We start from the raw sequence: 55910 nt of genomic DNA on the forward strand, positions 1-55910 counted from the left end.
CCGCGGAACTCAGCGGACAGCTCATGGGTATGACGAAGCCGCACCCGGAATCCGGGTGCGGCTTCGTTGTGGCTCTGCGGGATCAGTGCTTCTCGGGTCCCACGTGGTACTCGAACACCAGGCCTGCGACGGTGGCGATGATGATCGGAATCACGCCCAGGGCGAACCACCAGTTAGCGGTGGCGAATCCGATGGCGAACAGTGCAGCGGCACCGGCGATCATGACTGGCCAGTAGCTGTGCGGCGAGAAGAAGCCGAGCTCGCCGGCGCCGTCCTCGATCTCCGCGTCATCAAAATCTTCCGGACGGATCTCGACGCGGCGTGCGACGAACCGGAAGTAGGTTCCGGCGATCAACGCAAGGCCGGCCGAGAAGAACATCGCGGTGGCGCCCGCCCACTCCACACCGGTGCGGAAGTAGTACGTGGCGATGGTGTAGACCACGCCGACGATCAGGAAGAAGACCGCGATCGCCTCAAAGATCCGTGCTTCAATCTTCATGGCTGCTTAGACCTCCGGGGTGCAGTTGGCGAGCTTGGTGTTCTTCTTGTCGCCCAGATCCTTCGGCGTGTCACCCGACGTTGCACGACGCGTGTCGAACGGAACCGTGGTCACCGAGTCCGGCACCTGGCACACGGCCTGCAGCGCCTGAGCGTTGGTCGCCTGCGGGTTGGTCTGGCGGTACTTGATGTAGCTCGCGAAGGTCTCCGGGCTCACCGCGCGGATCTCGAAGTTCATCATCGCGTGGAAGGTGCCGCACATTTCTGCACAGCGGCCGACGAATGCGCCTTCACGATCGATCTCGGAGATCTGGAAGGACGGATCCTGATGGTTCTCCTTCGGGAACGGCATCACGTCGCGCTTGAAGAGGAACTCCGGAACCCAGAAGGAGTGGATGACGTCAGCCGCGGCCAGATCGAACTGGATGCGAGTCTTGGTCGGCAGAACCAGGATCGGGATCTCCGACGACGTGCCGAGGGTCTCGATCTTGTCGTAGGCGAGGTAGTCGCGCACCTCGTTGGAACGACCGCCGGCAGCGCCGAGCACCGGAACCTTCTCGCCCTCTTCCTCGCGGTACTCGGTGATCTGGTTCTCGAACGGGGTGCCGAGCTTCGAATCAGTCTTCGGGTTGACCAGCTGCTCGCCGTTGATCGTCACCGACTTGTACCCGAACTTCCAGTTCCACTGGAATCCGGTGACATTGACGGCCACTGCCGGGTTCTCTTCCTTCTTCTCGACGTTGTTCTGCACAACGACGGTGAAGTAGAACATCACGGCGATCAGGACGAACGGAATCGCGGTGTACGCGAGCTCCAGCGGAACGTTGTACCCGGTCTGACGCGGAATCTCGTCCTCGGGAGCAGTGTTCTTCTTGCGACGGTGGAAGGTGATCGTCCAGAAAATCAGACCCCACACCAGCACGCCCATGGCCAGGGCAGCGATCACTGACCAGGTCCAGAACGTCCGCATTTCCTGTCCCTCGGGCGTGACACCCTCGGGCCAACCGAATCGCAGCGCCTCTTCGGCACTGCAGCCCGATGTCATCAGCACTACGACGCCGAGGACCACGAGCCCGCTAAGTCTCTTGATCGTGCGCGACGGCGATCCCCTTCGTCGCGCAGACGGCCGTACACCGTTCGTCAATTTCACGCCTTCCTGCTGGCAGGGAGCTGTTTCATTAAGGCCTACGTGAGGCGAGCAGACTCCTCCACGCAATTCTTGCACCTAGTACTACGCAGCGTAGACCAACCCGGCGAACTGTTCGCGATTGGGGTTCGCTGTTTCGCGCAACATTTTCCACGACCTGCGGATACTCGTCCAGTGTTGCGCGTCCCACCGGGCGATTCGGCGTGCTGAAGTCGCGGAACCGAACGGGTCTGCGGCATAGTGGAACGGCTTGCGCGCACGCGTTCGCAAGCATCCCCGAAGAGAACTTTGAACTGCGAAATGAGGCCCATTCACCGTGTGCGGCTTGCTCGGAATGCTGACCAGCGACGGTTCCGCGTCGACGACGACCCAACTCGTCGCATCGGCGGCCACGTGCATGCGGCACCGCGGCCCCGACGACCTGGGAACCTGGAATGACGACGACCTCGTCTTCGGCTTCAACCGTCTGTCGATCATCGACATCGAACACTCGCACCAGCCCCTGCGCTGGGGCCCGGTCGACGACCCGGAACGCTACGCGCTGGTCTTCAACGGCGAGATCTACAACTACATCGAGATCCGCGACGAGTTGAAGAGCGAGCACGACGCCCCGTTCCGCACCGAGGGTGACGGCGAATCGATCGTCGCGGGCTTCCACTACTGGGGCCCTGAGGTCGTGCAGAAGCTGCGCGGCATGTTCGGCTTCGCGATCTGGGACACCAAGACGCGCGAACTCTTCCTGGCCCGCGATCAGTTCGGCATCAAGCCGCTGTTCCTCGCCACCAGCAAACGCGGCACCGCGTTCGGCAGCGAGAAGAAGAGCGTATTGGAGCTCCTCGACCGTCTCGGCCTGGACCGCGAGCTCGACGATCGAGCCATCGAGCACTACACGGTGCTGCAGTACGTCCCGGAGCCGGAGACCCTGCACAAGAACATCACTCGCTTGGAGTCCGGCTGCTACGCGACACTGCGGCCGGGTTCGGCACCCGAGGTGACGCGGTACTTCAAGCCCCGCTTCCCCGTCCGGCCGTTCAGCCCGGGCACCGAGCAGAAGCGGTACGACGAGATCGCCGACGTGCTGCGCGATTCGGTCGCCAAGCACATGCGCGCGGATGTGACCGTCGGGTCATTCCTCTCCGGCGGTATCGATTCGACCGCCATCGCGGCCCTGGCCATCCAGCACAACCCCGACCTGATCACCTTCACGACCGGTTTCGAACGCGAGGGCTACTCCGAGGTCGACGTGGCCGCGGAGTCGGCCGAGGCGATCGGCGCCCGTCACATCGTCAAGGTGGTCTCGCCGCGCGAGTTCATCGAGGCCCTCCCCCAGATCATCTGGTACCTCGACGACCCGGTGGCCGACCCGGCCCTGGTGCCCCTGTACTTCGTGGCCGCCGAGGCACGCAAGCACGTCAAGGTGGTGCTGTCGGGCGAGGGCGCCGACGAACTGTTCGGCGGCTACACCATCTACAAGGAGCCGCTGTCGCTGGCGTCGTTCGACAAGCTCCCCGGCGGGCTGCGCAGGCTCGCGGGCCGGGTGTCCGACCGGATCCCCGAGGGCACCCGCGGCAAGAGCCTGTTGCACCGCGGCTCGCTGACCCTCGAAGAGCGCTACTACGGCAACGCCCGCAGCTTCGACGACGCTCGCCTGCGCGCCGTGCTCCGGAACTTCCGTGAGGACTGGATGCACCAGGACGTCACCGCGCCCATCTATCGGATGAGCGAGGGGCTGGACCCGGTCACGCGCATGCAGCACCTGGATCTGTTCACGTGGTTGCGCGGCGACATCCTGGTGAAGGCCGACAAGATCAACATGGCGCACTCGTTGGAACTGCGTGTGCCCTTCCTGGACAAGGAAGTGTTCGCCGTCGCCGAGCAGTTGCCGTCCGACCAGAAGATCAGCCACGGGACCACCAAGTACGCGCTGCGCAAGGCGCTCGAGCAGATCGTGCCGCCGCACGTCCTGCATCGCCGCAAACTGGGCTTCCCGGTACCGCTGCGGCACTGGCTGGCAGGCACCGAGATGTACGACTGGGCGCGGGAGCTGATTGCGACGTCGGACACCGATCACATCTTCGACAAGCAGTTCGTGATGCAGATGCTCGAGGAGCACCGGCGAGGCGAGGTCGACAACAGCCGCCGCATCTGGACCGTGATCTGCTTCATGCTCTGGTACGGCATCTTCGTCGACGGCTCGGTGGTCCCGAAGATCGAGGACCGCGACTACCCCGTTCGCCTGTAGCTACCCTGACTGCGACGCCCCCGCTCACTGAGCGGGGGCGTCGCACGTTCTGTCGAAGTCTCGGTCAGAGAACCGAGGCGATCTCGGCGGCAGCGTCCGCACCGTATGCGGCGCCCAGTCGCGCGCCGACCGCGTCGGCGTTCCACTCCCAGCCCTGCGTCGACTCCGATTCCAGCACCAGCGCGGCGACCATCGAGCCGAGCTGCGCGGCGCGCTCGTAGCCGAGCCCGCGCGCGACGCCCGTCAGGAAGCCCGCGCGGAAGCCGTCGCCGACACCCGTCGGGTCCACCTGGTTCTCGACCGGGATCACGTCGACGTGCGTCACCGTGCCGTCGGCTTCGATGACATCGGCGCCGCCTGCGCCCAGCGTGGTGATCCGCGTGCCGACCATCGTCGCGACCTGCGCGGCGTCGAGGCCGGTCTTCTGCAGCAGCAGGCCCCACTCGTACTCGTTCGTGAACAGGTACTGCGCACCGTCGATCAAGTCGCGCGCAGCGTCGCCGTCGATGCGGGCCAACTGCTGCGACGGGTCTGCGGCGAACGGGATGCCCTGTTCACGGCAGGTTCGCGTGTGTCCGACCATTGCGTCGGGATCGTCCGCGCCGATCAGCACCAGGTCGGGTCGACCGGTGGTGGCGAAGAGGTCGACGAGGTCGATGTCGCGAGCTTCGCTCATCGCTCCCGCGTAGAAGGTGGCGAGCTGAGCCATCGTCTCGTCGGTGGTGCACATGAAGCGCGCCGTGTGCTTGGTCTTCGACCGGGACACGCCGCGGCAGTCCACGCCGTGGGCCGACAACCAGTTCTCGTACTCGTCGAAGTCGCTGCCCGCCGCCGCGATCAGCAGCGGCTTATCGCCCAAGACGCCGATCGCATACGCAATGTTGCCTCCGACACCGCCGCGGTGAACGACGAGGTCTTCGACGAGGAAGCTGAGAGAGATGTGCTCCAGTTGGTCGCTCACCAGTTGCTCGGAGAACTTACCTGGAAACTTCATCAGATGATCGGTCGCGAGCGACCCGCACACGGCAATAAACATCTGGCCAACGCTACCGACCGTTAAAACGACGACGGCCGCGACCCCACCCCCGACACGAGGGTCAGTTGAGGTCGCGGCCGTCGGAAGCTGGATTCAGCCCGCGGGCTGAGATCAATTGAACGAGTCGCCGCAGGCGCAGCTGCCGGTCGCATTCGGGTTGTCGATCGTGAAGCCCTGCTTCTCGATGCTGTCGACGAAGTCGATGGTCGCACCCTGGACGTAGGGGGCGCTCATCCGGTCGATGGCCAGCTTGACGCCGCCGAAGTCGTCGACGATGTCGCCGTCCAGGCTGCGGTCGTCGAAGAACAGCTGATAGCGCAGACCGGCGCAACCACCGGGCTGCACGGCGATGCGCAGGGCCAGGTCGTCGCGACCCTCCTGGTCCAGCAGAGCCTTTGCCTTGGAGGCGGCGGCATCAGTCAGCAGGACACCGGTTTCGGTTTCGTTCTGAACGGTCATGTGCACTCCTCATGTCGCCGGCCGCGACATTCTTCGGCGACCGGATACGTAATCGATGGCTCTACTCTGCGGACACTCGGGTTCCGTGTGATGACGGCCAACTGGCTCAACGGTACTCGCTGCGCGGCTATTCCCGCATCTCGCCCTCTGATTTTGCGAGGGCTCCCCCGAGCCCGCGGGACACATCGTCGGCCACCTGTTCGGCGACGTCGGCCAGCACCGCGGCCGGGCGGCCGACCGCCGCCTCGAGCGAACCCGCACGGACGACCATCGAGTACGCCGCGACCACACCGTCGACATCAGCATCCGGGAGTACCTGACCTGCGACGACCACCACTGGAACGCTGGCCGATCGAGCATCTGAGGCCACCGCGGCGACCACCTTGCCGGCGGCCGTCTGCGCGTCGAACTTCCCCTCGCCCGTCACCACGAGATCGGCCGCGGCGATGCGTTCGGCCCGCCCGGTGACCTCTGCCACCACGGCGGCACCGGAACGACGCCGCGCTCCCATCGCCAGCAGGAAGGCACCGAGGCCGCCCGCCGCACCCGCGCCCGCTTGCGCGCGAACCGCGCCGCCGTCGCCCTCCAGCACCTCCGCCCACTCGGCGAGGCGCTGCTCCAATTTCGCGACCGTCTCCGGGTCGGCGCCCTTCTGCGGACCGAAGACCGTCGCCGCGCCGCGCGCTCCCAGCAGCGGATTCGTGACATCGGTCGCAGCGATCAGCGACACCTGCTTCAGGAGGTCACGCGCCGCGGCAACACCTCCGAGCGCTTCGCACGCCCCGCGGCCGCCGTCAGTGGTGGCGCTCCCGCCCAGCCCGACGACGATCCGTTTCGCACCCGTCTCCACCGCTGCGCGGAGCAGCATGCCGACGCCGCGGGTGTCCGCGGACCACGCTGACGCCACGGTCGGTCCGCGCGAACCCAACAGCGGCAGCCCGCACGCCTGCGCCGACTCGAGGTAGACCGTCTCGTCGTCGACCAACAGGTGCGCGTCGGTCGGACGGCCGAGCGGACCGGTGACGGGAACTGCGACCACACCGTCACCCACCCCTGCCGCGGACAGCACCGCGAGGAAGCCCGGCCCGCCGTCGGACTGGGGAAGGCGGTCGATGACATCGTCGGGCCGCACTCGCCGCCATCCGGCTTCGATCGCCGCAGCCGCCGCATCCGCGGCGAGCGTGCCGCCGAACTCGTCCGGTGCCACCACCACCCGCAAGGGTCTCGGCGTCGGGGATCTCATCACCGCCCGAGCCTATCGGGCCCGTCATCGCCCGATGCCGAGTCCGAGCGGCCGATCGAATAGTCTTGAAGGGTGAAGTTGCCTTGGAATTCCGACGCCGACAAGAACGCTGACACCGCGCCGGAGGAGACCGCTCCCGTCGAAGCGGACGATAGTCCTCGATCCACCGGGGCAACCACCCCGGGCAAGGGCCGTCCCACTCCCAAGCGCCGCGATGCCGAGCGCCGCCGGGCACCGATGACCGCACCGCCGGCTACTCGCGCCGAAGCTCGCGCCCGCAAGAAGGCGCTGAAGTCGTCGATGACCAAGACCGAGCGCAAGGAGATCTCAGCCGAGCGTCGGCGGGTCCGCCTCGACCAGCGCGAGAAGATGATGGACGGCGATGAGAAATACCTCATGGCGCGCGATCGCGGCCCGGTCCGCAAGATGGCCCGCGACATCGTCGACTCCCGTCGCAACATCGCCGGACTCTTCCTGCCGTTCGCGATCTTCCTACTGGTGATGCTGATGCTGCCGAACCTCGCGATCATCGGCAACCTCGTCCTCCTGGTGTTCGTGCTCTTGGTGGCCATCGATTCGATCTACCTCGGCCGCATGGTGAACCGCCGCGTCCGCGAACGCTTCCCGGAGACCACCGACACCGGTTTCCGTCTGGGCTGGTACTGCTTCACTCGCGCGATGCAGCTGCGGATGATGCGCGCTCCGCGCCCTCAGGCCAAGCCCGGCGACAAGGTCTAGCCTGTGCGCGCACTGGTACTCGGCGGGATCCGCTCGGGGAAGTCAGCGCATGCGGAGAGCCTCCTCGACGACGTCACCGCCGTGCGATACATCGCCACCGGCGCCGTCGACGGCGACGGCTCGTGGCGCGATCGCATCGAGACGCACCGATCTCGGCGCGGTGAGCGGTACCGCACCGTCGAGTCCCGCGATCTCGCCGTGCTGCTCCGCGAAGAGCCCGCGGAGGCGACACTGATCGACGACCTCGGCAACTGGCTCACGGGGGTCCTGGACGCCGCACGGGCGTGGGACGACGCCTCGGTCGACATCAGCGACACCGTCGCCGACCTGTGCGAGGCCATCGAGACGTTCACCGGGCCACTCGCGATCGTGAGTCCCGAGGTGGGCCTGTCGGTGGTCCCGGCCACCGCGTCGGGACGACGCTTCGCCGACGAACTCGGACGTCTCAATGCCGCCGTCGCCCGGGTCTGTGACACGACGACGCTGGTGGTCGCCGGACGAACACTCGAACTGCCCCGGGCCGCAGAGCGCCTGACCCCGGCCCCCGTACAGGCGGCGGTCCCGGTCGCGCAGACGTCGGAGCTCCCGGCGGCCGAGCTCCCCACCGTCGACCTCCCCGCCGTCGACCTCCCCGCCGTCGACCTCACTGCCATCGACGCCGAGGTGTTCCCCGCCGTCGAACTGCCCGACTACGAGATCGCCGACGAGGCCCGTGCGCGCCAGCTGCGACTGACGAAGCCTGCGGGTTCGCTCGGTCGCCTCGAGGATCTCAGCATCTGGATGAGTTCGTGCCAAGGCATCTGCCCGCCGCGCGCACTGACCGCCCCCGCGGTGGTCGTCTTCGCGGGCGATCACGCGGTCGCCACGGACGGGGTCTCGGCCTATCCGCCGGAGGTCACCGCGCAGATGGTGGCCGCCATCTCGTCCGGCGGCGCCGCGATCAACGTCCTCGCACGCCGCGCAGGCGTGGCGGTGCACGTGCTCGACATGGCCGTGGCCGCCGAGACTGATCCGCACGTCTCCCGCTACAAGGTGCGTGCGGGCAGCGGCGACCTCCGCAAGGGCGAGTCGCTGACCATCGCCGAGGCCCGTCGCGCCGTGGCGGCCGGTCGGGCGATGGCCGATCAGCTCGTCGACTCCGGCGCCGATCTGCTGATCGCGGGCGACATGGGGATCGGCAACACCACGCCGGCCGCGGTTCTGGTCGGCACCCTGACCGATCGCGAACCGGTGGTCGTGGTCGGTCGCGGCACCGGTATCGACGACGCCACGTGGATTCGCAAGACCGCCGCCATCCGCGACGGCATGCGCCACGCGCGCCGGTACCGCAATGAGCCACTGGCCCTGTTGGCCGCTGTCGCCGGAGCCGACATCGCCGCCATGGCCGGGTTCCTAGCCCAGGCGGCGGTCCGGAAGACGCCCGCCCTGCTGGACGGTGTCATCACCACCTCCGCTGCGCTGGTGGCCCACCGGATGGCTCCGGGCGCCGCATCGTGGTGGCAGGCGGGCCACATCTCCACCGAACCCGCGCATCGCTTCGCGCTCGACGATCTGGGACTGTCGCCGTTGATCGACATGTCGATGCGACTGGGCGAGGGCACCGGCGCCGTCGCGGCGCTACCGCTCGTCGCGTCGTCGATCGATCTCCTCGCCGACATGGCGACCTTCGACGAAGCGGGCGTCAGCGACAGCGGTCAGTAGCCCGCATGCTCACGCGCGGTCTGCGAGGCGTCCACGACGCATTCACGTGGTTGACCGTGGCACCGCTCCCCCAACCCCGCGGTGAGTTCGATCGTCGGCGAGGCGGCACGGTGATCACCGCGGTGCCGCTGGTCGGCCTGGTCCTCGGGGCGCTGGGCTGCGGGATCGCCTTCGCCCTCACCCGCACCGACCTGCCCGCGGTGCTGATCGGGGCGGCGGTCGTCGCCTTTCTCGCGCTGGCGACCCGCGGCATGCACCTGGACGGACTGGCCGACACGGTCGACGGCCTCGGCAGCTACGGCGACCCCGACCGCGTCCGCCAGATCATGCGTACCGGTGACGTCGGCCCGTTCGGCGCAGCAGCGCTCGCACTGGTGGTCCTCATCCAGTCCGTCGCCTTCGGCGCCTTCGCGACCGCCGCCGCAGGTTGGGCCGGCTGGGGCCAGATCGCCCTCGTCGTGTTCGTCAGTCGCGCGACGGTGCCGCTGGTCTGTCGTCGCGGGCTCGCCGCGGCCAACGCCGACGGCTTCGGCGCACTGGTCGCCGACTCGCAGGGGGTGTCCGCCGCGTTCTGGGCCGTGGTCGCGGTTGGCGCCGCCTGCGCCGTCTCGGTTCAGGCGGCGGTGACCGTCACGCTGGTCCTGGCGTTCGCGTGGGTGTTCACTCGCCACTGCGCACGCCGTACCGGCGGCATCACCGGCGACGTGATCGGCGCAACCATCGAGCTGTCGGCCACGCTGACGGCCGTCGGGTTGCTGCTCTAGCCCCCGACGACCGCTGCTTTCACGGGGCCGGGTACAGCGTCGTCATCCAGCCGTGGACGTCGTCGACCGTGCCGCGCTGCAGGCCGGTGAGCGTATTGCGCAGCGCCTGCGTCACCTCGCCGGTAGTGCCGTCGCCGATCAGATAGTCGTGGGTGTCGCTCTGCACGCGACCGACCGGTGTGATGACGGCGGCAGTGCCGCAGGCGAAGACCTCGGTGATGTCGCCGTTGGCGACCGCCTCGCGCAGTTCGTCGACCGAGATCCGACGCTCGTCGACCTTGTAGCCCGAATCCGCGGCCAGGGTCAGCAGCGAACTCCGCGTGATGCCGGGCAGCAGCGACCCGGTCAGCTCCGGCGTCACCAATTGCGCATCAGAGCCCGAGCCGTAGACGAAGAAGAGGTTCATGCCGCCCATCTCCTCGATGTAGCGGCGTTCCAGGGCGTCGAGCCAGACCACCTGGTCGGCACCCTTCTCGGCGGCCTGCGCCTGCGCGAGGAGCGACGCCGCGTAATTGCCGCCGAACTTGGCGTCGCCCGTTCCACCGGGGACGGCACGCACGTACTCGGTGCACAGGTAGACGCTGACCGGCTTGAGGCCGCCCTTGAAGTAGGCGCCCGCGGGCGAGGCGATCAGCGAATAGACGTACTTGTCCGAGGGACGGACGCCGAGACTGGCCTCCGACGCGAACATGAATGGACGCAGGTACAGCGACTCCTCACCGCCCGCGGCGGGAACCCACGCGTGGTCGGCGGCGAGCAGGGCCCGCAGCGAGCCGAGGAAGTCGGCCTCGTCGAGCTCGGGCATCGCCAGTCGACGAGCCGAGGCGTTGAACCGCGCCGCATTGGCCTCCGGTCGGAATGCCGCGATCGAGCCGTCGGGCTGACGGTAGGCCTTGAGCCCCTCGAAGATCTCCTGTGCATAGTGCAGAACCATCGCCGCCGGGTCGAGCGCGATCGGTCCGTAGGGAGTCACCCGAGCGCCGTGCCATCCGCGCTCTCGGTCGTAGTCCACCGCGATCATGTTGTCGGTGAAGTAGTTGCCGAAGCCCGGCGCGGCGAGAATCTCGGCGCGACGGTTCTCCGACACCGGATGCGGATGCTCGGTACGGGTGAACTGCAAGGTCATACGAGCATGTTACCGCCGAGGCGCAAACAGATTTTCGCGCACCGGCGGCATCGCCGGGATCAGACGTGCGTCTGCACGAACGGTGGGAGGACGACCGTGCAGTTCAGCGCGCGACCACGGACGTCGACCACGACCTCGTCGCCCTTCTTGACGCCCGACGCGACGTCGATGAAGGCCAGCGCGATGCCCTGCTTCAGGGTCGGCGAGAAGGTGCCCGACGTGCAGACGCCGATCGCCGGACCGCCGGCTTCCAGGTGCACCGTGCAATCCGCACGCGGGACCCCGCGGCCGGTGGCGAGCAGACCGTACAGGCGACGCGCCGGTCCCGCAGCGCGCTCCGCGATCAGCGCGTCGCGGCCGAAGAACTCCGGCTTGTCCCAGCCGACGGCCCAGGCCGACCGCGCCTGCACCGGCGTGATGTCGACGCTCAACTCATGACCGTGGAGCGCGTAGCCCATCTCGGTGCGAAGGGTGTCGCGCGCCCCCAGCCCGGCCGCCTGTCCGCCACGCTCGGTCACCTGCGCCAGCAGTGCGTCGAAGACGACGCCCGCGTCGTCCCACGCGGGGAGCACCTCGTACCCGTGCTCACCGGTGTACCCGGTGCGGCACACGCGCATCGCGATCTCGCGGCCGTCCACGGTGATCGTCCCGTCGGCGAACGCCATGTAGGGCATCTCGGTGGGCAGCCCCAGGGCGTCGAGCACCTCGGTCGACTTCGGCCCCTGAACGGCGAAGACCGCGTAGTCGCGATGCTGGTCGGTGATCGTCACGCCCTCCGGCGCGACTGCCTCCAATGCAGCGATGACGGCCGGGGTGTTGGCGGCGTTGGGAATGAGGAAGACCTCGTCGTCGCTGACCAGGTAGGTGATCAGGTCGTCGATCACCCCTCCGTCCGGTGTGCAGCACATGGTGTACTGCGCCTTGCCGACTTCGATCTTGCCCAGGTCGTTGGTGAGCGTCCGGTTGATGAACGCCGCCGCGCCGGGACCTGCGACGAGCGCCTTGCCGAGGTGGCTGACGTCGAAGATGCCGACGGCCTCGCGGACCGCGGTGTGCTCGGCGACGGTGCCCGCGTACGAGACCGGCATGTTCCATCCGCCGAACTCGGCGAAGGAGGCGCCCAGGGCGGTGTGACGATCGGCGATCGGGCCGGCGAGGAGTTCAGTCATGCCGCTAACGGTATCGCCCCCGCCCACCGGGAGTTCCCGGACCGTCCCGCCCGCACCTGTGGCAGAGTTGAACGGCGTGAGCGCCAACGACTTCTCCGACCGCGTCCGCGGTCCCCGCATCGACCTGACCACCGGACTCTCGAGCGACGACGACGCCTTGATCGTCGGGCTGATCTCCGCAGCCGAAGGGGACGACGATCCGTCGCTGCTCCTCGTCGACGATCTGCTCGACGACGCGACCGCCGAACAGCTCAGCGAGAGCTTGAAGGCACTCGGCGCCACCGGCGCCACCGGCGAGATCACCAAGGTCCCCGCCCCTGCCGCCCTCCCGGTCGGTCTCGTGGTCTCCGTCGGACTCGGCGCGGCCGCGAACCTCGACGACGCCGAGGCCGTCCGGCAGGCCGCGGGCACCGCGATCCGCGCCGTCGACGGCTCGGCTCGCGTAGTCAGCACGCTGTCCGCCGCGGGCGTCGGGCCCGCCGCCGAGGGGTCGTACCTGGGCGCGTACCGATTCGACGAGACGCGCAGCGACAAGTCGCGGTCGGCCAAGCGTCCGCCGGCGACGGTGCTGTTGGCGGTCGACGCCAAGACCAAGCAGGACAAGGCCGAACTCGACCACGCGCTGATCGTCGCCGACTCGGTGGCCATCGCCCGCGACTTCGTCAACACCCCGCCCAACATCCTGTTCCCCGCCGAGTTCGCCGAGCGCGCACGCGTCCTCGCGAGTAAGGCGGGCCTGCGGGTGGAGATCCTCGACGAGGTGGAACTCGCCAAGGGCGGCTACGGCGGCATCATCGGCGTCGGTCAGGGCAGTTCGCGCAAGCCGCGCCTGGTCCGCCTCACCCACGAGGCGAAGGGCGCCGAGCGCACCGTGGCCCTCGTCGGCAAGGGCGTCACGTTCGACACCGGCGGCATCTCGATCAAGCCCGCCGCGGGCATGGACCAGATGACCTCGGACATGGGCGGCGCCGCCGCGGTCATCGCGTCGACCATCGCCGCCGCTCGCCTCGACGTTCCGGTGACGGTGATCGCCACCGTCCCGATGGCGGAGAACATGCCGTCGTCCACCGCGCAGCGCCCGGGCGACGTCCTCACCCAGTACGGCGGGACCACCGTCGAGGTGCTCAACACCGACGCCGAAGGTCGCCTCATCCTGGCCGACGCGATCGTCCGCGCGTGCGAGGACAAGCCGGACTTCCTCATCGACACCGCGACGCTCACCGGCGCGCAGATGGTGGCACTCGGCACCCGGACCCCGGGCGTCCTCGGCACCGACGACTTCCGCGACTGCGTGGCAGCGACCTCGCAGGCGGTCGGTGACAACGGCTGGCCGATGCCGATGCCGACCGAGCTGCGCGGCGACCTCGACTCGCGCGTCGCCGACCTGGCGAATGTCACCAACCATCGCTGGGGCGGCATGCTCTCGGCAGCCATCTTCCTCCGCGAGTTCGTCACCGAGGGCCTCGACTGGGCTCACATCGACGTCGCAGGCCCGGCGTTCAACAGCGGCGGACCGTGGGGTTACACCGCGAAGGGCGGCACCGGCGTACCCGTCCGGACCATCGTCGCCGTCATCGAGGACATCGCCGGAGATCCGTCGCAGCAGTGATATCTGCCTCACTTCGAGGTTCGCCGGACTGCCACAGCAGGAAGAATCTTTCGGAGTAGGCTGACTCACGGAAGTCGGCTCACCCGGCCGATATCGCGGGCGCCGGCACACGATCAGTTGGTGCACCACACCATCACCCGGACTGAATGATCGACCGAACAGCACAGTTCACGAAATTGTTAGGGAGTCACAAGCAAATGGCCTTCTCTGTCGAGATGCCCGCACTGGGCGAGAGCGTCACCGAGGGAACCGTCACCCAATGGCTGAAGCAGGAGGGCGATACCGTCGCGATCGACGAGCCGCTGCTCGAGGTCTCGACCGACAAGGTCGACACCGAGATCCCCTCGCCCGTGGCGGGCGTGCTGGTCAAGATCGTCGCCGCTGAGGACGACATCGTCGAGGTCGGCGGCCAGCTCGCGCTGATCGGAGACGCCGGCGAAGCTGCCGCGCCTGCCGCCGCAGCTGCGGAGCCGGAGCCCGAACCCGAGCCCGAGCCGGCACCCGCCGCTGCTGCTCCCGCTGATCCTCCGCCCGCCGCCGCACCGACTCCCGCGGCGTCCGGAAGCGGCACCGACATCGTGATGCCGGAACTCGGCGAATCCGTCACGGAGGGCACCGTCACCAACTGGCTCAAGCAGGTCGGCGACACCGTCGCGATCGACGAGCCGCTGGTCGAGGTCTCGACCGACAAGGTCGACACCGAGATCCCCTCGCCCGCCGCAGGCGTGCTGCTCGAGATCATCGCGGACACCGACGACATCGTCGAGGTCGGCGGACGACTCGCCGTGATCGGTGAGCCCGGCGCCGCAGCCGCCGCGCCGGCAGCACCCGCACCCGCGCCCACTCCGGAACCGGCGCCCGAGCCGACTCCGGCTCCCGTCGCCGCTGCTCCGGCTCCGGCTGCCCCGGCCGCTCCTGCTCCCGCGGCCGCTGCTCCCGCCGCTGCCGAGTCCACCGAACTGCAGTCGACTCCGTATGTGACCCCGCTGGTCCGCAAGCTGGCTGCCGAGAACGGCATCGACCTGTCGACGGTCAAGGGCACCGGCGTCGGCGGCCGCATCCGAAAGCAGGACGTGCTCGCCGCAGCCGAGGCCAAGGCTGCCCCGGCTCCCGCCGCAGCAGCTCCCGCCGCCGCACCGGCCGCCGCCTCGGCACCGGCACCCGCTGCCAGCCCCGAGCTCGATGCGCTGCGTGGAACCACGCAGAAGATCAACCGCATCCGTCAGATCACCGCGGCCAAGACTCGTGAGTCGCTGCAGACGAGTGCTCAACTGACCCAGGTTCACGAAGTCGACATGACCCGCATCGCGCAGCTGCGCACCGCGGCGAAGGCGAACTTCAAGGCCGCGGAGGGCGTCAACCTGACCTTCCTGCCGTTCTTCGCGAAGGCCGTGGTCGAGGCGCTCAAGGTGCACCCGAACATCAATGCGTCGATCAACGAGCAGGCCAAGGAGATCACGTACCACGCGGACGTGCATCTGGGCATCGCCGTCGACACCCCTCAGGGGCTCTTGTCGCCGGTGATCCACAACGCCGACGACCTCTCCCTCGCCGGCCTGGCACGCGCCATCGCCGACATCGCCGATCGCGCACGCTCGGGCAACCTGAAGCCCGACGAGCTCGCAGGCGGCACGTTCACCATCACCAACATCGGTAGCAACGGCGCGCTCTTCGACACCCCGATCCTGGTCCCGCCGCAGGCGGCCATGTTGGGTACCGGCGCCATCGTCAAGCGTCCGGTGGTCCTCACCGGAGAAGACGGCACCGAGTCGATCGCTGCACGATCGATGGCGTTCCTGCCGCTGACCTACGACCACCGCCTGGTCGACGGCGCCGACGCCGGCCGGTTCATGACGACGGTCCGTCAGCGTCTCGAGGGCGCGGAGTTCGCAGCCGATCTGGGGCTGTAAGCACCGGACATGCGCATTGCAGTTGCGGGCAGCCACGGGCTGATCGGTTCGGCCCTGGTTCCCGCACTGTCGCAGGCGGGGCACGACGTCCACACTCTGGTGCGTCGTGCCCCCGTCGGCGAGCGGGAGATCGAGTGGTCTCCGCAGGACGGCCGGTTGGCGCCGCAGGCGCTCGACGGTTTCGACGCGGTGATCGGTCTCGGCGGTGAGGGCATCGGTGATCACCGCTGGAGCGGTCAGGTGAAGCAACGCCTCCGCGACTCCCGCATCATTCCCACCACCGTGCTCGCCGAAGCGGTCGCCGCAGCGGGCGTCGGCATCTTCATCAACGCCAGCGCCACCGGCTTCTACGGCGACACCGGCGAGACGCCCGCTGACGAGTCGACAGCGGCCGGCACCGGTTTCCTCGCCGACCTGACGACCGACTGGGAGGCCGCGACAAGGCCTGCCGCCGACTCGGCGCGCGTCGTGCTGCTCCGCACGGGACCGGTCCTGTCGCGTCGCGGCGGTCTGCTCGCCAAGCTCCGCCCGCTCTACCGCCTCGGACTCGGAGCACGGATCGGAGACGGTAGGCAGTGGTTCTCGTGGATCACCCTGCCCGATGAGATCGCCGCCATCACGCACGTCCTGCACGACGACACGATCATCGGGCCGGTGAACCTCACCTCCCCCGAGCCTGCACGGTTCGCCGACTTCTCCGATCACCTCGCCCGCGCCGTGCACCGGCCCGCCCTGATGCGGGTGCCCGCCTTCGTGGCCCGGCGGGCAGGCGGCGAGATGGTCGAGGAGATGATCCTGGCGTCCTCACGGGTGATCCCGACCAAGCTCGTCGAGTCCGGCTTCGCCCACACTCACCCGAATCTGACTACTGCACTGGAGTACAGCTGTGCGTAACGCATCGTCGCGGGCCGACGGAACCTCCGTCGAAGTCCGCCTGCTCGGCACCGTCGACTACGACGAGGCCTACCAGCTTCAGCACCGGCTCGCCGACCAGCGGGCGTCGGGCGAACTGGATCACGACGTGATGCTGCTGCTTGAGCACCCGTCGGTCTACACCGCGGGCAAGCGGACCGAGGACTCCGACCGTCCGGTCAACGGCGCGCGGGTCATCGAGGTCGACCGCGGTGGTCGCATCACCTGGCACGGCCCGGGACAGTTGGTCGGCTACCCGATCATCAAGCTCGCCGAACCGCTCGACGTCGTCGACTACGTACGCCGCCTGGAAGAGGCGCTGATCGGCGTCTGCGCCCGCAACGGTGTCACCACCGGTCGGGTCGCGGGGCGCTCCGGGGTCTGGATCAGCGACGCCGCAGGCGAGCGGAAACTCGGCCAGGTGGGCATCCGCGTGGCGAAGGGCGTCACCCTGCACGGATTCGCTCTGAACGTGGACCCCGACATGACGGTGTTCGACGCGATCGTCCCCTGCGGGATCGCCGATGCGGGCGTCACTTCACTCGCCAAGGAGACCGGCTCGGCCATCACCGTCGACTCCATCCTCGACGACGTCGCCGAGCTCGTGCAGCGGTGCCTCGACGACGCCTCCGGCCCCGCCCTCGACCCCAGCGTAGGATCTGTGCCGTGACCACCACCCCAGCCAGCCCCTCGTCGCCGCGTCCCGCCGACGCCCCCGACGGCCGCAAACTGCTGCGGCTCGAAGTGCGTAACGCGCAGACCCCGATCGAGCGCAAGCCCAAGTGGATCAAGACGCGCGCCACCATGGGCCCGGAGTACACCGAGCTCAAGGGCCTGGTCCGCAGCGAAGGTCTGCACACGGTGTGCGAAGAGGCCGGCTGCCCCAACATCTACGAGTGCTGGGAGGACCGCGAGGCCACCTTCCTGATCGGCGGCGAGCAGTGCACCCGGCGCTGTGACTTCTGCCAGATCGACACCGGCAAGCCCGCACCGCTCGACCGCGACGAGCCCCGCCGCGTGGCCGAGTCCGTTCAGGCGATGGGTCTGCGCTACTCGACGATCACCGGTGTGGCCCGCGACGATCTCCCCGACGAGGGCGCGTGGCTGTACGCCGAGACGGTGCGCAAGATCCACGAGCTCAACCCGGGCACCGGCGTGGAGAACCTGATCCCCGACTTCCACGCGCGGCCCCACCTGCTCGACGAGGTCTTTGAATCACGGCCCGAGGTGCTCGCGCACAACCTCGAGACGGTGCCGCGCATCTTCAAGAGCATCCGCCCGGCGTTCCGCTACGAGCGGTCGCTGGAGGTCATCACCCGGGCGCGCGACTTCGGTCTCGTCACCAAGTCGAACCTCATCCTCGGCATGGGCGAGACCCCCGAGGAGATTCAGTCCGCGCTGCGGGACCTGCACGACGCCGGCTGCGACATCATCACGATCACCCAGTACCTGCGCCCGTCGGTGCGTCACCATCCGGTGGAGCGCTGGGTGAAGCCCGAGGAGTTCGTCGAGCACTCGAAGTACGCCGAAGAACTCGGCTTCGCCGGGGTGATGGCCGGACCGCTGGTCCGCTCGTCGTACCGCGCCGGTCGCCTCTACGCCCAGGCGATGGCTCGCCACGGGCGCGAACTGGCGCCGGAACTCGCGCACCTCGCTCAGGCCGGCTCCGCCAGCCAGGAGGCGTCGTCGGTCCTCGCACGTATGCGGTGACCGTCCGACTCGATCGCCCGGACTGAATGCCGCGTCCCACAGACCGGGTGACACCGCGACGAAGCCCAATTCGCGCCCCGTAGAGTGGCGGGTATGGCGAAGGCGCAAGACAACGCGAGTAAAGAGGCGAAGCGGGCCGCAAAGGTCGCTCGCAAGGCGGCCAGCAAGGAACGCAGACAGCAGATCTGGCAGGCGTTCCAGATGCAGCGGAAGGAGGACAAGGCCCTCATCCCGCTGATGGTCGGAACCATCGTCGTCGCGACGCTGATCTTCGCCCTTCTCGGCGAGTTCGTCTTCGGCAGCTTGTGGCTGATGATTCCGTTGGGCCTGATCCTCGGTGTGCTGCTCTCGTTCGTCCTGTTCGGACGCCGAGTCCAGCGCAGTGTCTACAAGAAGGCCGAAGGCCAGCCGGGTGCGGCGGGCTGGGCGCTCAGCAACATTCGCGGCCAGTGGCGCGTGCAGCAGGCCGTCACCGGCACCTCCCACCTCGATGCCGTGCACCGCGTCATCGGCAAGCCGGGTGTGATCCTGGTCGGCGAGGGCTCCCCCAGCCGCATCAAGCCGATCCTCTCGCAGGAGAAGAAGAAGGCCGCCCGCGTGGTCGGCGACACCCCGATCTACGAGATCCTGGTGGGCGACGGCGAAGGCATGGTTCCGCTCTCCAAGCTCGAGAAGCACATCCGCAAGTTGCCCAGCAACATCGACCGCAAGCGCATGGATGCGCTCGAAGGCCGCCTGGCCGCGCTGAAGGCCAAGGGCGCTTCCGGCCCGGCGATGCCCAAGGGCCCGATGCCGCAAGGCGCCAAGATGCGCAACGTCAGCCGTACCACCCGTCGTCGAGGAGCATGACATGACCGATCTCACCAAGTACGGCCCGTGGGCCCTCATCGTCGGCGGCTCCGAAGGAGTCGGTTCGGCGTTCGCCAAGCAGCTCGCCGCCGACGGCTTCAACATCGTGCTGATGGCCCGCAATGCCGAGCGCCTCGAAGCCGCGGCCGTCGACGTCCGCGAGGCCGGCGCCGAAGTGCGCACGGTGGCCCTCGACCTGCTGGCCGACGACGCGATCGACAAGCTCATCGCGGCCACCGCCGACATCGAGGTGGGCCTGCTGATCCTCAACGCCGGCGCCAACACCTACGGCAGCGAGTTCGTCGGCGGCGACCTCGACAAGCACCTGCAGGTCCTCGACCTGAACGTGACCCGCCAGATTCCGCTGGTGCACCACTTCGCCCAGGCGATGGTGGAGCGCGGTCGCGGCGGCGTGATCCTCGTCGGCTCCCTGTCCGGCTACTCCGGCTCCGACCGCGAAGGCATCTACGCGGCGTCGAAGGCGTTCAGCCGGATCTTCGCCGAGGGCCTGTGGGCCGAGTCCAAGCCGCGCGGCGTGGACGTCCTGCACCTGGTCCTCGGTCTCACACGCACCCCCGCGATGGCACGCAAGGGCCTCAACTTCGACATTCCGGGGATCTCGGCGTCCGACCCCGAAGCCGTCGCCGCGGAGGGCCTCGCCCACCTCGCCGACGGTCCGGTGTGGATCACCGAGGGCAACGTCGAGGTGGCGCGAGCACGATCGTCGGCCACCGGCCGCGACACGCTCATCCTCAAGTCGATCGAGGGCATCAAGAAGATCGTCGGAAAGCTCTGATGCGAATCGGCCTCGGTCTCCCGATCGTCACCGCGTATCCGCCGACCACGCAGGAGTGGGAGCACGGCGCGGGGATCACCGAAATCGCCACCGTGGCCCGAGTCGCCGACGCTCTCGGATTCCACCACGTCACCTGCAGCGAGCACGTCGCCGTCCCGGACGAGGTGGCGGCCGAGCGCGGCGGCGTCTACTGGGATCCGCTCGCGACGTTCGGCTATCTGGCCGCGGTGACGCGACAGATCCGGTTCGCGACCAGTGTGCTGGTACTCGGCTATCACCACCCGTTGGAGGTCGCCAAGCGCTACGGGACGCTGGATCAAGTGTCCGGCGGTCGGCTGGTGCTCGGCGTCGGTGTCGGCAGCCTCGAGGAGGAGTTCGAACTCCTGGGCGCCGAGTTCGCCGGGCGCGGAGCTCGCGCCGACGATGCGCTCGCGGCGATTCGTTCCGCGTTCGCCACCGGGACGCCGTCGCACGCCGGACCGTACTACGCCTACGACGGCGTCACCGTGGAGCCTCATGCCGCGCAGGCCCAGGTCCCGGTCTGGGTGGGTGGCCGCAGCCGACGCGCGCTGCGCCGTGCCGTCGAACTCGGCAACGGTTTCAGCCCGTTCGCGCTGACGCCGGACCAGGTGCGCGACATGCTCGCGGCCACCGACCTGCCCGCCGACTTCGACGTGATCCTCCCCAGCGGTCCGCTGGACCCGCTGGGCGATCCCGGCGAGACCAGGCGACGAATCGATCGTCTCGGCGACGCCGGAGCCACGATCGTGACCGCGTCCATCGCAGCGACGAGCGTCGCACACTACGTCGAGCAGCTCACCGAGCTGCACGCCATCGGCCAGGCCCTCGGCGTGGCCTTCACCCCCGCAGGAGAGTTGTCGCCATGACCGTCGAAGAACGCCTCGCGGCCCTCGAGAAGAGGCTGCACGATGTCGAGGATCAGCTCGCCATCACCGATCTCATCTACCGCTACGGTCCGGCCATCGACACCGGTTCGGTGGACGACGTCCTCGCGCTGTTCACCGACGACGGCGTCTACGACGTCGACACCGGAATCCTGTCGGGGGCCGACGAGATCGCCGCGATGGTCACCGGCGACATGCACCAGGGTTTGATTCGACGCGGGTGCGGGCACGTGATGAGCGCCCCGCAGATTCGCGTCGAGGGCGACGAAGCGACCGTCGTGAGCTACTCGCAACTGGTGTTGCGGAACGCGAACTCCAAGGACTACAGCGTCCTCCGGACCACCGTGAACTACTGGCAGCTGGTGCGTACCGACGACGGGTGGCGCATCGCGCACCGCACGGCTCGCAAGGCCGACGGCACCGCCGAAGTGCGCGCCCTGCTCGGCTCGCACTCGGCGGCTAGCCTCGCCGCACGTGAAAGTGACTCGGGTCGGGACGACTGAGCATCGCGTCGAGCTCACGGCGGTCGAACGGCCACAGGTCCACCACACCTGACTCGTTGAAGTACCAGGAGTTGCAGCCGCCGGTGTTCCAGACGGTCGGCTCGAGAGCCGCGACCACCTGCTCGTTGAACGCGGCGGTCGCGCTCTCGGTGACCTCGATCCGATCGGCCTCTCCGCGGCGGAAGGCATCGAACCACGAGACCAGGTAGCGAGCGGTGCGCTCGGCGGTGTGCTGCAGGGAGATGGATCCGGTGGGCGAGTTCGGCCCCAGGACCGTGAACAGGTTCGGAAAGCCCGGGATCGCCGTCATCCGGTAGGCCCGCGGCCCGCCCTCCCAGGCTTCGTCGATGGTCAGCCCGTCGCGACCGACCACTTCCATCGGCCGCATGTAGTCGTGCGCGCGGAAGCCGGTGGCCAACACGATCACGTCCACCTCGTGACGGGTGCCGTCGGAGGTGATGATCGCGTCCTCGGTGACCTCGGCGATGCCGTCGGTCACCAGGTCGGCGTTGGCGGCCCGAATGGCCCGGTAGTAGCTCCCCGACACCACCTGGCGTTTGCACAGCGGCTGGTAGTCGGGCGTCAGTGCCTCACGCAGGGCGCCGTCCGGGACCTGCCTCCGCAACGACAACCGCGCGTAGGCCTGCACTGCGCGGCGACGCCAGGTGTCGTTGCGGACGATGTCGGCGAGAATGCCCGAACCCCACAGCAGCCCGCGATACAGCGCGTGATGCGCGGACGGAAATGCCTTCAGCGCAGCCCCGGCGAACGGGAGCTGGGGCAACCACATCGGCGCCCACAGGATCCACTGCGGCGTGCGGGTGAAGTGGACCAGCGACTGCGCCTGCGGCTGCAGCGCCGAGACCACCTGCACCCCGGTCGACCCGGTCCCGATCACGGCGATCCGCTTGCCCGCGGTCGCGAGCTCGTCGTCCCAGCGCGCGGTGTGGACCACCGGTCCGGCGAAGGACTCCAGACCCGCGATGTCCGGGATCGCCGGGTTCTGCAGGACGCCGGTGGCGCACACGACGAAGTCGGCGACGAGGTGCTCGCCGTCGGCGAGAGTCACCGTCCAGGTGCCCGCGTCGTCGTCGTAGACCGCACTCGTCACCTCGGTGTCGAGGCGGATCCGGTCCATCAGGCCCAGGTCTTCGGCCACGTCGCGGTGGTACCGCTGGATCTCGGGGCCGGTGGACCAGATCTTCGACCAGTCGGGCTTGGGCGCGAAGCCGAACTGATAGATCTGCGACGGCACGTCGCAGGTGAGGCCCGGATAGTGGTTCCAGTACCAGACTCCGCCGACGTCACTTCCCTTCTCCAGGACAGTGAAGTCGGTGAAGCCTGCATCCTGCAACACGTACGCGGTGGTGATGCCCGCGACGCCCGCGCCGATGACCACGATCCGCGGTTCCCGGGGCGCGGTCATCGCGCGGTCTCCAGCGCGCGCTCGACGGTCGCTCCGACCGTCCGGCGGGCGGCGTCGAACGCTTGCTCCCTGCGGTTTCGATTCATGAAGTTCGCGCCGAGGCCGGCCATGTCCTCGCGGCTCGGCGCGATGTGCACCACGCGGGTACCGCGACGTCGGACCGTCTCGATCTCGGCGTCGAGCACCTTCGACATCGGGCGACGCAACGCGGCCGCCTCGAGCAGTCCGCCGATGCCGGGCGCACGAACGGTCGGCGCGGACGCCATCGGCGTGATCACGTAGATCAGATCGGCTTCGCTCGCCCCGATCAGGTCGACGGATGCGGTCGACGCCGCTCCCCCGTCCACGTAGTCGCGGCCGTCGATGGTGACCGGCGGCATCCAGGCGGGAATGGCCCACGAAGCGCGCAGCGCCTCGCTCGCCGTCGCCCACGGGGCTCCCGGGGCGCCGAAGGCCACCCGTCGTCCGTCGTCGACACGACAGGCCACCATCCGGACGCCCGGGTGCGCCGCCCGACCGTCGTCACCGGCCGTCGCCTCCGCAAGGCGTCGCAGCCACGACGCGTCCCCGCGTCCGCGCGGCGCGATGCCGACGAGCTTCGCGTGTCCGCCGCCCCGGGTCCACAGGGTCGACGGGTTCGGCATCGCCGGTCCCGGAACACGAGGCAGGCTGGGCGGGGTGTCGGCGAGGTGTCGTTCCAGGATCGGGTCCGTCGGTCGACCAGCCTGCATGTCGGCGAGATCGGACGCCGAGAAGCCGCCGCCCAGCATCGTCACCATCTCGGCTCCGGCCGAGGTCCCCTGCAGCACGGTGGCGTCGGCGGGATTCCAACCGGTCTGCCTGGTCAGTTCGTGGAGTGCTGCGATGGCCCACGCGCCGCCGATGGTGCCGCCGCAGCCGATCGCCAGCGCCGTCGCGGTCATCGGGTCTGATCCTTGGTCTGGGAGTGCTCCAGTGTCTGGCGCTCCAGTCGCGCGAGATAGGTCGCCCGCTCGACGGGATCGAGCGCCATCGCCTGACGATGGCCCACCAGTTCGCGCACCACGCGCTCCACCGATTCGGGGACGAACTGGTCCACGAGTGCCCAGCCGGGCAGGACCCACCCCGGCGACGACACCCGCGCGGCACGGGTGCGGACCGTCCGCACGATCGCGCGCACCACGTCGTCCGGATCGACCGTCGGCAGCACGCCGCCCAGGTCGGCCCCCGACGACAGTTCGGTTCGCACCGCCGACGGCAACACCGCGGACACCGTGACGCCGGTGCCGTCGTACTCCCGCCGGGCCGCGAGCGACGCCCCATACGCGGCGAACTTGCTGGCGTTGTAGGTGACCATTCCGGGCAGCGGCAGCATTCCCGCCATCGACGCGACGTTGACGATGTGGCCTCGTCCGGCGTCGACCATCGTCGGCAGCACCGCACCCATGCCGTTCAGCACGCCCTTGACGTTGACGTCGAGGATCAGATCGGTTGTCGCCGCCGCTTCCTCGGCGAACGGACCGGTCGGCATCACCCCCGCATTGTTGACCAGGATGTCGATCCGACCGTCCACCGTCAGCACCTCGTCGACCACCGAGCCCCAGGCGCCTCGATCCGTGACGTCCAGGCGAGCCGAACGGGCACCGTCGATCGTCGAGGCCAACCGCGCGGCGTCATCGGCATCGACGTCGGTCACCCACACCCGGGACCCCGCCGCAGCGAACATCGCCGCCGCCTCGGCTCCGATGCCGCGGGCCGCACCGGTCACGATGACGACCGCGTCCTCGAGTTCGATGCGCGGGTTCTGCCGCGCGTACGCGCCCGGCAGCAGCGCTGTGATCATTCCGGAAAGCCGCATGCTCTACCCTTCCAATCAACCGTGACATCGGTCGTTGGCAACGATCATTGCACGGCGCCGGTTCTCAGCGGAGTGCGCGTCGGTCAGCGGGTGCGAACGATGGCGGTTCCCGTCGCGCGATCGTGCATGGCCCGTCCGTTGTAGTCGTTGATCAACGCCGGGACCACGAAGAGCAGAATCACCTGCCGGCCGAGCGCCCGCACGATCCCGACAGCGGCGCGCGGCTCCCGTCCCTCGATCTCCGCTGCTGTTCGCTCGGGACCGAGATCGACACGCGCCACGCGCGTCCCCACGAAGAACTGCCCGGGCGTGAACCCGAAGATCGCGACGGCCAGCACGCCGATCACGCACCAGATGATCAACTGCGGCGTGGCTGCACTCCGCATCGTCATCTCGAGGCTCGACGCCATGTGGTTCGCGGGCTTGACGCCCATGATCGCGACCGCGACGCCGCCGGCGATCAACCAGTCGATCAGGAGGCCGAGCACCCGGCCCCAGCCACCGACCAGCGAACCCGGGCCGTCGGCGGGCAGCCCGAGGTCCTGGCCGTTGTAGTCGTTGTCGTCAGCCCCGGGGAACTGCGGCCCCGACAGCCATGTGCCCGTCGCGCGCGCCACTACTTGCCTCCTCTGGAAACGACCATGAGCCAATCCTATCGAGCGGACCCACCAGGCCCAATCGAGTGACGCCCACCACAGGAATCGAGGAGAAATGCCGCATTCCGTTACCTAATGGCCCTCGCTGTAACAAAGGAGAAACATTGGATCAACGCACGAGCAACGTCATCTCCGTAGTCTGTATTCCGAGATCCGCACGACCGAGCGACGGTCGTTGCGATGTCAGGCCAGACACCACTCTGGCCGCATATTCACCAAGAAGGAGTCAGGCGAACCGTGTACAACACGAACGAGGAACTGCTCGAGGGAATCAAGGCAGAGGGCGTCGAGTACGTCGACATCCGCTTCTGCGACCTGCCGGGAACCATGCAGCACCTGTCCATTCCGGCCCACGCATTCACCGAGGACGTCTTCGAAGACGGTCTGGCATTCGACGGCTCGTCGATCCGCGGATTCCAGTCGATCGATGAGTCCGACATGATGCTGTTGCCGGATCCGGCCACCGCGCGCATCGATCCGTTCCGCAAGGCCAAGACGATGAACGTCAACTTCTTCGTCCACGACCCCTTCACTCGCGAGGCCTACAGCCGCGACCCCCGCAATGTCGCGCGCAAGGCGCAGGACTACCTGACCTCCACGGGCATCGCCGACACCTGCTTCTTCGGCGCCGAAGCCGAGTTCTACATCTTCGACTCGGTGTCGTTCAGCTCCGAGATCAATGGCACCCACTACGAGGTCGAGTCCGAGTCCGGCCGGTGGAACGCCAAGAACCAGACCAACCCCGACGGCACCCCGAACCGCGGCTACAAGGTCCGCCAGAAGGGCGGCTACTTCCCGGTCGCGCCGTACGACCACTACGTGGACCTGCGCGACGAGATGTCGACGACCCTGACCGCGTCGGGCTTCGAGCTGGAGCGCGCGCATCACGAGGTCGGCACCGGCGGCCAGACCGAGATCAACTACAAGTTCAACACCCTGCTGCACGCCGCGGACGACGTCCAGCTGTTCAAGTACATCACCAAGAACGTCGCGTGGCAGCACGGCAAGAGCGTGACCTTCATGCCGAAGCCGCTGTTCGGTGACAACGGCTCGGGCATGCACGCCCACCAGTCGCTGTGGAAGGACGGCAAGCCGCTGTTCCACGACGAGTCCGGGTACGCCGGCCTGTCGGACATGGCCCGCTACTACATCGGCGGCATCCTGCACCACGCTCCGAGCCTGCTGGCGTTCACCAACCCGACGATCAACTCGTACAAGCGCCTGGTGAAGGGCTACGAGGCGCCGATCAACCTGGTCTACAGCCAGCGCAACCGCAGCGCCTGCGTCCGCATCCCGGTCACCGGCAACAACCCGAAGGCCAAGCGCATCGAGTTCCGCTGCCCCGACAGCTCGGGCAACCCGTACCTGGCGTTCGCCGCCATGATGATGGCGGGCCTGGACGGCATCAAGAACCGCATCGAGCCGCACGAGCCGGTCGACAAGGATCTCTACGAGCTCCCGCCGGAGGAGGCCAAGGGCATCCCGCAGGCGCCGACCGCGCTGTCGGAGGTCATCGACAACCTCGAGCGCGACCACGACTACCTGACCCAGGGCGGCGTGTTCACCGAGGACCTCATCGAGACCTGGATCGCGCTGAAGCGCGAGACGGAGATCGAGCCGATCCAGATCCGCCCGCACCCCTACGAGTTCGACCTCTACTACGACTGCTGATCACCACCAGCAACGACCCGCTCCGCGACTTCCTCGCCGAGCGGGTCGTTTCTTTCTCTAGAGCGCAGCGACACTAGAGCGCAGCTACCCAGATACCGAGGGCGGCGGCACCGACCGACAGCACCAACGTCCCGATGACGTCGACTGCGGCGGCACGCCACCGGCCGGCGCGCGCGAGGGTCGCGGCGTCGAACATCGCGGTGCTGAACGTGGTGTAGCCGGCACAGAATCCCGACGCGAGCACCACGCTCCACTGCGACGCATCGCCTGCGAACATCGCCAGACCGGTGATGAGTCCCAGGAGAAACGATCCGACGACGTTGATGCTGAGAGTTCCCCAGGGGAGGCCCGACGTCACCCGCGCTTTCACGAACGTGTCTTGGACGAACCTGGCGGAGGCCCCGAGTCCGCCGAACAGGCTCAGGCCGATCAGCCCCACCCAGGTCACGCGACGCCCTCCGACCGTCGCCGCGCGGTGTGCGCCGCCCCGATGCCGAGTGCGACCGACACCAACCCGACCACCAGACTCGACGCCGCATAGGCCGCCGCGACGCCCATCCGGTCGGACGTGGTCAACAGGTTGATCTCGACGGCGAAGCTGCTGTACGTGGTGAAGGCGCCGAGAAAGCCGGTGCCGATCAGAAGTCGCAGCCGCTTGCGGATACCCGCGTCGGGGCCGGCGAGAGCCAGCGACTCGAGCACCAGGCCGAGGACGAAGGCGCCCACCACGTTCACCGTGAAGGTCGCCACCGGGAAGCCGCCGTCGACGCCCGGTAAGGCCGACTCGACGGCGTAGCGGGCGGGAGCCCCCAGCATGCCGCCGGCGAACACCCACGGCATCAGGGCGAACGGCGGGTCGGCCCGCCGTGCTCCCGCGCGGTTCGCAGTCCCAGCCATAACCAGCACTCTATGCGGTGGCGAGGAGCACTTCTGTGCCGCCGACGGTTCGCGAGTTGCCCGGGTGCCCGAGTCCGATGCTACAAACGATCGCGAGCGTGACGTGTGCAACCGACGTCGCCCTCGCCCTCGCCTCCCTCCCAGGCCCCGACACGAGTGATCAACGTCGCTCACGCAGTGGAAGACTCGCCTCACCATGAAGTCCCGTTCTCTCGCCAGTCTGCTGACCGGCGCCCTTCTTCTCGCGACCGCCGCGGTCGGCCAGTCCGTCGTCGGCGGCGTCGCCGATGCCGCACCGTCCTCGATCATCTCCGTGCAGCCGGGCAACACCGACCAGCACAAGATCATCACCGTGTACTCCGAGTCGATGGGCATCGATGTGCCGCTCGACGTCCTGGTGCCGAAGGACTCCTCGAAGCCCGCACCCACCTTCTACCTGCTGAACGGCGCAGGCGGCGGCGAGGATTCAGCCAGCTGGGCACTCCGCACCGACTACGTCGACTACTTCAAGAACAAGCACGTCAACGTGGTGACCCCGCTCAAGGGCAAGTTCTCGTACTACACCGACTGGCAGCAGGCCGACGAGACGATCGGCAAGCACATGTGGCAGACGTTCCTCACCAAGGAGCTGCCGCCCCTGTTGGACAAGGAACTGAATACCACCGGCAAGAACGGCATCGCAGGCATCTCGATGGCAGGCACCTCCGTCCTGAACCTGGCGATCGCCGACCCCGAGCTCTACGAGATCACCGCCTCCTACAGCGGCTGCGCGCGCACCAGCGATTCCGTGGGCCAGCGCTACATCCGCATGGTCGTCGAGGACCGCGGCAAGGCCGACACCCGCAACATGTGGGGCCCGTACAAGGGCTCGGGCTGGCGTGCCAACGACCCGTACCTCAATGCGGAGAAGCTGCGCGGAACGCAGGTGTATCTGTCGTCCAACTCGGGCCTGCCCGGTCAGGACGAGTCGCTGTCGCCGGGCAGCTCGGCTACCGAGGGCGTCGCCCTGGCCGATCGCGTGGCGCTCGGCGGCGCCATCGAAGCCGCCACCAACGTCTGCACCCAGCAGATGGCTCAGCGCCTGGCACAGCTGAAGATTCCGGCCACGGTCAAGATCCGCCCGCAGGGCACTCACTCGTGGGGCTACTGGGAGCGCGAACTGCACTCGTCGTGGCCGATGATCGCCAAGGCGATCGGCGCATAACCGATTCTTCAGGTGGCTCGGGGTCCAGTCGGGGGACCCCGAGCCATCGTCGTTTTCGTGCCAGGGTCCACGGCTGCGGTCGGCAGGCGCACGAGTGCTAGTGTCGCGCAGATGAAGCGCAAGACTCTCCTGCTGATCCCCGCCCTCGCCTGCGCCCTGATCGTGACCGGCTGTTCCGGCGACACCGGCGATGCCGCCGACAGCAGCCTCAAGGTCACCCGCGCCACTCCGTTCATGGAGGGCGGTGTCTGCCCGGAGGCCGATCCGCCCGCCGACACCAAGGCGCAGTGGGAGGTCACCGGCGCGTCCGGCAGCGCCGCGATCGCCGGCTCGACCGATGAGTTCGCCCCGTTGATCAAGGTGACCGCCCCGTTGACGGTCGACGAGACCCAGGTCCGCACATTGACCGCAGGCGACGGCGACGAGATCACCGACGACAGCATCGTGAACGTCTGCTACGAGGGCGTCAACGGCCGCAACGGCGAGGTCTTCGACAGTGCGTACCAGCGCGGCACTCCCACGCGGATGCGCGCGGACAGCGTGGTTCCCGGGTTCCGCAAGGCACTGGTCGGACAGCGGGTCGGCGCATCCGTGGGGGTGGTCATGACCTCCGCGGACGGCTATCCCGAAGGCAGTCCGGACGGCACCATCCGGCCCGGCGACTCGATCGTTTTCGTGCTCAAGATCATGGCCGCGGAGCCGAGCTGAGACGCTGCCCGATAGGCTGACCCACCATGAAGCCTCCCACCTTGAAGCTCAAGGCCCTGGTCCTGTTCCCACTCGCGGCGAGCGCCCTCGCGCTGACCTCGTGCTCGTCCGACGATGCTCCCGCCGACGACCCGTCGATCAACGTGCTCTCCTGCGCCCCGGCGGCGGCCCCCTCCGGCGATCCCACCTGGGTCGCCAAGGGCATTCAGGGCCAAGCGGCGTTCACCGTCACCGACGAGGCCACCAACGCGGCGCCGAAGATCGACATCACGATCCCGTTCAAGGTCGACAAGACCGAGGTCAAGACCCTCACCGAGGGGACCGGCGCCGTGGTCTCCGATTCGTCGTACGTCAGCGTCTGCTACGAGGGCGTCAACGGCACCACCGGCAAGGTCTTCGACAGCGCGTACCAGCGCGGTGAGCCCGCCCAGTTCTCCCCCGCCGGCGTGGTCCCCGGCTTCCGCGACGCGCTGGTGGGACAGAAGGTCGGCTCCACCGTCGCCGTGGTGATCCCGTCCGAAGACGGCTACCCGACCGGCACCGGTGACGGCACCATCAACGCCGGCGACACCATCGTGTTCGGTCTGAAGATCCTCGAGATTCAGGAGTAGTTCTCGCCACGCAGCTCGCGGCGCAGCACCTTGCCGGTCGGACTCTTGGGTAGTTCCCTGACCATACGAATCCGGCGCGGACGCTTGTACGCCGCGAGCTGTGTCCGTGAGAAATCGATGAGCTCGGCGGGAGTGACGGTGCGACCAGACCGCACCGTCACGAACGCGGTGACCTCCTCGCCCCTGGTCTCGTCGGGCATGCCGACGACGACCGCTTCGGCCACCGCCGGATGCCGCGCAAGCACTTCTTCCACTTCGCGCGGCCACACTTTGTAACCGGCCGTGGTGATCATGTCCTTACGACGATCGAGCAGAAAGATCCACCCGGACTCGTCGACGAAGCCGATGTCTCCGGTACGGAGCGCGCCGTCGACGATGTCGGCGGTGTCCTCCCCCGCGCGCCAGTAGCCTCCGATGACCTGGGGTCCGCGCAACTCGATCTCGCCGACCTCCCCGGCAGCCACCTGCCTGCCGTCGACGTCGACCACTCGACAGACGGTCGCAGGCACCGGCAGGCCGATCGCCATCGCGCCCGACTCGGCGTCCACCGGGATCGGCTCGCCCATCGGCGTCGCGATCGCAGGCGACGTGGTCTCGGTCAGTCCGTAGAGAATGTTGAGCGGCTGCCCGGTCCCCGACTCGATCAGGTCGGCGACCGCCCTGGACACCGGAGCACCCCCGGTGTACAGCGAGCGCACCGAGGCGAAATCCTCGGGGCCGGTCGACGCGTTGACCACGGAGACCAGCGCCGTGACCGTGCCGACGATGAAGGTCGGTCGATGGCGGCGAACCTGCTCGATCATCACCTCGGCGGCGAACCGGTGTGCCAGGACCAGACGCGCACCGGTCCGAAAAGCGACCGCCATATGGCCGATCATGCCGGTGATGTGGAACAGCGGCGAGATCGCCAGCACGACGTCCGCATCGGTCAGCGACATCAGCAGCCGGTAGATCTCAGCGGATGCGGTGACGTTGGCGTGTGTGATCACTGCGGCCTTCGGCACACCCGTGGTGCCGGAGGTGTACATCAGGAGTGCGGGATCGGTCGACGCGATCGGGTGCGGTGCGAATTCGCCGTCGGCGAGCTCGGGCGCCTCCGCGAACAGGGCGGCCTCGCGATCGATCAGGACGACCGTCGCCACCTCCGTGTCACCCCCGTCGATCACCGACCGGGGCACACCCGCGAACTCCTCCTCCAGGCACACCAGGGCGCGGGTCTCGGTGTCGATCAACAGGAACGCCAACTCGCGCTCGGTGTACATGGGGTTCACGGGCACCGCCACGCCGCCGAGCTTCCACGCGGCGAGGACCGCGACGACGAAGGCCGGATCGTTCTGGGTGAGGATCGCGAGCCGATCGCCGGGTTCGAAACCGTCCTCGCGCAGGGCACTGGCGAGCGCCGACGATCGGTGATCGACGGTCGCCGCAGTGAGTTCGACGTCGAAGTACGAGATGAGCGGTTGCGTCGCCGACCTCGCGCACGCCGTCCGAAACATTTCGAGTCCGTCAGCCGGACCCACCACCTCTGCGCCCACCACCAACCCTCCTGCAGCGCGGACATCGCCCACCCGCGTCTTATGTGTCGTTGTCCACACCATACGCGCGGCGGGATAGCGTGAGGACATGTCCCGACCGTCGGCACCGCAGTTGATGATTCGCCCTGCGCGCGAACTCGCCGGCATCTCAATGCGGGAGCTCGCGCGACGGATCGGTGTCAGCGTCGGGACGATGAGCGGAATCGAGACCGGCAAGACCGTGCTGTCCGACGATCGCTTCACCTTGATCGCGCAGGCGCTGGGCTCCACGCCCGAAGCCATCGCCGAGCTGACCGTTCCCGACGCGGACGACTCCGGGAGTCTGACTCCGCAAGCCTTCGACTGGCGCGACTATGGCGACCTCGACCTCGATCCGGTCCTCGGCGCGGCGATCACCTGCTTCGTCAGCACCGGATACCACGGCGCGACGATGCGGAGTGTGGCCGCCGAAGCGGGGATCAGCGTGCCGGGCGTCTACCACCACTACCCCAACAAGCAGAGCCTGCTGGTTGCGATCTTCCAGGTGGCATCGTCCGAATTGACCGCCCACCTGCGCGCGGCCGTGGCCGAGGCAGCCGGCGCGACGGCGCGGTTGTCGAACCTCAGCGAGGCCACCGTCCTGTTCGCCGCGCGGCGGCGCGAGCTCGCCTCGATCACGATGACCGACCGGAACAGCCTCGTCGGGGCGCCTGCCGCGACGGCTACCGCCGATATGGCACAGCTCGTCACCGAGTTCGCGCAGCCGATCGCCGACATCGGCGCTGTCACCGACGTACACGGTGCCGCGCGGGCGGCGGTCGAGCTGTGTCTCAGCGTGTGCCGCTGGTTCGACGGCGACGCCGACGAAGCCGCCGCAACGGCAACCGAATACGCCGACTACGTGCGCAGCCTGGCGGGCGCACCGTAGTCGGCGTAGTCAGATCGGACTCAGGCCTCGTCGACCGCCTGATCCCGCAGGGTGCGACGCAGTACCTTCCCCGTCGCCGTCTTGGGCAACTCGGTCAGGATCTCCACCGATCGCGGATACTTGTACGCGGCCATCCGCTCCTTGGCGAACGCGATGATCTCTTCCGCGGTCGCCGTCTTGCCCGGCTGCAGAGAGACGAAGGCCTTCACCGATTCACCGCGATACTCGTCGGGCACCCCGACCACCGCGGCCTCCGCCACGGCCGGATGGCCGTACAGCATGTCCTCCACCTCGCGCGGCCACACCTTGTAGCCGGAGGCGTTGATCATGTCCTTCTTGCGATCGACCAGATAGAACCAGCCGTCAGCGTCCATGAATCCCACGTCGCCCGTCCGAAGCTCGCCGCCCGGGATCGATTCGGCCGTCGCATCCGGCCGATTCCAGTATCCCGGAACCACTCCGGGACCGCTTGTCGCGAACTCGCCGACCTCGCCCACCGGGACATCGGCGCCCCCGTCGTCGACCACACGCACCGTGGTGTTGAAGACCGGCACGCCCACTGCCAACGCTCCCGAGTCGGGATCGACCGGCGCGCGAACACCGTATGGCACCGCGTGCGACGGCGAGTTGGTCTCGGTCAGGCCGTAGACGTTGTGGATGTACGCCCCGAAGACCTTCTCGAGTCGCTCGGCGACGGCAGGTGCGATCGGCGCCCCGCCCGAATACAACGCCCGAAACGAGGCGAAGTCGCCCTCGCGTGCATCCGGCGAATCAGCCAGCGCGATGTAGGCGGTGATCGCACCGACCGTGAACGTCGGTCGATGCTCACGGATCGCGTCGATCATCACGTCCGGAGCGAACCGGTGCGCCAGCACCAGCGGCACGCGCAGCAGGCCCGCGATCATCACATGCGCCACCAGTCCGGTGATGTGAAACAGCGGCGCGACGCCGAGCACCACGTCGTCAGCGCCGAGGCCGATCCAGTCCCGGTAGGTCTGGGCGTTGAACGCCAGGTTCCCGTGCGTGTTGGTCGCACCCTTGGGTCGGCCCGTCGTTCCCGACGTGTAGCTCAGGACCGCGGTGTCGTCCGAGTTCGGAGACGCCGCGGGCGGCGGCGTGCCGTCGTGGTCTCGGATCACTGCCGACAGCGCAAGTGCGCCGTCCTCCGACGGCCGCGACAGGCCGCTGAACAACCGCTGGTCGTCGCGCGTCTGGAAATCGAGTGCCGATGCGAGAACCACCGTGCGCACAGCAGTGTCGCCGGTAGCGATCACCTCCCTCGCGATCTCGTCGTACAGCGTGTCCAATGCCAGCAGTGCCACAGCGCCCGAGTCGGAAAGCAGGTAGCTGAGCTCGGCGTGACGATTCATCGGGTTGATCGAGACGGCGACACCGCCCGCTTTCCACGCAGCCACCAGCCCGATCACGAAGGCCGGGTTGTTCTGCACGTAGAGGCCGAGGCGATCACCGGGCGCGAAGCCGTCGGCGATCAGCCTCGCCGCGAGCGCATCCGATGCCGTCCCCAGTTCGCCGAACGTCAACCCGCCGTCGAAGTACTTGATGGCCGCCGCGTCCGGTGTCTCCAGCGACGCCGAGACGAAGATGTCGAGTGCCGTCCGATGATCGACGTCGATGTCAGCGGGAACGCCGTCGCTGTACAGCGGAAGCCACGGCCGATCGATGTAACGAGTCACTTGATCGCCACCGGGTTCACCGGAGAGCCCGTGGCTCGGTGGATCTTGAGCGGCGCGGCCACGTAGAAGCAGCTGTAGCGACCGTCTTCGGCACAGTCGTCGGCCAGTGCCTCGAGATTGCAGATCTCGGTGAATGCGATGCCGAGGTTGCGCATCAACGCGTTGTGCAGGACCAGAGCGACACCGGTCGACGGGTCGACCGTGACCTCGTTCGCAATGGTGTCGGTCACCAGGTTCGGGATCTCCATGTCCTGGAACCACTCGACCAGTTCCGGCGAGTATTCCAGGCCCGACTCGCAGAAGTCGTCGTAGAAGGCGTCGCCCTTCTCGAAGAACAGCTGCAGGTGATTGGTGCGAATCATGATGATGTCGCGCTTCTCGATCGGTGTCCCCTGCTGCTCGGCGCAAGCGATGAGATCCCGATGGGTGAAGGTCTCCTTCGGATCGAGATAGGGCTTGCCGCGGTAGCGCGCCATGTCGAGCAGCACTGCGCGGCCCGCGACGCCGCGCTCGCCGATCGGCGCGACACTGGCCTTGTCGAGTCCGCCGATCGTGGTGCGAGCGTCGTAGCCGTTCCAGATCTTGCCGTCGTACCAGACGTGCCCGAGCGCGTCGTACTGCGTGCTGCCCTGGAGAAATGCGTTGATCTTGTCGTCGGCATAGTGCAGGCCGCCCGGGAACGCCGGACCGTCGCTGCCTTCGTCCCAATGGGACTCGTCCAGGATCATCTCGCGGGTCGCGGGACTGCGACCCGGCCAGACCGGGTCACCGTTCGGGTCGCCGATCAGTCGCTGCAGGGTGAAGAGTGCGCCTCGCTTGATCTGCGCGGCGCCGCGAAGGACCTGATCCGGAGTCAGGTAGTTGAGCGAGCCGACTTCGTCGTCAGGCCCCCACTTTCCCCAGTTCGACGGGGAGCCGGCGAGCAACTCGGTAAGGTCGGGTGCATCGGTCATCGAAAAACCTCCAAGGCAGATTGAACACTCAGACCGAGCGTTCGGTAATGTTCAGCGTGATCACTGTCACTCACCCGTGGAGGTTTGTCAAGGAATCGTCGAAAGTTCAGCTGATGTGCGACGGAGCGAAGGCGGCGATCAGGTCCGGAGCACCTGCCGTCCTGTTCATGATCGGCGAGCCGAAGAACGGCGCCACCAGGCGGCACGGAACCAGGCGCAGGTCCTCACCTTCGAGCGCGTTCAACACCATTGCCGCAGCGCGCGGCGAACCGCAGATGCCGAGGTGGTCGGAGAAATCCTTGGCGCAGCCGTCCTGCAGGACGATGTTGGTGACATTGTCGTCCGGCAGGCCGACCACCTGCCCCGAGGTGTACGGGCGAACCAGTTCGTCGTGCGCGGTCGAGATGTTCGTGTACTCGATCCCCTGCACGTAGGGACTGCCCCCGAAGTTCAGCTTCTCCAAGAAGTGCGAGCCCGCCATCATCTGCGGCAGCGCATGACACGGAATCACCGCGCCGACATCGATGCCGTACGTCTCTTTTAAGTCGGTGGTCAGCGGCCGAGTGCTGGTCAGCGTCGACGTTCCCTCCCACAGCGGGGCCAGTGACACATACCGTCGGATCTTGCTCTCGCCCCCGAGGAACTTAGCCCAATAGCCGGGAACGATGGTGCCCTGCGAGTGTCCGACCACGTCGACCTGAGTGGCACCCGTCGACGCCATCACCTTTTCGGCGAACTCGCCGAACTCCCTTGCGCTGTCCTCGATCCGCTTCATTCCGCCGAGCGCGGAGATCGGCCACTTCGCCCCCTCGAGCGCCCCGTAGGTCAGTGTGAATACGGAGAAGCCCGCATCCACCAGCAACGGAACGTATGTGCCCCAGTTGGTCTGACCGCCGCCCGCGGTGCCGTGGACCAGGATCACCGGAACCGGATGCTCCGGGCTGCAGGGCACGTCCCACTGGTTGGCCCCCGGCAGCGCGCCACCGGGGTTCGCCAGCTCCGGCCCGATACCCGAGAAGAAGTCGTAGACGATGCGGTTGTTGGCCTGCTGCTGTTCGTCGCCGATCGAGACCAGATGCTCCAGCGGGAGCTTCTGGACCACGGCCTGACCGACCTTCAGCGCCGGCGCAGCCACCCACTGCCCAACTCGGATGCCGGCGGTGATCACGTCCGACACCGGGCGACCCCAGCGGCTGTGCAGGATGTTCATTGGTCCAGAACGCCTTTCGTCAGGATCGGGCAGGTGCCACGAGTCCTTCGAGAAGACTACGCGAAACGGACCGATGTCGACGGTCGGCGCTATCCGCCGAACACCTCGGTCACCACGGCCTTGGCCCGGCGAGTCACGCGCATGTAGTGCTCCAGGAACTCCTGAGCCTCGTCCTGCGGCCAGCCCGCAGCGTAGGCCACCGACCGCAGCGCGCTGCCCGGTCCCGGCAGCTGATCGACCGGCTTTCCGCGCACCAACACCAGCGCATTGCGCGCCTTGGTGGCCGTCAACCAGGCGTCGGTCAGTTTCTCGACCTGCTCCTCGGTCAGCAGTTCCAGCTCGCGGATCGCCTCGAGGGTTTCGAGCGTCGACGTGTTGTGCAGGGCCGGATACTCGTGGGCGTACCGCAACTGGGTCAGCTGCACCGTCCACTCGACGTCGGCCAGGCCACCGCGTCCCAGCTTGGTGTGCGTGGCCGGATCGGCTCCGCGCGGCAGTCGCTCGGCGTCGATGCGCGCCTTGATCCGGCGGATCTCACGCACCGCCTCCGACGACACTCCGCCTTCCGGGTAACGCGTCACGTCGATCATGTGCAGGAACTCCAGACCCAGGTCGGCATCGCCCGCGACCGCATGCGCGCGCAGCAGCGCCTGCACCTCCCACGCCTGTGCCCACTGGCGGTAGTAGGCCTCGTACGACGCGAGCGTGCGCACGATGGGTCCGTTCTTGCCTTCGGGCCGGAGGCCGACGTCCACTTCGAGCGGCGGGTCGGCACTCGGGGTGCCGAGCATCTTGCGGACCCGGTCGGCCACGGTCTGCGACCATTTGAGCGCCTCGGACTCGTCCTCGCCGTCGTTCGGGTCGCAGACGAACAGCACGTCGGCATCCGAGCCGTACCCGAGTTCGCCACCTCCGAGTCGTCCCATCCCGATCACCGCGATCCGCGCGGGCGCCTCGGTGCCGGCGGAGAGGCTCGACGCGATCACCTTGTCGAGTGCGGCGCCGAGCACCGCTGCCCAGACGGTCGAGAGCGCGCGGCAGACCTCCTGCACCGACATCAGCCCCAACAGGTCGGCCGAGGCGATCCGCGCCAACTCGGCTCGTCGATGGGATCGGGCGACCGCGATCGCCCGATCGAGGTCCGACGCCCGCATCGTCGACGCGACAAGTCCTTTCACCACGTCTACAGAGTCGACCTCGGTGAGCTTGGGGCCGGTCGCGCCGGAGGAGTACAGCTGAATTACATCGGGCGACCGCATCAGGAGGTCGGCGATGTACTCGCTGGTTCCGAGAACGTGCATCAATCGCTCGGCGACCACCCCGTCGTCGCGCAGCAGTCTCAAGAACCACACGACGCCGACCATCTCATCGCACAGTCTGCGATAGTTGAGCAGCCCGGCGTCTGGGTCAGGGGTGTCGCTGATGTGCTCCAGCAGACCGGGCAGGATCAGCATCTGGATCTGGCCGCTGCGGCCGGTCTCCGAGCCGAGCGCCCGAATATGCGCCAGGGCGCGATCGGGGAACGACCAACCGAGAACGCTGAGCTGACGTTTGGCCGACTCGTCCGACAACCGCAGGGCGCCCTTGTCGAGCCTCGACACCGACTCCAGCAGCGGTCGGTAGAAGAGCTTCTCGTGCAGTTGCCGCACGCGAGTTCGCTGCTTGCGCAGTTCCCGACGCAGCACTTCGACGGCGTCTTTGGTGCCCTCGGGTCGCACGTGCGCGGCCCGTGCGAGCCACCGCATCGCCGCCGTGTCGTCCGGATCGGGCAGCAGGTGGGTGCGCTGCAGTCGTTGCAGTTGCAGTCGATGCTCGAGCAGCCGGAGGAACTGGTACGACGCCGCCAGATTGGCGCCGTCGTCGCGCCCGATGTAGCCGCCGTCGGTCAACGCGGCCAGGGCGTCGACCGTCGACTGGACATGCAGGCTGGCGTCCACGCGACCATGCACCATCTGGAGCAGTTGTACCGCGAACTCGACGTCGCGAAGGCCGCCGCGTCCCAGCTTAACGTTCCGCGACTTCTCCTCGGGCGGCACCAGCGACTCCACCCGTCGGCGCATCGCCTGCACCTCGACGACGAAGTCGTCGCGCTCGGAGGCGTCCCACACCATCGACGAGGTCGCCTCGATGTATTTGGCTCCCAACGCCATCGAGCCGGTCATCGCTCGGGCCTTCAAGAGGGCCTGGAACTCCCAGGTCTTGGCCCAGCGCCGGTAGTAGGCGACGTGCGATTCCAGCGTCCGGGTGAGGGCTCCGCTCTTTCCTTCGGGCCTCAGCGCGGCGTCGACGTCGAAGAACGCGATGGACCCCACCCGCATCATCTCTCCCGCGATCCGCGCCGATGTCGAGTCGGCGGGCTCCGCGACGAAGACGATGTCGACGTCGCTGACGTAGTTCAGTTCGCGCGCACCGCATTTGCCCATCGCGATCACCGCGAGTTCGATCTCCAAGGGCTTCATCGCATCGCTGCCCGCTTCGCCGAGGACCGTCGCGATCGCCACGGCGAGGGCCGCCGTCAATGCCGCGTCGGCCAGACTCGACAACCGACCTCCCACCTCGGGCAGGTACAGGACCGGTTCGTTCTCGACCGTGGCGGCGAGATCGTGCGCGGCCAAGACGAGCAGCTGATCTCGATAGGCCCGCTGCAGTGCGACGACGGCGTCCGCCCCGATCAGCTTCGATCGGTACAGCAGGTCACCGTGGCCGACGGCGGTCGGCTCCGGCACCGCGTCCACCGCGTCCAACAACGCCTCTCGTACCTCGACCTCGTCGGGCAGTCGGTCCTCGAGCAGCACTCGCCAGGTGCGGGGCTGCGCGACGAGGTGGTCGCCGAGGGCGTCCGAGCCGCCGAGCACCGACAGCAGTCGGCCGCGGAACCGCTTGTCGCTCCGCAGCAGACCATCGAGTTCGGGCCACGCCTCCGGATCGGCTTCGCGGAGGCGTACCAGCGCACCGAGCGCCAGGTCTGCGTCGGGCGCTCGTGACAGCGACCAGAGCACGTCGATGCTTCCGACACCCGTCCAGCCGAGCGACTCGAGCAGATCGCGCGCCTCCGGCTGCAGCAGTCCGAGCCGGCCGGGACTGGGAACCGCCGACCGGCCGCGTGAAACAGTCACCCAGGCCCCTTACAGCGGAAGGTACTTCTCGAGTTCGTACGGCGTCACGCGACCACGATACGCGGCCCATTCAGCCCGCTTGTTGCGAAGGAAGTAGTCGAAGACGTGCTCGCCGAGAGTCTCTGCGACCAGCTCGGACTTCTCCATCTCGACGAGCGCCTCGGCCAGCGATCCCGGAAGTTCGCTGTATCCCATGGCGCGACGCTCCGCCTCGGTCAACGCCCAGACGTTGTCCTCGGCCTCCTCGGGCAGTTCGTACTCGTTCTCGATGCCCTTCAAACCGGCGGCGAGCAGGACCGCGAAAGTGAGGTACGGATTGCACGCCGAGTCGGGCGTGCGGATCTCGACGCGACGCGACGACGACTTGTTCGGCGTGTACAACGGCAGTCGGATCATCGCCGAACGGTTGGCTCCGCCCCAGGTGGCGGCAGTGGGGGCCTCATCGCCATAGATCAGCCGCTTGTAGCTGTTGACCCACTGGTTGGTGACGGCGCTGATCTCGTTGGCGTGCCGCAGGATTCCGGCGATGAATCGCTTGCCGGTCACCGACAGCTGCATCGGATCGTCGGGGTTGTGGAAGGCATTGGTGTCTCCTTCGAACAGGCTCATGTGCGTGTGCATCGCCGAGCCCGGGTAGTCGCTGAACGGCTTCGGCATGAAGGTCGCGCGGACGCCGTCGCTGAAGGCCACCTGCTTCACCAGGTAACGGAAGGTCATCACGTTGTCGGCCATCGAGAGCGCGTCGGCGTAACGCAGGTCGATCTCCTGCTGACCGGGCGCACCCTCGTGGTGCGAGAACTCGACCGAGATGCCCATCGCCTCGAGCGCATCGATGGCGTGGCGCCGGAAGTTGGGTGCGAGCGCGTGGAAGGCCTGGTCGAAGTACCCGCCGCGGTCGGCGGGCACCGGCGGGGTGCCGTCGATCGGCCGGTTCTCGAGCAGAAAGAATTCGATCTCCGGGTGGACGTAGCAGGTGAACCCGAGATCGGCGGCCTTGTTGAGCTGGCGGCGGAGCACATTGCGCGGGTCGGCCCACGACGGCGAACCGTCGGGCATGGTGATGTCGCAGAAGATGCGCGCCGAGTACAGCTCGCCTTCGTCGCGCCACGGCAGGATCTGGAAGGTCGACGGGTCGGGCTTGGCCACCATGTCCGCCTCCGAGACACGGGAGAAGCCTTCGATCGCCGAGCCGTCGAAACCGATGCCTTCGGCGAAGGCGCCTTCGAGCTCGGCGGGAGCGATCGCCACCGACTTCAGATAACCGAGGATGTCGGTGAACCACAGACGGACGAAGCGGATGTCCCGCTCTTCGAGGGTGCGCAGCACAAATTCCTGTTGGCGGTCCATACCACCGAACTGTAGAGGTCCCCGGTTACGCACGTGTTAACCCGCGCGGAGCGGCCTCCCTGTGACTAATCCCACCGAATGCCCGGTTCTCCCGGCGTCGGCCCGGTGGAACAATTGACATCGTCCACACCAACCCGGGTACCCGCCCCTGCGGGACTCGAGGCAGAAATGAGGCAGACCATGTCGGATGCATCCGTTTACGGTTCCACCGCTCCCGTCGGCACGCAGGCGCCCCGCCGCGTGACCCGCGTTCACCACCTCGCGCAGTGGAAGGCCGAAGGCCACAAGTGGCCAATGCTGACCGCGTACGACTTCTCGACAGCCCGCATCTTCGACGAGGCCGAGATCCCGGTTCTCCTGGTCGGCGACTCGGCCGCCAACGTCGTGTACGGCTACGACACCACCATCCCGATCACCAACGATGAGTTGATTCCGCTGGTGCGCGCCGTGGTCCGCGGCGCCCCGCACGCGCTGGTCGTCGCCGACCTGCCGTTCGGCACGTACGAGGCGAGCCCCCAGCAGGCCCTCGAGACCGCCGTCCGCTACTTCAAGGAGGGCCACGCCCACGCCGTGAAGCTCGAGGGCGGCGACCGGGTCGCGCCGCAGATCGCCGCGCTGACCGCCGCGGGCATCCCCGTGATGGCACACGTCGGCTTCACCCCGCAGAGCGTCAACGGGCTGGGCGGCTTCCGCGTGCAGGGCCGCGGCGACGCCGCCGACCAGTTGGTCGCCGATGCCATCGCAGTCCAGGAAGCGGGAGCCTTCTCCGTGGTCATGGAGATGGTCCCGGCCGACATCGCCGGGCAGATCACCCGCAAACTGACCATCCCGACCGTCGGCATCGGCGCAGGCAACGAAACCGACGCACAGGTGCTGGTCTGGCAGGACATGGCCGGCTACACGCACGGCAAGACCGCCAAGTTCGTCAAGCGCTACGCGTCCGTCGGCGACGACCTCCGCGAAGCCGCACGCACCTACCGCGACGAGGTCGCCCGCGCGAGCTTCCCCGGCCCCGAGCACTCATACTGACCCGAGTCCCCCGCACGCAGAAGCGGCCCGTTCGATTCGTCGAACGGGCCGCTTCTGCATTCACCGGCAGCGACCGGCCAGCGTGGGCACGAATGTTCGATCAGCCCTTGCGGTTATGATAGGCCTCACATATCATTAGTTCATCGGTTCGACCTCTCACAAGGAGTCAACATGACGAACCCGACGGACAACCCGGTCGGAACCATCACCGCGATCGCCACCACCACCGCGATCGCCACCGTCACGGCCATCGCCACCGTCACGGCCATCGCCGACATCGCTCGCGACGAAGCCCGCCTCGCCTGGCAGCGCTACCAGGCCCTGTACGCACTGCTGCAGAGCCGCAACCAGGAGACCTCCACGAGCGACGACCGCCGACTCCTCGATTCCGTCACCGTGCTCGGCGCCGAGATCGCCGCGATCCTCGCCGTCGGCGTCAACACCGGCATCCGCAAGGTCACCCTCGCCATCGAAGCGAACGAACGCCTCCCGAAGACTGCACGGCTGCTCCGCGACGGCCTCCTGAGTGACCGCGCCTTCTGCAGCATCGTTCTGCAGTGCTCCGCCGTCACCGACGCCGATCTCATCGCCGCCATCGACGCCGAGATCGCACAGTCACTCCGCGAACACGGCGCCATCAGCACCAGCATCGCCGACGACACCGCCCGGCGGTACGTCGCCGAGTACGACGCGGACGGTCTCCGCGACAAGCGCCGCGCCAACACCCCCGGCGTCACCGTCGCCAACGACGTCGACCAGTCCACCCTCACCATTGCGACCAGCCCGGAAGACATCGCCCTCATCGACAAGGCGAACCGCGCTCGTGCCCTCCAGGTCTGCGCGCACGATTCCCGCACCCTCGGCAAACGCCGCGCCGACGCCTTCGTCGCCACCCAGCTCGGTACCGAGTTCGACTGCGACTGCGGCCGACCCGACTGCGCCGCGAAGGCCTCCGCCGAGCAGGTCGACGCCCAGTTCGCCCGCATCGTCGTTCACGTCATCGCCGACGCCGCCACCCTGCGCGGCACCAGCGACAAAGCCGCCTACCTCGACGGCTTCGGCCCCATCGACGCCCACCACGCCCGCGAGATCGCCGATCGACCCGGCACCCTCGTCCGCACCCTCGACCTCGCAGGCCTCGCCGATCGCACCGCGCAGGCCGCCGACCCGTACCGCCCCACCGCCGCCTGCGCCACCGCTGTTCGCGGCCTCCACGGCACCTGCGCAGTAGCGGGCTGCAGCCGCCCCGCGTGGAGCTGCGACCTCGACCACGTCACCGAGTACAACCACGACGCCCCCGCCGCAGGCGGCGCAACCTGCCCCTGCAATCTGCAACCCAAGTGTCGTCTCCACCACCTGCTCAAGACTTTCGCCGACGGCTGGCTCGACGACCAGATCACCGACGCCGACGGCACCGTCTGGACCGAGACCACCACCCCGTCCGGGTACACCGTCCGAGCCAGAGCCCGGAACCACTGGCTCCTGCCCGAGCTCGGGCTCATCCCCTGCCGTCACGGCGAGCCGACCGCTCCGGGTGCCTCAGATCCGACCGACCAACCCGAACGCAGCCGGACCCGCACCGAGGCCAAACAGGCCTACCGCATGCGCTTGCGCGCCCAGCGGCGCTACCGACTGGCGTGCACCGCGGCGGCCAACGCTCGGGCCGCTTCGCTCGCCAGCGATGGCGAGCCACCGTTCTGAGCGGGTGACTAGGCTGAATTCATGCGAACGCTGTACCCGCCGATCGAGGCATACGAGTCCGGACATCTCAACGTCGGCGACGGTCAGGAGATCTATTGGGAGACCTCGGGCAACCCCGACGGCAAGCCCGTGGTGTTCGTCCACGGCGGCCCGGGTGGCGGCACCGGAGCCAAGCAGCGGCAGTTCTTCGACCCGTCGCGATACCGCATCGTGCTGTTCGACCAGCGCGGCTGCGGACAGTCGCGTCCGCACATCGCCGACGGCGCCGACCTCTCGGTCAACACCACCGCACACCTGATCGCCGACATGGAACAGCTGCGAGAGCACCTGGGCGTCGAGCAGTGGCAGGTGTTCGGCGGTTCGTGGGGCTCGACCCTCGGACTGTCGTACGCGCAGGCCCACCCCGACCGCGTCACCGAGTTGGTCCTGCGCGGCATCTTCCTGCTGCGTCGCAGTGAGATCGACTGGTACTACAACGGGGGCGCGTCGCACATCTACCCCGACGTGTGGGAGACCTACCTCGAACCGATCCCCGCGGGCCAACGCGACGGCGATCTGGTCGCCGCCTACAATCGTCTGCTGACCGGCGACGACCGCACCGCGGCGCAGCGTGCGGCCACCGCATGGACCACCTGGGAGAACAAGACCAGTTACCTGCTCCCCCAGCACGATTCGGGGGACGGCGACCGCTTCGACCTCGCCTTCGCGACCATCGAGAACCATTACTTCGTGAACCACGGATTCATGGAGGACGGACAGATCCTCGACCGGATCGATGCCATCGCCCACATTCCGGCAGTGATCGTTCAAGGCCGATACGATGTGGTTTGTCCGATGCGCAGCGCCTGGGACCTCCATCGTTCCTGGCCGAACGCGCAGTTGCACATCGTCGACGACGCCGGACACGCGTCGTTCGAACCCGGCATCGTCCACCGTCTGGTCGAAGCCACCGACCATTTCGCCGTCACCAGGAGCGCGCAAGAATGAGTCCCTCCCACTCCATCGAAGTCGAGTTGAAGTTCGATGTCGACGCCGGCCTGCCCGCACCCGACCTCAACGGCCTCACCGACGGCTGCACCGTCGGCGAACCGGCCACCTACCTGCTCGAGGCGACCTACTTCGACACCGCAGACACCCTGCTCGCCAAGAACCGAATGACCCTGCGTCGCCGCACCGGCGGGACGGACGCCGGATGGCACCTCAAGCGCCCCTCGTCGGTGCCCGGCGGCCGCAAGGAGACCGCCGTGGACTTCGGTGAGGGCAGCGACGACGTGGTTCCCGCAGCTCTGCGCGCCCAGATCCTCACCGTCATTCGATCCGCGGAACTGGTGCCCGTCGCCACCATCACCACCGACCGAACCGTCACCACCGTCCTCGACGCCCAGGGGACGCCCCTCGCCGAGTTCTGCGAAGACGTGGTGAGCGCCGAGTCGCTGCTCCCCGGTGGCGGCGTGAACCGCTGGGCGGAGTGGGAGTTCGAGCTCGTCGGCGGGGACGCAGCACTGCTCAAGCGCGCCAAACACACGCTTCGGTCGGCCGGCGCCCGCGAGGCGTCGAGCGTCTCGAAGCTCGCTCGCGCCATCGGCACCCAGCCGCACGACGACCTGATCCGGGCCCTGCCGAAGAAGGCCTCCGCGCTCGGGCTGGTGCAGTACGACCTCGCCTCGCATCGCGACGACCTGCATGCCTGGGACCCCCTCGCCCGTGAGAACGCCCACGACGCCGTGCACCAGATGCGCATCGCCGCGCGCAAGATCCGCTCGATCCTCCGGTCCTACCCCGGCGTCATCGCCCCGGAGATGGCCGCCCCCGTGGCAGACGAGCTGCGCCTCCTCGGCGAGGTGCTCGGCGACGCCCGCGACCGCGAGGTCCGGCTCGCGACCAACGAACTGCTCCTGGCGCGGGAAGACGCCCCCGCCGATTTGGTGAAGGCCCTCGTCGACGACGAGCGCGACGGCCACCAGCAGGCGCTCAAGGCCCTGCGCTTCGCGCTCTCGACCCAGCGCTACATCACGATGCTCGACGATCTCGACCGACTGATCACGGCCCCGATTCCCGGCCCGATGGCCGAGCGACCGGCACGCGACATCGCAGCCGACGCAGTCGGCGGTGCGTACTCCCGGATGGTCAAAGCGGAGAAGAAGCTCCGTAAGTACACGCCGTGGTCACCGGAGTGGATGGAACAGCTGCACACCATCCGCAAGCGTGCCAAGGCGCTGCGATACACCGCGGAATCGGCGGCGCCGTTGAATCGCCGCGCCCTGGACCGGGCAGGCGCCGAAGCCAAGAAGGTGCAGACCTACCTCGGCGACTTCAACGACACCGTCGTCAATCGACGCCGGTTGACGGAGATCGCCACCGACCCGTCGTTGTCTCCCGAGGCGGTCTTCGTCCTGGGTCGCATCGACGCCCACGAGGAATCGCGCGGTCGTCGCGCCGTCAAGAAGTACCGCCGCGCCCGCTGACGGCGCGGAACATCACATCCGGGATCGTCGGGTCCGCGGTCATCACCTCCACGGTGCACCGCGTCCCGGCCCCCGGCGCGTCCCGACAGGCCGCGACGATCGCCGGTTCCTCGATCAACACCTCGGCAGGACGTCTGCCGTCGCGGTCCCGCAGGACGACCGCGTCGAAACGCGCACCGATCTGATCCGACAGCACCACCGCCTCGGTGAGCGCCAAGCTCTTGCGCTCGGCGGTGGACGCCTCCGAATCGGTGCCTCGCATGATCTTCGGCAGGGTCGGCAGCACCTCGGCGACCCAATCCGGGACCTCGCGGCCGGCCGTGACCGCCAACGTCACCTCCGTGGCATACCGGTCGGCCAGCCGACGCAGGGGCGCCGTGACGTGCGCGTACAGTCCGCCGACACCGGCGTGGGCTCGCTGATCCACCGGCAGGTCCGCGGTCTCGGCGTCGAGCACGAGGTATCCCGACCCGCGCATCAGCCGTGCACCGGCGCTCATCAACGCGAGGGTCGTCGGCGCCTCGGGCCGCAGCGTCGCGAGGAACTGTCCCGGTGACGCGTCGTCCGGCCACGGAATCTGCAGATGCTGCGCGATCCGGCGCAGGTCGTCCACCGACTCCTGCGCGGCGGGCGGCAGGGTCCGCAGCAGGCCGACCCCCGCCTCGGCCTGCGCGGTACCCGCGCACATCCCGGTCAACAGCGAGACCTGCGCGTTCCACTGATCGGCTGGGGTTCGGGGCGCCAGCCGCAGCGTCCACGCACGGCCGGGCGTGTGCGGGACGATCTCCTGATCGGGCAGATCCAACTGCACCGCACCGCGGCGCAGCGCCCACGTCAACCGCGTGCGCCCGAAATCGGGCAGCCCGGCGATCGCCGGGTGGAGCCGATCAGCCGCGAGGTCACCCATCACCCCCGCGTAGTCGAGGCGGGCCCGCGACCGCACCGACGCACGCGTCACGTCGACGCTGCGCGCCTCACCGTCGGCCGCGACGTGCACGGTCCACAGGACCGCCGGACGTGTCTGGTCCGGGAGCAGCGAGCCCAGTCCTTCCGACAGCGCCCGCGGGTGCAGCGGCACGCTGCCGTCGGGAAAGTACAGGGTCTGACCGCGGCGACGGCTCTCCACGTCGATCGGGCTGTCCGGCTCCACCAGCGCCGCTACGTCAGCGATCGCATAGTGGACGAGGAACCCGCCATCGGGCTCGGCGACCACCCGCAGGGCCTGGTCCAAGTCTTTGGAACCGGGCGGATCGATGGTCACCAACTCCAGATCCGTCCGGTCCGCGCGATCGGCGGCGAACCGGTCGACCACCGACTCCGCCTGCCGCTCCACCTCGCGCGAGAAGTCGACGACGATCCCCAGATCGTGGCGCAACTGGGCGAAGTCGATCGCGGGGGCACTGGTTCTCGGCTGCATGCGACCGAGCGTATTCGCACGCGGTGCGCGCGGCCTACCGGGGTGAGGCGAACGAGCCGGCGCGTAAGCCGGATCCTGTACCGGTCCGAAGACCGGCGGCGACCATCCATCTGGACACACCGTTGCCGGGTGCCTCAAGCAGCCAACCCGCGAGCTCGGACGAGCAGTCCTCAAACACTCGCGCACGCGCACCCGCCTTGCGGCGGTGCGAGCTTCGGCCTTGCTCCGGGTGGGGTTTACCTAGCCGACGCGGTCACCCGTGTCGCTGGTGCGCTCTTACCGCACCGTTTCACCCTTACCCGTGCGTCAGACGCACGGGCGGTCTGTTTTCTGTGGCACTGTCCCGCGGGTCACCCCGGGTTGCCGTTAACAACCACCCTGCTGCTGCGGAGTCCGGACTTTCCTCGACTCGGGCGCGGGCAATGCGTTGCCCCGTCCCCTCGCCGCGGCCGCCCGGCCGGCTCGTTCGCGAGGTTCAGGATAGCGGCCCGGCCCGTCAGAGAACGAATGCCGACGGCACTACTGCAGGTGGGCGGTGTCGTTGACGAGGCGGACCACCGTTCCGCCGTCGGGGAAGTACTCGACGATGCAGATCGATGCGAGGTCCAGATGCAGGCGGAACAGCAGCTCCGGCCCCGCCGACAACGCATCGCGCAGCAGCGTCTTGATCGGGGTGACGTGCGAGACCGCCAGGACCGTGCGGCCGGAGTACTCGGCGACCAGGTCGGACCGTGCCTGCACCACCCGATCGGCGACGCGCGCGAAACTCTCGCCTTCCGGAGGCGCCACGTCGATGTCGCCCAGCCAACTGCGGTGCAGGTCCGGGTCGCGCTGGGCCGCTTCGCGGAAGGTCAACCCCTCCCACGCTCCGAAGTCGGTCTCGATGAGGCCCTCGAACGGTCGGACCTCAAGTCCCAGCGAGTCTGCGGCCGCGTGCGCGGTGGCCATGGTCCGAGCCAGCGGCGACGAGACCACCGCGTCGATCGATCCCAGTGCACCCGCCGCGATCCGTCGACCGGCGGCGGCCGCCTGGCCCCGGCCGAGGTCGGTCAACTCGGGGTTGCCGCGACCGGAGTAGCGACGGTCCACCGACAGTGCGGTCTGACCGTGTCGGAGCAGCACGATCCGCGTCGGCGCGCTGGTCTGGCCCTGCCAGTTCGGAGTCTTCTCGCCGCTCATCGTCTTCTCGCCGCTCATCGCGTCGCGCTCACTCCGCCGCCGCAGGCTTCGGCAGACCCGACTGATCGGTGCGGACCATGATCGCGCCGCATTCTTCGCAGCGCAGGACCTCGTCGTCGTCCTTCGCGGCGATGGTGGCCAGGGTCCGCGGATCCATCTCCATCCGGCACGCTCCGCACCGACGCTGGCGGACCAGACCTGCGCCCACCTTGCCCTGCGAACGCAACCGCTCGTAGATGGTGATCAGCTCGTCACCCACCTCGGCGACGGTCGCGATCCGCTTGGCATCCATGTCTTCCAGTCGCTGGTCCACCGTCAGCGCGGCGGCGTCGCGCCGCCCGATCAGGTCGAGTTCCTGCTCGGTGGCGTGGAGCAATGCGGCCTCGGTGCGCTCTGACTCGGCGTCGGTGGCCTCCTGCTGCTCCATCACCTCCAGCAGTTCGGTCTCGAGGTTCTCCGCGCGTCGGCGCAAGCCGGTCACCTCGTGCTGCAGTTCGGTGAGCACCTTGTGGCTCACCAGTCCGGCGTCGATCTGCTCCTGGTCGCGGTTGAGCTGCTTGGTGGTGCCCGTCAGCTCCGCATCCACGCGGTCGTACTCGGCCTGCAGGTTGTCGACCGCCACTTGTGCGCGGGCGCGGTCTTCGCGGATCGACTCCGCGGTCTCGGCGAGCTTCGCCAGCTCCGCGTCCTCCGGCAGGTTCTTGCGCTCGTGCTTGGCCTTCGCGATGTCGGCGTCGAGGTCGGCGAGGTCGAGCAGCCGTCGCTGCTGGGCGTTAGGAACCTTCACTGGTGCTCCTTCGGTCCGGCGACCACGCAGAACGGGTCGGTCGGTTCGTGGAAAATGGTTGCTTGGCAACCGATCTCGCCCAGGATATCGGCGACCGTCCCGCACCACGGGAACTCCGTCGCCCAATGTCCGGCGTCGACCAGCGCGGGCGAGCCGTCGCGGAGCGACTCGTCGACCACATGATGGCGGAGATCGCCGGTCAGGTACACGTCGGCGCCGGATGCCGAGGCGGCGCCGATCAGCGAATCACCGGCCCCTCCGCAGACCGCCACCGTCTGGACGGTCGCCTCCGGATCGCCCGCCCCGCGGATCGGCCAGGCCGCTCGCGGCAGCACCCGCCCGGCGTGGTCGACGAACTCGGCGAAGCTCATCGGCGCGGGCAGTCGGCCCACCCGGCCGAGCCCGATGTCGGAGTGCACGGCGGCCTGCTCGAAGACGTCGAACGCCGGCTCCTCGTAGGGGTGCGAGGCCCGCAGCGCGGCGAGGATCGGCTCGCGGAGCCGACGGGGCGCCACCATCTCCACCCGCTGCTCATCGACGCGGGTCAGCGCGCCGATGGCGCCGATCGCCGGAACTGCGCCGTCGACCGGGAGGAACTGACCGGTGCCGACCACGCTCCACTGGCAGTTGCGGTAGTCACCGATACTGCCCGCCCCGGCGTTGAACAGCGCTTCGCTGACCTGGTCGGCGTTCACCTCGGGAACCATCACCACCCACTTGTCAAGCGGGTCGGTCGACTCCGGCGCCAACGGCACGGTGTTCAGCAGCCCCAGCGACTCGGCCAGCGCGTCGGAGACGCCGCGGCGGGCCTTGTCGGCATTCGTGTGCGCCGAGAACAGTGCGCAACCGCCGCGGATCAGGCGATGCAGGATGCGCCCCTTCGGAGTGTTCGCCGCGACGGTCGTCGATCCGCGCATCAGCAGCGGGTGATGCGCCACCACCAACTGCACGCCGTCGGCGAGTGCCCGGTCGACCACGGCGTCGGTGACGTCGACGCACACCAGCACCTTCTCGGCCGCCTCGTCGGGGTCTCCGCACACCAGGCCGACCGCGTCCCACTGCTCGGCGAGTCGAGTCGGATAGACGGCCTCCAGGTGGTCGATCACTTCGCGCAGGCGCGGACTCATTCCGGCGTCACTCTCCTCGTTGCTCAGCGCCGCGGTCGCGGCCCTTCGTCACATCTTGCCTGTCAGTACGCCGTGCTCGTCGCGACATCGCCCAGAGCCTCGATCAGCACGTCGATCTGTTCCGGCGACCGGACCGCGATGCGCAGGTGGTCTGGCCCCAGGCCGACGAAGTTGGCACAGCTGCGGATACCGATCCCCCGCTCCCGCAATCGGCTCTTCACCGCCAGCCCGTCGCGCATCCTCACCAGCACGTACGACGACTCCGGCGGCACCGCGGGACGCACCCCGATCTCGGCGAGCCGAGCGAGGAGGTAATCGCGTTCGGTCGCCACCTGCCGAGCCTGCAGACGGGCGTAATCCTGGCCCTGCGGCCCGAGACATGTCGCCAACGCGGTGAGCGCGAGGGTGCCGAGCGGCCAGTGTCGCCGGCCGCGCTGCAACTGCGCGATCACTTCCGGCGAGGCCAACAGGTATCCCACGCGCAGGCCGGCCAGCGCGAAGGTCTTCGTGACCGAGCGGATCACGATGAGGTCCTTCTCGGCGACCCCGGCCATCGACTGGGGTTCGTACGACGGCCGGTCGTCGTCCCGGGCAGCCATGGTCACGTCGGCGAAGGCCTCGTCGATCACCACGATGCGGCCGGGCCTGCGCAGCGCATCGATCTCCGCTCGCGCATGCAGCACCGACGTCGGGTTGGTCGGGTTGCCCACGACCACCAGGTCGGCGTCCTCGGGGATCTGGGCCTCGCTGAGCCGCCACGGCGCCTGCAGCACCACCTGCGAGACCCGAAGCCCCGACGCGCGCAGGACCCGCTCGGGTTCGGTGAACGAGGGCTGGATCAGCGCGACGTGCGTGGCGCCCAGCTTCGCCAACAGTTCGAAGCCCTCGGCCGCGCCGCCCAGCAGCAGCACTTCGTCGGTGCGTCGGCCGTGCAGGTCGGCCGCCGCCCGCGTCGCCGCATCGGCATCGTCATTGCTCGGATAGGCCGCGAGATCGTCGATCCGCGTGCTCAGCGCCGCCGTGAGGAACGCCGGCGGTCCGGGACGGACGTTCACCGCGAAGTCACAGCGCCCCGGCGCGGCGTCCTCGTCTCCGTGTCGGTGGGGATCGAAGAGATCGGCCGACTCCGGCCGTGTGTCACCAGCGCCCGATTTCATGGTCTCCGAGCCTACGTGCACGATGGATGGCGTGAATTCCGCCCTCGAAGTCGCCGATCCCAGCACCGTTGTCTTGTTCGATCTCGACGGCACCCTCACCGACAGCTACCTCGGCATCACGCGCTCGTACATCCACGCGTTCACCGAGATCGGTCTCGAGCCGCCGTCGGCGGACGCGCTGCGGGGTGTCGTCGGCCCGCCCCTGCACGTCTCGATGGCAGGCTTCGGTCTCAGCCGCGCACAGACGACTGCTGCGATCGCGGCGTATCGGGAGCGCTATCACGAGGTCGGATGGCTGGAGAATCGGATGTTCGACGGGATGGCCGATCTGGTGACCGACCTCTCGGCCTCCGGTCGGTCGATGGCGGTCGCGACCAGTAAGAATCAGCCGATTGCGCGACGGATCGTCGAGCATTTCGGGCTGGCAGACCACTTCACCGTGGTGGCCGGCGCGGGCGGGGACGGCACGCGCGGGACCAAAGCCGAGGTCATCGCACATGCCCTCGACGTACTAGAGTCGAATCGGAACACCTCGCGGACCGTGATGATCGGCGATCGCTCGCACGACGTTGAAGGCGCAGCCGCACACGGCATCCCGACGATCGGTGTGCGGTGGGGCTACGCTCTCCCCGGAGAGCTCGAAGCCGCGATGGGAACTACAGGCGAATGGATCGTCGACTCGGTCCAGCAATTGCGTGAGGAGCTCGGTGTCTGACAACGCGCCACGCCAACTGCACGTGTCCTTCGTGTGCTCGGGCAACATCTGCCGATCCCCGATGGCCGAATCGATCTTCCGCCACGCCATCGACGAGGCCGGTCTGACCGAGCGTGTTCGGGTCACCAGCGCGGGCACCGGCGGTTGGCACATCGGGCAACCCGCAGACAACCGCGCGCGGACCGAGCTCCTGGCCCACGGTTACCCGGACCATCACGTCGCCGCCCAGCTCACGCCCGATCACCTCTCCGCCGACCTGCTGGTGGTCGCCGACAGCGGACACGTGGCCGAACTGGAGCGCAAGCGTCTCGGCGACCGCGTACGTCTGCTCCGCAGTTTCGATCCGAACGCCGACGGCACCGACGTCCCCGACCCCTACTACGGCGGGCCGGCCGACTTCACCCTGGTCCGCGAGCAGATCGAAGCCGCGGTCCCCGGCCTGCTGGCGTGGGTCTACGTCACACTCGACGGCGACGCCTGACCGGTTGGTTCACCAGATCGGTAACCTGGCAGTGTGCGTGTGCTCAAGACCTTCCTGCGACCCGGCTGGCTGCTCCTCGGGATCTTCGTGGTCGCGTTCGCGGCAGCGTGCTTCGTCGTCCTGGCGCCGTGGCAGCTGGGCAAGAACACCGAGACCGAGCACCGTAACAATCTGATCCGCGAGGCCGAGAACAGCGCACCCGTCGCGATCGACGAACTCGCACCGCCCGGCGCGCCCTTCGATGCCGCCTCCGAGTGGCGCGAGGTCTCGATGACCGGGCGGTACCTCGATCAGGAGCAGGTGCTGATCCGTCTCCGCACCGCGGGCGAGCGTCCGTCCGTCGAGATCCTGACACCGTTCCAATTGGCCGGCAGCGACCGCGTGGTGTTCGTCAACCGCGGCTACGTCCGTCCCGGCGCAGGCAACACGGTCGATGTCCCCGCCACCCCGTCGGGCGACACCACCATCGTCGCCCGCCTCCGCAAGACCGAGGCGACCAGCGCGGGCAAGGAACCGCGTGTGGAGAACGGCATGCAGACCGCCTACACCATCGACATCGGTCTGCTCGGTCCGGCGACCGGTCATCCCGCCGACGACTTCTACGTCCAGTTGTCGCCGAACCAGCCGGGCGCCCTCGGTGAGATCCCGCTGCCGCAGCTCGAGACCGGTCCGTACCTCTCGTACGGCCTGCAGTGGCTGGCGTTTGGACTGATGGCGCCTCTCGGTGCCGCGTACTTCATCTACGCCGAGGTCAAGGCCCGGCGAGCCGCCAAGGACGTGCCCGCCGACGCCTCCGCCCCGCCGCCCCCGCCGATCAAGGACAAGGATCGAATCCGCCGCGAACTCCGCGGCGCGGGCACCTCGTCCGGCAACGACGTCAACGCGGGCGAGACCGCCGAGATCGGCGGCGGCGCCGTCGGCGACTCCGCCGCGGTCAACGCCAAGCTCGCCCAGCGCTACGGAAAGTAGCGCCGCTCAGGCCCGCAGGCCCCAGCGCATCGCGACCGCACCGACCGCCGTCACCGTCTGAATCCGCCGCGACAACGCTGCGGCGGCTCGGAGGTCGGCCGGTGTCGGCGACCGACCGTCGCCCAGTCGAGGTCGTTCCTCCACGCCGTGCGCGTACTCGGTGCGGCCACCGAGCTCGATGCCCAACGCCCCCGCGAACGCCGCTTCCACCACTCCGGCATTCGGACTCGGGTGCTTGCCCGCGTCACGCCGAACGGTGCGCCAGACCTCGCCGGGGCGGCCGCTGACCGCCGCAGCCGCCGCAGCGGCAACGCGCGCGGGCACCAGGTTCGCGACGTCGTCGATCCGGGCTGCCGCCCACCCGAAGTTGCGGTAGCGGTCGGATCGGTAGCCGATCATCGCGTCGAGGGTGTTCACCGCGCGGTAGCCCAGCAGTCCCGCCGGACCCGCGACGGCACCGCAGACCAGCGGTGCGACCGCCGCGTCGGAGGTGTTCTCGGCGATCGACTCGACGGCCGCCCGGCAGATTCCCGACTCGTCGAGCAGGTTCGGGTCCCGTCCCACCAGGCCGGAGACCAGGCGACGGGCCTCCTCGATGTCGCCGTCGTCGAGCGCGTCCGCGATCTGGTCGCCGATGCGGCACAGCGACGTGCCGCCGAGGGCGGTGAAAGTCGATACGGCGGAGCCCACCGCGCCGAGTCGCCGCAGTCCGGCGCCGAGCGCCGTCGCCGCGCCGATCCAGCCGGTCGCGAACACCGCGCCCGCCGCACGGCTGTCGGCGTAGACCCGCTTCTCCGTTCGTGCGACGGCACTGCCGAACACCGCAACCGGGTGCCCGCGCTGCGGGTCGGCGAACACTCTGTCGGCCACCACACCCGCAGCCATTCCCAGGGCTTCCGCCCTCTTCATCCGCATCCGGCGATCGTATCGACGGCGACTATCATCGGATTCGATGGCCACCGCACGCCCGGAGCCCGCAGCAGGCTCCTTCGAGATCTCCACCGGCACCGCCGAGCTCGCCTCCGACCGGGAAGGCGGCTGGCTGCTGTCGGTGAACGGCGCGCAGAGCAGCCACATCGCGCCCGACCGTCCCGACATCCTCGACTTCGAGTACATGCGACAGGCGGTCGCCGCCATCGAGGACCACTACGACGACCTCGCCACGCCGCTGCGCGTCCTCCACCTCGGTGCCGCCGCCTGCGCCCTACCCCGCTACCTGGCCCATACCTATCCGCAGTCCCGGCACGTCGCCGTCGAGATCGACGCCAAACTGGCACGCCTCGCCCGCGAATGGTTCGACCTCCCCCGGGCCCCACGACTTCGGATTCGTGTCGGCGACGCCCGTGCCGTCATCGAGACCCTGACGCCGGAGACGCGCGACGTCGTGATCCGCGACGCCTTCGCCGAGAGCCTCACCCCCGCCCACCTCAAGACCGTCGAGTTCACCGAAGCCGTCCAGAAGGTCCTTGCGCCGGGCGGACTCTACATCGCGAACTGCGGCGACCGCCGCGACCTCCGCTCCGTGCGCAGCGAGGTCGCGACCATCGCCTCGGTCTTCTCCGACATCACGCTGATCGCCGACCCGTCGATGTTCAAGGGTCGCCGCAGCGGCAACATCATCGTCGTCGCCTCCGACGGTCCGATCACCGCGTCAGCCGATCTCGAACGACGCCTGCGCTCCGATCCCGAGCCCGCACGACTGATGGCCGACGCCGCCGCACGCGCCTTCGGCTCCGGCGCCGTGCTGCGCGACGAGGATTGAAGTCACCGCGACCACAACGGTGGTCGAAGCCG

The 55910-nt window shown here is 68.3% G+C and carries 51 protein-coding genes and 1 other RNA gene; 26 read left to right on the forward strand and 26 right to left on the reverse strand.

The window, feature by feature from the left end; translation table 11 throughout:
* Nucleotides 1-82 precede the first annotated feature (82 nt).
* Together GX543_RS10510 and GX543_RS10515 are read right to left on the reverse strand one after the other, a co-directional pair.
* Nucleotides 83-499 (reverse strand): cytochrome c oxidase subunit 4, encoded by a 417-nt coding sequence (locus GX543_RS10510; protein WP_290851827.1) that lies wholly within the window; start codon nt 497-499, stop codon nt 83-85.
* A gap of 6 nt (nt 500-505) precedes the next feature.
* Nucleotides 506-1648 carry a cytochrome c oxidase subunit II gene (locus tag GX543_RS10515; protein ID WP_290851829.1) on the reverse strand — a complete coding sequence of 381 codons (1143 nt, stop codon included), beginning with the start codon at nt 1646-1648 and terminating at the stop codon, nt 506-508.
* 313 nt (nt 1649-1961) lie between these two features.
* On the opposite strand from GX543_RS10515, the gene asnB reads away from it, so the two are divergent.
* Nucleotides 1962-3887 carry an asparagine synthase (glutamine-hydrolyzing) gene (asnB, locus tag GX543_RS10520; RefSeq protein WP_290851830.1) on the forward strand — a complete coding sequence of 642 codons (1926 nt, stop codon included), beginning with the start codon at nt 1962-1964 and terminating at the stop codon, nt 3885-3887.
* A 64-nt stretch (nt 3888-3951) separates the two neighbouring features.
* Here the strand turns inward: asnB and GX543_RS10525 are convergent, their stop codons facing one another.
* The 3 genes from GX543_RS10525 to GX543_RS10535 all read right to left on the reverse strand — a co-directional run bounded on the left by GX543_RS10525 (nt 3952) and on the right by GX543_RS10535 (nt 6625).
* Nucleotides 3952-4923 carry a carbohydrate kinase family protein gene (locus GX543_RS10525; RefSeq protein ID WP_290851831.1) on the reverse strand — a complete coding sequence of 324 codons (972 nt, stop codon included), beginning with the start codon at nt 4921-4923 and terminating at the stop codon, nt 3952-3954.
* Nucleotides 4924-5034: 111 nt separating this feature from the next.
* Complete coding sequence (locus tag GX543_RS10530; RefSeq protein WP_290851832.1) at nt 5035-5382, reverse strand: iron-sulfur cluster assembly accessory protein; 348 nt, start codon at nt 5380-5382, stop codon at nt 5035-5037.
* Nucleotides 5383-5509: 127 nt separating this feature from the next.
* A complete protein-coding gene (locus GX543_RS10535) occupies nt 5510-6625 on the reverse strand; it encodes a glycerate kinase (protein ID WP_290851887.1) in 1116 nt (371 codons plus the stop codon).
* Nucleotides 6626-6697: 72 nt separating this feature from the next.
* Between GX543_RS10535 and GX543_RS10540 the strand changes: the two genes are divergently transcribed.
* Genes GX543_RS10540 through GX543_RS10550 form a run of 3 tightly spaced genes read left to right on the forward strand, consistent with a single transcriptional unit; the run spans nt 6698 to nt 9828 of the window.
* Nucleotides 6698-7363, forward strand: a complete 666-nt coding sequence (locus tag GX543_RS10540; protein ID WP_290851833.1) for a DUF3043 domain-containing protein — start codon at nt 6698-6700, stop codon at nt 7361-7363.
* 3 nt (nt 7364-7366) lie between these two features.
* On the forward strand, nt 7367-9064 hold the full coding sequence (gene cobT / locus GX543_RS10545; protein ID WP_290851834.1) for a nicotinate-nucleotide--dimethylbenzimidazole phosphoribosyltransferase: 1698 nt from the start codon (nt 7367-7369) through the stop codon (nt 9062-9064).
* 5 nt (nt 9065-9069) lie between these two features.
* Nucleotides 9070-9828: an adenosylcobinamide-GDP ribazoletransferase gene (locus tag GX543_RS10550; protein ID WP_290851835.1), complete on the forward strand. Its 759-nt coding sequence runs from the start codon at nt 9070-9072 to the stop codon at nt 9826-9828.
* Between the two features lie 19 nt (nt 9829-9847).
* On the opposite strand, the gene GX543_RS10555 is transcribed toward GX543_RS10550, so the two are convergent.
* On the reverse strand, nt 9848-10954 hold the full coding sequence (locus tag GX543_RS10555; RefSeq protein ID WP_290851836.1) for a branched-chain amino acid aminotransferase: 1107 nt from the start codon (nt 10952-10954) through the stop codon (nt 9848-9850).
* A 59-nt stretch (nt 10955-11013) separates the two neighbouring features.
* Nucleotides 11014-12123 (reverse strand): glycine cleavage system aminomethyltransferase GcvT, encoded by a 1110-nt coding sequence (gcvT, locus tag GX543_RS10560; RefSeq protein ID WP_290851837.1) that lies wholly within the window; start codon nt 12121-12123, stop codon nt 11014-11016.
* Between the two features lie 76 nt (nt 12124-12199).
* Here gcvT and GX543_RS10565 point away from each other — a divergent pair, with 76 nt between their 5' ends.
* The 9 genes from GX543_RS10565 (at nt 12200) to GX543_RS10605 (ending at nt 21317) form a co-directional block, all read left to right on the forward strand.
* The gene (locus GX543_RS10565; RefSeq protein WP_290851838.1) at nt 12200-13732 is read left to right on the forward strand and encodes a leucyl aminopeptidase; all 1533 of its coding nucleotides are present in this window, start codon (nt 12200-12202) and stop codon (nt 13730-13732) included.
* Nucleotides 13733-13929: 197 nt separating this feature from the next.
* Nucleotides 13930-15642, forward strand: a complete 1713-nt coding sequence (gene sucB / locus GX543_RS10570; protein WP_290851839.1) for a 2-oxoglutarate dehydrogenase, E2 component, dihydrolipoamide succinyltransferase — start codon at nt 13930-13932, stop codon at nt 15640-15642.
* Between the two features lie 9 nt (nt 15643-15651).
* On the forward strand, nt 15652-16536 hold the full coding sequence (locus tag GX543_RS10575) for a TIGR01777 family oxidoreductase (protein WP_290851840.1): 885 nt from the start codon (nt 15652-15654) through the stop codon (nt 16534-16536).
* Complete coding sequence (lipB, locus tag GX543_RS10580) at nt 16529-17224, forward strand: lipoyl(octanoyl) transferase LipB (RefSeq protein WP_290851841.1); 696 nt, start codon at nt 16529-16531, stop codon at nt 17222-17224. The genes GX543_RS10575 and lipB overlap by 8 nt, the downstream gene beginning before the upstream one ends.
* On the forward strand, nt 17221-18264 hold the full coding sequence (gene lipA / locus GX543_RS10585) for a lipoyl synthase (RefSeq protein WP_290851842.1): 1044 nt from the start codon (nt 17221-17223) through the stop codon (nt 18262-18264). Before lipB ends, lipA begins: the two co-directional genes overlap by 4 nt.
* Nucleotides 18265-18357: 93 nt before the next feature.
* Nucleotides 18358-19113 carry a DUF4191 domain-containing protein gene (locus tag GX543_RS10590; protein WP_290851843.1) on the forward strand — a complete coding sequence of 252 codons (756 nt, stop codon included), beginning with the start codon at nt 18358-18360 and terminating at the stop codon, nt 19111-19113.
* A 1-nt stretch (nt 19114) separates the two neighbouring features.
* On the forward strand, nt 19115-19909 hold the full coding sequence (locus tag GX543_RS10595; protein WP_290851844.1) for an SDR family NAD(P)-dependent oxidoreductase: 795 nt from the start codon (nt 19115-19117) through the stop codon (nt 19907-19909).
* On the forward strand, nt 19909-20796 hold the full coding sequence (locus GX543_RS10600; protein WP_290851845.1) for an LLM class F420-dependent oxidoreductase: 888 nt from the start codon (nt 19909-19911) through the stop codon (nt 20794-20796). The genes GX543_RS10595 and GX543_RS10600 overlap by 1 nt, the downstream gene beginning before the upstream one ends.
* Nucleotides 20793-21317 carry a nuclear transport factor 2 family protein gene (locus GX543_RS10605; protein ID WP_290851846.1) on the forward strand — a complete coding sequence of 175 codons (525 nt, stop codon included), beginning with the start codon at nt 20793-20795 and terminating at the stop codon, nt 21315-21317. The genes GX543_RS10600 and GX543_RS10605 overlap by 4 nt, the downstream gene beginning before the upstream one ends.
* Here GX543_RS10605 and GX543_RS10610 read toward each other — a convergent pair.
* From GX543_RS10610 to GX543_RS10625, 4 genes are all read right to left on the reverse strand, one after another.
* Entirely contained in the window at nt 21274-22743 is a 1470-nt protein-coding gene (locus tag GX543_RS10610; protein ID WP_290851847.1) for an NAD(P)/FAD-dependent oxidoreductase, read from the reverse strand. The genes GX543_RS10605 and GX543_RS10610 overlap by 44 nt on opposite strands.
* Complete coding sequence (locus tag GX543_RS10615; protein WP_290851848.1) at nt 22740-23666, reverse strand: patatin-like phospholipase family protein; 927 nt, start codon at nt 23664-23666, stop codon at nt 22740-22742. The genes GX543_RS10610 and GX543_RS10615 overlap by 4 nt, the downstream gene beginning before the upstream one ends.
* Nucleotides 23663-24580 (reverse strand): SDR family oxidoreductase, encoded by a 918-nt coding sequence (locus GX543_RS10620; RefSeq protein WP_290851849.1) that lies wholly within the window; start codon nt 24578-24580, stop codon nt 23663-23665. The genes GX543_RS10615 and GX543_RS10620 overlap by 4 nt, the downstream gene beginning before the upstream one ends.
* 83 nt (nt 24581-24663) lie before the next feature.
* Nucleotides 24664-25197 (reverse strand): RDD family protein, encoded by a 534-nt coding sequence (locus GX543_RS10625; RefSeq protein ID WP_290851850.1) that lies wholly within the window; start codon nt 25195-25197, stop codon nt 24664-24666.
* 276 nt (nt 25198-25473) lie between these two features.
* Between GX543_RS10625 and glnA (GX543_RS10630) the strand changes: the two genes are divergently transcribed.
* Entirely contained in the window at nt 25474-26907 is a 1434-nt protein-coding gene (gene glnA / locus GX543_RS10630) for a type I glutamate--ammonia ligase (protein WP_290851851.1), read from the forward strand.
* Nucleotides 26908-26980: 73 nt separating this feature from the next.
* Here the strand turns inward: glnA (GX543_RS10630) and GX543_RS10635 are convergent, their stop codons facing one another.
* Nucleotides 26981-27355 (reverse strand): CrcB family protein, encoded by a 375-nt coding sequence (locus tag GX543_RS10635; protein WP_290851852.1) that lies wholly within the window; start codon nt 27353-27355, stop codon nt 26981-26983.
* Nucleotides 27352-27804: a fluoride efflux transporter CrcB gene (crcB, locus tag GX543_RS10640; RefSeq protein WP_290851853.1), complete on the reverse strand. Its 453-nt coding sequence runs from the start codon at nt 27802-27804 to the stop codon at nt 27352-27354. The genes GX543_RS10635 and crcB overlap by 4 nt, the downstream gene beginning before the upstream one ends.
* Nucleotides 27805-28000: 196 nt before the next feature.
* On the opposite strand from crcB, the gene GX543_RS10645 reads away from it, so the two are divergent.
* The 3 genes from GX543_RS10645 to GX543_RS10655 all read left to right on the forward strand — a co-directional run bounded on the left by GX543_RS10645 (nt 28001) and on the right by GX543_RS10655 (nt 30327).
* On the forward strand, nt 28001-29008 hold the full coding sequence (locus tag GX543_RS10645; RefSeq protein WP_290851854.1) for an alpha/beta hydrolase family protein: 1008 nt from the start codon (nt 28001-28003) through the stop codon (nt 29006-29008).
* A 111-nt stretch (nt 29009-29119) separates the two neighbouring features.
* Nucleotides 29120-29716: an FKBP-type peptidyl-prolyl cis-trans isomerase gene (locus GX543_RS10650; RefSeq protein WP_290851855.1), complete on the forward strand. Its 597-nt coding sequence runs from the start codon at nt 29120-29122 to the stop codon at nt 29714-29716.
* Nucleotides 29717-29742: 26 nt separating this feature from the next.
* Nucleotides 29743-30327, forward strand: coding sequence for an FKBP-type peptidyl-prolyl cis-trans isomerase (locus GX543_RS10655; protein WP_290851856.1), 585 nt, complete (start codon nt 29743-29745; stop codon nt 30325-30327).
* On the opposite strand, the gene GX543_RS10660 is transcribed toward GX543_RS10655, so the two are convergent.
* On the reverse strand, nt 30318-31823 hold the full coding sequence (locus GX543_RS10660; RefSeq protein WP_290851857.1) for an AMP-binding protein: 1506 nt from the start codon (nt 31821-31823) through the stop codon (nt 30318-30320). The two genes, GX543_RS10655 and GX543_RS10660, sit on opposite strands and share 10 nt — an antisense overlap.
* Nucleotides 31824-31950: 127 nt before the next feature.
* Here GX543_RS10660 and GX543_RS10665 point away from each other — a divergent pair, with 127 nt between their 5' ends.
* Nucleotides 31951-32769, forward strand: a complete 819-nt coding sequence (locus tag GX543_RS10665) for a TetR family transcriptional regulator (protein ID WP_290851858.1) — start codon at nt 31951-31953, stop codon at nt 32767-32769.
* 20 nt (nt 32770-32789) lie between these two features.
* On the opposite strand, the gene GX543_RS10670 is transcribed toward GX543_RS10665, so the two are convergent.
* The 5 genes from GX543_RS10670 to glnA (GX543_RS10690) form a co-directional block, all read right to left on the reverse strand.
* Nucleotides 32790-34463 (reverse strand): AMP-binding protein, encoded by a 1674-nt coding sequence (locus GX543_RS10670; RefSeq protein WP_290851860.1) that lies wholly within the window; start codon nt 34461-34463, stop codon nt 32790-32792.
* The gene (locus tag GX543_RS10675) at nt 34460-35416 is read right to left on the reverse strand and encodes a cyclase family protein (protein ID WP_290851861.1); all 957 of its coding nucleotides are present in this window, start codon (nt 35414-35416) and stop codon (nt 34460-34462) included. The genes GX543_RS10670 and GX543_RS10675 overlap by 4 nt, the downstream gene beginning before the upstream one ends.
* A 106-nt stretch (nt 35417-35522) precedes the next feature.
* Nucleotides 35523-36626: an alpha/beta fold hydrolase gene (locus GX543_RS10680; protein WP_290851864.1), complete on the reverse strand. Its 1104-nt coding sequence runs from the start codon at nt 36624-36626 to the stop codon at nt 35523-35525.
* Between the two features lie 89 nt (nt 36627-36715).
* Nucleotides 36716-39742: a bifunctional [glutamine synthetase] adenylyltransferase/[glutamine synthetase]-adenylyl-L-tyrosine phosphorylase gene (locus tag GX543_RS10685; protein WP_290851866.1), complete on the reverse strand. Its 3027-nt coding sequence runs from the start codon at nt 39740-39742 to the stop codon at nt 36716-36718.
* A gap of 9 nt (nt 39743-39751) precedes the next feature.
* A complete protein-coding gene (gene glnA, locus GX543_RS10690; protein WP_290851868.1) occupies nt 39752-41089 on the reverse strand; it encodes a type I glutamate--ammonia ligase in 1338 nt (445 codons plus the stop codon).
* A 180-nt stretch (nt 41090-41269) separates the two neighbouring features.
* Between glnA (GX543_RS10690) and panB the strand changes: the two genes are divergently transcribed.
* The 4 genes from panB (at nt 41270) to GX543_RS10710 (ending at nt 46284) form a co-directional block, all read left to right on the forward strand.
* Complete coding sequence (gene panB, locus GX543_RS10695; RefSeq protein WP_290851869.1) at nt 41270-42118, forward strand: 3-methyl-2-oxobutanoate hydroxymethyltransferase; 849 nt, start codon at nt 41270-41272, stop codon at nt 42116-42118.
* Between the two features lie 171 nt (nt 42119-42289).
* Entirely contained in the window at nt 42290-43819 is a 1530-nt protein-coding gene (locus tag GX543_RS10700) for an HNH endonuclease signature motif containing protein (RefSeq protein ID WP_290851871.1), read from the forward strand.
* 21 nt (nt 43820-43840) lie between these two features.
* Nucleotides 43841-44806 (forward strand): prolyl aminopeptidase, encoded by a 966-nt coding sequence (pip, locus tag GX543_RS10705; RefSeq protein WP_290851873.1) that lies wholly within the window; start codon nt 43841-43843, stop codon nt 44804-44806.
* Nucleotides 44803-46284, forward strand: coding sequence for a CYTH and CHAD domain-containing protein (locus tag GX543_RS10710; protein ID WP_290851874.1), 1482 nt, complete (start codon nt 44803-44805; stop codon nt 46282-46284). The genes pip and GX543_RS10710 overlap by 4 nt, the downstream gene beginning before the upstream one ends.
* Here GX543_RS10710 and GX543_RS10715 read toward each other — a convergent pair.
* The 6 genes from GX543_RS10715 to cobC all read right to left on the reverse strand — a co-directional run bounded on the left by GX543_RS10715 (nt 46259) and on the right by cobC (nt 51951).
* Nucleotides 46259-47701, reverse strand: a complete 1443-nt coding sequence (locus GX543_RS10715; RefSeq protein ID WP_290851875.1) for an RNB domain-containing ribonuclease — start codon at nt 47699-47701, stop codon at nt 46259-46261. The two genes, GX543_RS10710 and GX543_RS10715, sit on opposite strands and share 26 nt — an antisense overlap.
* A gap of 48 nt (nt 47702-47749) precedes the next feature.
* Nucleotides 47750-48166: RNase P RNA component class A (gene rnpB / locus GX543_RS10720), an RNA gene on the reverse strand.
* 54 nt (nt 48167-48220) lie between these two features.
* Nucleotides 48221-48898, reverse strand: a complete 678-nt coding sequence (locus GX543_RS10725; protein WP_290851877.1) for a histidine phosphatase family protein — start codon at nt 48896-48898, stop codon at nt 48221-48223.
* A 10-nt stretch (nt 48899-48908) separates the two neighbouring features.
* On the reverse strand, nt 48909-49667 hold the full coding sequence (locus tag GX543_RS10730) for a C4-type zinc ribbon domain-containing protein (RefSeq protein WP_290851879.1): 759 nt from the start codon (nt 49665-49667) through the stop codon (nt 48909-48911).
* A complete protein-coding gene (locus GX543_RS10735; protein WP_290851880.1) occupies nt 49664-50794 on the reverse strand; it encodes a Nif3-like dinuclear metal center hexameric protein in 1131 nt (376 codons plus the stop codon). The genes GX543_RS10730 and GX543_RS10735 overlap by 4 nt, the downstream gene beginning before the upstream one ends.
* A 62-nt stretch (nt 50795-50856) precedes the next feature.
* Entirely contained in the window at nt 50857-51951 is a 1095-nt protein-coding gene (cobC, locus tag GX543_RS10740; RefSeq protein ID WP_290851881.1) for an Rv2231c family pyridoxal phosphate-dependent protein CobC, read from the reverse strand.
* Nucleotides 51952-51973: 22 nt separating this feature from the next.
* Between cobC and GX543_RS10745 the strand changes: the two genes are divergently transcribed.
* From GX543_RS10745 to GX543_RS10755, 3 genes are read left to right on the forward strand one after another with little or no spacing between them, the layout of a single operon-like run.
* Nucleotides 51974-52666, forward strand: coding sequence for an HAD hydrolase-like protein (locus GX543_RS10745; protein WP_290851882.1), 693 nt, complete (start codon nt 51974-51976; stop codon nt 52664-52666).
* Nucleotides 52659-53147, forward strand: a complete 489-nt coding sequence (locus tag GX543_RS10750) for a low molecular weight protein-tyrosine-phosphatase (RefSeq protein WP_290851883.1) — start codon at nt 52659-52661, stop codon at nt 53145-53147. Before GX543_RS10745 ends, GX543_RS10750 begins: the two co-directional genes overlap by 8 nt.
* Before the next feature lie 33 nt (nt 53148-53180).
* The gene (locus tag GX543_RS10755; protein WP_290851885.1) at nt 53181-54116 is read left to right on the forward strand and encodes an SURF1 family protein; all 936 of its coding nucleotides are present in this window, start codon (nt 53181-53183) and stop codon (nt 54114-54116) included.
* A 6-nt stretch (nt 54117-54122) separates the two neighbouring features.
* Here GX543_RS10755 and GX543_RS10760 read toward each other — a convergent pair whose 3' ends face one another.
* Entirely contained in the window at nt 54123-55025 is a 903-nt protein-coding gene (locus GX543_RS10760) for a cobalamin biosynthesis protein (RefSeq protein WP_290851889.1), read from the reverse strand.
* Between the two features lie 43 nt (nt 55026-55068).
* Here GX543_RS10760 and GX543_RS10765 point away from each other — a divergent pair, with 43 nt between their 5' ends.
* Nucleotides 55069-55878 (forward strand): spermidine synthase, encoded by an 810-nt coding sequence (locus GX543_RS10765; RefSeq protein ID WP_290851886.1) that lies wholly within the window; start codon nt 55069-55071, stop codon nt 55876-55878.
* Nucleotides 55879-55910: the final 32 nt, after the last annotated feature.

The organism is Gordonia sp. (in: high G+C Gram-positive bacteria) (assembly GCF_012515855.1).
Classification (GTDB): Bacteria; Actinomycetota; Actinomycetes; order Mycobacteriales; family Mycobacteriaceae; genus Gordonia.

What these genes read in the sequence shown, in the direction of transcription:
- GX543_RS10675 (WP_290851861.1), bottom strand. Translation starts at nt 35,416, where the DNA reads ATGACCGATGCACCCGACCTTACCGAGTTGCTCGCCGGCTCCCCGTCG.
- GX543_RS10535 (WP_290851887.1), bottom strand. Translation starts at nt 6,625, where the DNA reads ATGAGATCCCCGACGCCGAGACCCTTGCGGGTGGTGGTGGCACCGGAC.
- GX543_RS10595 (WP_290851844.1), top strand. Translation starts at nt 19,115, where the DNA reads ATGACCGATCTCACCAAGTACGGCCCGTGGGCCCTCATCGTCGGCGGC.
- panB (WP_290851869.1), top strand. Translation starts at nt 41,270, where the DNA reads ATGTCGGATGCATCCGTTTACGGTTCCACCGCTCCCGTCGGCACGCAG.
- GX543_RS10615 (WP_290851848.1), bottom strand. Translation starts at nt 23,666, where the DNA reads ATGACCGCGACGGCGCTGGCGATCGGCTGCGGCGGCACCATCGGCGGC.
- GX543_RS10510 (WP_290851827.1), bottom strand. Translation starts at nt 499, where the DNA reads ATGAAGATTGAAGCACGGATCTTTGAGGCGATCGCGGTCTTCTTCCTG.
- GX543_RS10590 (WP_290851843.1), top strand. Translation starts at nt 18,358, where the DNA reads ATGGCGAAGGCGCAAGACAACGCGAGTAAAGAGGCGAAGCGGGCCGCA.
- sucB (WP_290851839.1), top strand. Translation starts at nt 13,930, where the DNA reads ATGGCCTTCTCTGTCGAGATGCCCGCACTGGGCGAGAGCGTCACCGAG.
- GX543_RS10605 (WP_290851846.1), top strand. Translation starts at nt 20,793, where the DNA reads ATGACCGTCGAAGAACGCCTCGCGGCCCTCGAGAAGAGGCTGCACGAT.
- GX543_RS10555 (WP_290851836.1), bottom strand. Translation starts at nt 10,954, where the DNA reads ATGACCTTGCAGTTCACCCGTACCGAGCATCCGCATCCGGTGTCGGAG.
- GX543_RS10650 (WP_290851855.1), top strand. Translation starts at nt 29,120, where the DNA reads ATGAAGCGCAAGACTCTCCTGCTGATCCCCGCCCTCGCCTGCGCCCTG.
- GX543_RS10680 (WP_290851864.1), bottom strand. Translation starts at nt 36,626, where the DNA reads ATGAACATCCTGCACAGCCGCTGGGGTCGCCCGGTGTCGGACGTGATC.
- GX543_RS10655 (WP_290851856.1), top strand. Translation starts at nt 29,743, where the DNA reads ATGAAGCCTCCCACCTTGAAGCTCAAGGCCCTGGTCCTGTTCCCACTC.
- GX543_RS10660 (WP_290851857.1), bottom strand. Translation starts at nt 31,823, where the DNA reads ATGTTTCGGACGGCGTGCGCGAGGTCGGCGACGCAACCGCTCATCTCG.
- GX543_RS10665 (WP_290851858.1), top strand. Translation starts at nt 31,951, where the DNA reads ATGTCCCGACCGTCGGCACCGCAGTTGATGATTCGCCCTGCGCGCGAA.
- gcvT (WP_290851837.1), bottom strand. Translation starts at nt 12,123, where the DNA reads ATGACTGAACTCCTCGCCGGCCCGATCGCCGATCGTCACACCGCCCTG.
- GX543_RS10725 (WP_290851877.1), bottom strand. Translation starts at nt 48,898, where the DNA reads ATGAGCGGCGAGAAGACGATGAGCGGCGAGAAGACTCCGAACTGGCAG.
- GX543_RS10760 (WP_290851889.1), bottom strand. Translation starts at nt 55,025, where the DNA reads ATGAAGAGGGCGGAAGCCCTGGGAATGGCTGCGGGTGTGGTGGCCGAC.
- GX543_RS10530 (WP_290851832.1), bottom strand. Translation starts at nt 5,382, where the DNA reads ATGACCGTTCAGAACGAAACCGAAACCGGTGTCCTGCTGACTGATGCC.
- GX543_RS10575 (WP_290851840.1), top strand. Translation starts at nt 15,652, where the DNA reads ATGCGCATTGCAGTTGCGGGCAGCCACGGGCTGATCGGTTCGGCCCTG.
- GX543_RS10600 (WP_290851845.1), top strand. Translation starts at nt 19,909, where the DNA reads ATGCGAATCGGCCTCGGTCTCCCGATCGTCACCGCGTATCCGCCGACC.
- crcB (WP_290851853.1), bottom strand. Translation starts at nt 27,804, where the DNA reads ATGGCTGGGACTGCGAACCGCGCGGGAGCACGGCGGGCCGACCCGCCG.
- GX543_RS10745 (WP_290851882.1), top strand. Translation starts at nt 51,974, where the DNA reads ATGGATGGCGTGAATTCCGCCCTCGAAGTCGCCGATCCCAGCACCGTT.
- GX543_RS10620 (WP_290851849.1), bottom strand. Translation starts at nt 24,580, where the DNA reads ATGCGGCTTTCCGGAATGATCACAGCGCTGCTGCCGGGCGCGTACGCG.
- GX543_RS10735 (WP_290851880.1), bottom strand. Translation starts at nt 50,794, where the DNA reads ATGAGTCCGCGCCTGCGCGAAGTGATCGACCACCTGGAGGCCGTCTAT.
- GX543_RS10765 (WP_290851886.1), top strand. Translation starts at nt 55,069, where the DNA reads ATGGCCACCGCACGCCCGGAGCCCGCAGCAGGCTCCTTCGAGATCTCC.
- GX543_RS10525 (WP_290851831.1), bottom strand. Translation starts at nt 4,923, where the DNA reads ATGTTTATTGCCGTGTGCGGGTCGCTCGCGACCGATCATCTGATGAAG.
- GX543_RS10550 (WP_290851835.1), top strand. Translation starts at nt 9,070, where the DNA reads ATGCTCACGCGCGGTCTGCGAGGCGTCCACGACGCATTCACGTGGTTG.
- GX543_RS10700 (WP_290851871.1), top strand. Translation starts at nt 42,290, where the DNA reads ATGACGAACCCGACGGACAACCCGGTCGGAACCATCACCGCGATCGCC.
- glnA (WP_290851868.1), bottom strand. Translation starts at nt 41,089, where the DNA reads ATGGACCGCCAACAGGAATTTGTGCTGCGCACCCTCGAAGAGCGGGAC.
- pip (WP_290851873.1), top strand. Translation starts at nt 43,841, where the DNA reads ATGCGAACGCTGTACCCGCCGATCGAGGCATACGAGTCCGGACATCTC.
- GX543_RS10710 (WP_290851874.1), top strand. Translation starts at nt 44,803, where the DNA reads ATGAGTCCCTCCCACTCCATCGAAGTCGAGTTGAAGTTCGATGTCGAC.
- GX543_RS10645 (WP_290851854.1), top strand. Translation starts at nt 28,001, where the DNA reads ATGAAGTCCCGTTCTCTCGCCAGTCTGCTGACCGGCGCCCTTCTTCTC.
- GX543_RS10715 (WP_290851875.1), bottom strand. Translation starts at nt 47,701, where the DNA reads ATGCAGCCGAGAACCAGTGCCCCCGCGATCGACTTCGCCCAGTTGCGC.
- GX543_RS10610 (WP_290851847.1), bottom strand. Translation starts at nt 22,743, where the DNA reads ATGACCGCGCCCCGGGAACCGCGGATCGTGGTCATCGGCGCGGGCGTC.
- cobC (WP_290851881.1), bottom strand. Translation starts at nt 51,951, where the DNA reads ATGAAATCGGGCGCTGGTGACACACGGCCGGAGTCGGCCGATCTCTTC.